Below are 57,671 nucleotides of genomic sequence, written 5' to 3'. Positions count from 1 at the left end.
AATCTTCCGGCATATCCGGTAAAACGATAGGGGTTATGGTCATGTATCAACGTCAATTTCTGCAATGGGGGGCAAGGAGAAAGCGATATCTCGTCGTGCTATTCGCCTCGTTATTTGCACTGTTCGTGCTATCCGGATGCGATCAATCCGACAATTCAGAGAAGGATAAGCTACACACGTTATTGTCTCAACAAGATAAGACGCAAGAAAATAAAGCTCAAAAACAGAATACTTCAGAACAGAAGATTCAAGAAAATCAATCTCAAGGTGGCAACGCAAAATCAGAAATATCAACACAGCGCTATGCAGGCAAAGATGTCACTATCCTGGATGCATCTGAACTACAGTTAGATGGTGCCAGTGCAATGGTGGTGACATTTTCTATTCCTTTAGATCCCAACCAAGATTTTTCACAAAAAGTACACCTGGTTGATATGAAATCCGGAAAATTGGATGGTGCATGGGAACTTTCCAATAACCAGATGGAACTCCGGTTACGTCATTTACCCCCTGATCGTGAATTACAGTTAACGGTTGATGAGGGCGTGAAAGGGATAAATGAACGAAAGTTGGCGATCGGTTATGAGAAAAAGTTCAAAACGGCATCTGTTACACCAACAGTGGGTTTTGCCAGCAAAGGTATATTGTTGCCCAGTAAAGCGGCGGAAGGGCTGCCTATACTGACACTCAATGTTGATCGTGTTGATGTTAATTTTTTCCGAATCAAAGATGAGGCTTTACCCTCGTTTATCGCCGACTGGCAATACAGCAGCAACATGGATTACTGGGAATCCAAGAAACTACTGCAAGATACTGAATTAGTCTATACAGGTCGTTTCGACCTTAATCCGACCGCCAATACCCGTGAAAAAATATTGCTGCCTTTAAATAACATCAAAGAGTTACAAAGAGATGGTGTTTATCTGGCTGTCATGCAGCAAGCAGGAAAATATACCTATAACAATCCCATTACCCTGTTTACATTGAGTGATATTGGCGTCTCGATGCACACTTATCTACACAGGATCGATGTATTTACTCAATCATTGGCACAAGGTTCTGGCCTGAAAGGGGTTGAAATTCGTCTGTTGGATGGAAAAGGACAACTTCTGGCAAAAGCCATGACTGACAGTGATGGGCACGCAACACTCGAAAAAAGCGACAAAGCAAAATTACTGCTGGCTATTCAGGATGGACGAACCAGCATGATTGACTTGAATTCTCCTGCTCTGGATCTCTCTGAGTTTGATATCGGAGGCCCACAAGGGTACAGCAAACAGTTTTTTGTATTTGGCCCAAGAAACCTTTATCGGCCGGGAGAAACGCTGATCGTTAATGGCTTATTGCGTGATGCTGATGGCCGCCCACTTAAACCGCAGCCAGTTAAAGTGGATGTATTGAAATCGGATAATCAGGTTGTCCGTAGTTTTGTCTGGCAAGCTGAAAACGGGTTATATCAATATCGTTACCCTATCCCTCAAGAGGCTGAAACGGGAATGTGGTCACTGAGATTGGATTTAGGTGATAAAACGCCACGTTATTACAAGTTTAGTGTTGAAGATTTCATGCCCGAGCGTATGGCATTAGAGATCAACGGGAATGCGGATAATCAGCCTGTATTGAAGAATGAAAATGTTGAATTCGCCATAACGGGTCGTTACCTGTATGGTGCGCCGGCTGCGGATAACCGCTTACAAGGGCAACTGTTCTTACGCCCTGATCGTAATGCAGTAACTAAATTACCGGGATACGAATTTGGTTCGGTAAAAGAAACAGATTTGAGCCGGACATTGGATGAGTTTGATTTCACGCTGAACAAAGAAGGGAAGGCGGATCTCTCCGTCAGTGGCGATAATTGGAATTCCGTCACTTCTCCTGTGAAAGTCATTGTACAGGCCAGCCTGTTGGAATCCGGTGGTCGCCCTGTGACACGTAGGGCCGAACAGGCCATCTGGCCTGCTAAGCAGTTAGTTGGTATACGTCCACTTTTCAATAAGAAAGCGATTTATGACTATCGTACCGGCCGTGATGAAAACCGCTATAACGTAGATGAAAATTCACTGGCAGAATTTGACATCGTCTATGCAGATGCTAGTGGTAAGAAACATGCCGTATCAGAATTAAGAGCACGTTTGATATACGAACGCCGTGATTATTATTGGCGTTGGTCCGATAGCACGGGGTGGGATTCAGGTTATGACCAGAAAGACTTAGTGATGGCTGATGAGCATGTCCAGATTGCGGAAAACGGAACCGCCAAAATCAGTTTTCCTGTTGACTGGGGGACTTACCGTATTGAGATCGTCGATCCACATAATCAACTCGTGACAAGTCTGAATTTTTGGGCTGGTTATTCGTGGCAGGATAACACGGGTGGCACAGGCGCAGTTCGTCCAGATCAGGTCAAATTATCACTGGATAAAGCAGCTTATAAACCGGGCGATAAAGTGAAGCTGCATATGGTTGCACCACAAGAAGGTAAAGGATATTTGCTGGTGGAGTCCAGTGATGGTCCATTGTGGTGGCAGGAAATTGATGTACCAGAAAAAGGTTTGGATATTGACGTTCCGATTAACCAAGAATGGGCACGTCATGATTTATACCTCACCGCAGTTGTCATACGTCCGGGAGATAAATCTCGTCAGGCGACAGTTAAACGGGCGATTGGTGTATTGTATCTACCCATGATGGATGAAAGACGCAAACTGAATCTGGCCTTAAATGCACCTGATAAAATACGTCCAAATCAAGATCTCACTGTTAAAATCAAAGCTACACCTCAATCGGGACAAAAACTTCCTAAACAAGCCTATGTCCTGCTTTCAGCAGTAGATTCAGGGGTATTGAGTATTACTAACTTTAAAACCCCTGATCCTTATGATGCTTTCTTTAGCCGGAAACGTTATGGCATTGATCAGTATGATGTTTATGGTCGTCTGATTGAGGCTGAAGGGCGTCAGGCGAATCTGCGTTTTGGTGGAGATGGTAGTGACGACTTTGATCGCGGTGGTAAAAAACCACTGACGGAGGTCAAAATTATTGCAGAACAAGCCAAGCCAGTGGCTCTGAATGCTAATGGAGAAGGAGAAGTTACTCTGCCGATCCCGGATTTCAACGGAGAACTTAGGTTGATGGCGCAGATATGGAGTGATGATAACTTTGGTCACAGTGAGCGCAAAATCACCGTTGCGGCACCCGTCATTACTCAGATGTCATTGCCTCGTTTCATGGCGGGTGGTGATCATTCTCAATTAGCGTTGGATATCACCAACTTGACGGAGCAGCCGCAAGTACTGACATTGAATTTTGCTGCGGAAGGTCTGATTAAATTACAAGGGGTGACAAGTAAAAAGCTTCTACTGGAAAAAGGAATACGGACAACCATTCAAATTCCGGTCAAGGCGGATTACGGATTTGGTGAAGGTGAAATTTTCCTGACAGTGAATGGGTTGAAATTATCTGACGAAGAGCAGGTACAATACAAAAATAGTTGGAAAATGGGTGTTCGCCCGGCATATCCAGCTCAAACCATTCAATTCGCTGATGTGATCCATCAAGGGCAAAATTGGCAATTACCATCGACAGCAATTGCGGGTCTGGCACCAGAAACTTTGGAAGGACAGTTATTGCTGAGTAGTAGACCGTCATTGCAAATCGCGCGTTATATCCGTGAATTATATGCCTATCCTTACGGCTGCTTAGAACAAACAGTAAGCGGGCTTTATCCATCACTTTATTCCAATGAAGCTGAATTGAAAAAATTGGGTATTAATACACAAAGTGATGAAAAACGTCGGACAGCAATTGATGTGGGCATTACCCATCTGTTAAGTATGCAGCGTCATGATGGCAGTTTTTCATTGTGGAACCGTAATGGAGATGAAGAATTCTGGTTGACTGCTTATGCGACAGATTTCCTGTTCCGTGCAAGCCAACAAGGCTATAGCGTTCCCGTTGATGCCCTTAAATCAGCCAATAACCGCTTACTGCGCTACTTACAGGATAAAAGTATCATCAGTGACCGCTACAGTGGCTCACGTGCGGCGCTCCAATTTTCTGTGCAGGCTTATGCCGGATTAGTATTGGCTACCCAACAGAAAGCACCATTGAGTGGGTTGAGACAGCTCTATGAACGCCGAGCGCAGGCAGGAAATGGTTTGTCTTTGGTTCAGCTTGGTATTGCGTTGAAACTAATGGGAGATAATACCCGTGGTGACGCAGCTGTACAGTTGGGGGTTAATGCATCACGCGAATCGGGTTATGGGTTGGGTGATTACGGTAGTACTATCCGGGATAACGCTCTGATTGTTTCCCTGTTAACAGAGCACAATATGTTTCAGAAAGAAATGTTGCAAAAAGAGCGTGATGAGAAATTGCTCAGTTTATCCAATGAACTGACCACTCGTGATTATTTCTCAACTCAGGAGAGTAATGCGATTTATTTGGCAGGACGCTATTTTATTGGCGCGGCTGAACAACCATGGAAGGCGGTGATTAATCAGCAAATGCCATCATTTAACCGTGAAAGCGCATTGACTGAGACATTAACGGCGGATCAGATTTCGAAAGGTATTGATATCAGCAACCGGGGTGACAGCACATTGTACTCACGCTTGAATGTGGTGGGTTATCCGCTGAATACACCGAGTCCTTACTCAAACGTGCTCAAAATTAAGCGCACTTACCTCAGTCTGGAGGGAGTTCCAGCCAATATTGAACGAATGAGAAGTGGTGAAATGGTGATTGTGAAACTGGAAATCAGTGCGACAGAATCGGTGCCAGATGCCTTGGTTGTCGATTTATTGCCAGCCGGATTGGAAGTTGAGAATCAGAATCTGGCAAATAGCAGCGCCAGTTTGAGTGAGAGTGCGGCAAACCTGCAAGATTTAGTTGAAGACATGCAAAATGCGCATATCCGGCACATGGAATACCGCGATGATCGCTTTGTTGCCGCTGTTGCTGTTCCATCTTACCAACCAGTCACATTGCTATATTTAGCTCGGGCAGTTGCACCGGGGATTTATCAAATCCCTGCTCCACAGGTTGAATCCATGTATGTCCCAAATTGGCGTGCGGTGGGGGAAACTGATACAAAACTGGAAGTTGTCCGCTAATCATCATCAGCCCCTATCCTTGAGGATAGGGGCTATTTCCTTTCGGATACTGTTTTAATGAGAAAACTATCTTCCCGCATTTCTCTGGCTATTTTAACGATAGTTTTAGTCATGTTATTGGTGATCCCCGCAGTAATGTGGCTGGCAGATAAAATCTGGCCGCTCCCCATGCATAACATCAAAATGGCGCGTGTAGTGGTAGGGGCTGATGGTTCGCCCTTGTGGCGTTTTGCTGATAGCGAGGGAGTTTGGCGTTATCCCGTCACTTTAGATCAAGTTTCACCTGAATATATTCAGGCATTACTGACTTATGAAGACCGCTGGTTTTATCAGCATCCGGGCATTAATCCTGTCTCTTTGCTGAGAGCAGCATGGCAGGATATCCGCGCAGGAAAAATAGTGTCAGGCGGTAGTACTATTTCCATGCAGGTTGCCCGGTTGATTGATCCGCATCCACGCACATTCGCTGGTAAATTACAGCAAATTTGGCGCACACTACAATTGGAACGGAATTATTCAAAAAATGAAATTTTAGAGATGTACCTGAACCGTGCGCCATTTGGCGGTACGTTACAAGGTATCGGAGCAGCAAGTTGGGCCTATCTGGGGAAATCACCGTCAGAACTTTCGTCTGGTGAAGCAGCATTATTGGCGGTATTACCTCAAGCCCCCAGCAGATTACGGCCAGATCGTTATCCAGAACGAGCACAAGTGGCTCGTGACAAAATATTGCAGAGACTGGCGCAATATAATATTTGGTCAGCGGAAAAAGTGGCAGATATCAAAGAGGAAAACTTATGGCTGGCTCCGCGTCAGGTTCCTCATCTTGCACCGCTGTTGGCAAGGCGGATGGTGAATGAAAATCAACAAGAAGTGATCCAAACGACAATTGATACAGATTTACAGCGCCAGCTTGAAGATATCGTTCTCAACTGGAAATACCAATTGGCAGCCAAAACATCAATTGGGGTGCTGGTTGTTGACCACACAGATATGTCTGTCAAAGCCTATATTGGCTCTATGGATCTTCAGGATAATAGTCGTTTTGGTCATGTTGATATGATAAATGCATGGCGTTCTCCCGGCTCTACCCTCAAGCCTTTTTTATATGCGATGGCATTGGATGATGGGCTAATTCATGGTGAATCTTTATTGCAGGATGTTCCCCGTCGTTTTAATGATTATCGTCCGGGCAATTTTGACAGCGGCTTTAATGGGCCAGTCAGTGCCAGTGAATCACTGGTAAGATCATTAAATTTGCCTGCGGTGCAGCTTCTTGAAACCTATGGTGCCAAACGATTCACTGCCAATTTGCGGAATGTAGGAATGAGGCTGCGTTTCCCGCTCGGCAGTGAACCGAATTTATCCCTTATCTTGGGAGGAACGGCGGCTCGCATGGATGAACTGGTTGCGGCTTACAGCGCTTTTGCCCGTCAGGGAAAAGCATCTCCATTGCGCTTTATGCCACAACAGGAAGTACGGAACCGACAATTATTTTCTGCCGGAGCAGCTTGGATAGTCAGAAGGATCATGGCAGGGGAAGGGCGTCCTCAACCTGATAATGTTTTACCTGCGGCAGTCCCTCTGGCGTGGAAAACCGGCACAAGTTACGGTTATCGTGATGCGTGGGCAATTGGTTTAAATGCCCGTTACACCATCGGAGTTTGGGTTGGCAGGCCTGATGGAACGCCGGTAATAGGGCAATTTGGTTATGCTACGGCGATCCCGATCATGAACCAAATTAATGGCTTGTTGATGGAGAAATTACGTCATAGCTCAATGCCTATTCCGGCGGATCCGCGCCCTGCGAGTGTCACTCAGGCAATTATTTGTTGGCCAAGCGGAACAATTTTACCTCAAGAAAGCCATAATTGCCGTCAACGTCACCTGAGCTGGATTCTGGATAATACTATTCCTCCAACGTTGCCTGCTGTTGGGCAGGAAGGTATTTCTGGCATTAATGAACGGATATGGCTGGATAAAAATGGATTGCGTGTTGCGCCGGATTGCTCTCATGCACAGCCTGAAACAGTAAGTTTGTGGCCGATTTCGTTAGAAGCATGGCTTCCAGCCAAAGAGCGACGGGCAAGTAGACTCCCGCCTATTAATCCCCAATGTCCTCCTATAAAAATGGATGAAGCGCCCTTGTTGATTGTTGGTATTCGTGAAGGAGATGTGTTGAAACGCATTCCGGGCAAACGGTCTTTGGACTTACGGATAACCACACAAGGAGGCAGTGGTCAGCAATGGTGGTTTTTGAATGGTGAACAGATTGCGGAGACAAAACATAATCAATCGTGGGTCAAGAACCTGTCACAACAGGGAAAATATCAGCTTAGCGTCTTGGATTTGAGTGGACAAGTCAGCTCAATCAATTTTGTGTTGAGATGATTTTTTATTATTTCATGTGATTTATTTCATCTCTTACAACAAAGTATTATTGTTTTACGATAATTTTAGACTATAATTTGATCCAAATTCAAATGGCGGATGAGATGGATAATGAGTGCTTCAAAACTCACACGAATGACGACACTTAGCTTGGTGATGTCTAAATTATCGTTGTTGATTGTTTTTGCTGTGATAGTGATGAATGTTATTAGCTGGCTGAAACCAAAATTAGTTTTGGAAAAATATGGATTAGAACTTGCACTGACTGGGCGAATATTATCGCATTTTTATGAGGACACTTTCAGTGCATGGACGTTAACGGGAGGAATATTGATATCGACCATCCCACTATTATCGTTAGCGGGGAGTTTTTGGGCTTTTTATCGATTATTCGGTAATTACAGAAAAGGTGATTATTTCTCCAAAACTACGGTTAAATATTTAGAATACGTAGGTTGGGGCGTAATTTTATGGAGTCTTTTAGACATTTTTTGTGAGCCTCTATTAACACTATGGTTAACCATGTCTGCGCCAGTTGGCGAGCGCTTTATTTCAGTGAGCTTAACTTCCGGTCATTTTGTAGCGATTTTCATTGCAGCTTGTATGGCGATTATCTCGCGTATTCTTTATCAAGCATGTGATATATATGAAGAAAATAAGAGTATTTTATAGGAGATACCGTGGCAATTCTTATTAATCTTGACGTGATCATGGCAAAACGTAAGGTTAAATCTAAAGACTTAGCTCTAGCTATTGGTATTACTGAACAGAATCTTTCCTTGTTGAAAACAGGAAAAATTAAGGGAGTTCGATTTTCTACCCTGAATGCTATTTGCCAATATTTGGATTGCCAGCCCGGGGATATATTGGAGTTTAAAGAGGATTAATCGGTCATTCAATCATAATACCCAATAAATTTGGTTGTTAATTAAACGTCAACAGTGAGGAAATGAGATGAAATATTTTTCATATGTTTTACTGCTGGGTACATTTTATATTCCTGCATCTTTTGCTAATACATCAGTGGCAGATATTAAGCACAATCAAGCGCCGGCCCAACAGGGAGCACTGAAAAAATGTATAGAGTTATTACCCGAAGGACGTAAATATACTATTAACATTATTGGTACATTGGATAAAACAACCAACGATGCTTCTAAGCAATTTACAGGGACACTTAATGTTTCTGACGAAACTAACAAACCGTTAAACGGAGAAATGAGCGAAGTGGTTAAACCTTTTGTTCAATGTGTCACAAAGACAGTCTTATAATTGCTATTAAGTTAAAAAAGCCAATGCAATGATCTTGATCAGAATGCCTATTTGGGATCTATTCGCCTGAATAGGCATTATTTTATAGAATCAACAGAGCAAGAGAGAATGAACATACAGTGCAGATATTTTATCCAACAATTAAGGCTAAATATCAGTGAATCCGTTTAACTTGCCGTAGGTAACAAAGCGAAAGTGTGATTTATGCTAAAAAATGATAATTTTCGCTAAGAAAGTTTTAATGAAATGTTATGTTTTTTGTAGGCAAGCAGAAAGTCTCCTCCTATAATCAACGCCTATTTTTATTCCTGTCAGATACAGGATAGATTCGCTCCTCAGATTTTTACTGGGAGCATAAAAATTCAAATGAGTTATCGCTGAAAGTGCCAAAGAGGTTATCCAATGACGATTGAACGTACTTTTTCCATTATTAAACCCAATGCCGTGAAGAAAGATGCTATCGGCTCTATCTATGCCCGTTTTGAAAGTGCAGGGTTTAAAATTATCGCGGCCAAAATGCTGCATTTGACTCGTGAGCAGGCGGAAGGTTTTTACGCTGAACACAAAGGCCGTCCTTTCTTTGATGGTCTGGTAGAGTTCATGACCTCTGGCCCGATTATGGTACAGGCTCTGGAAGGTGAAAATGCAGTTCAACGTCACCGTGACCTGATGGGAGCAACCAATCCTGATAACGCACTGGCAGGTACTCTGCGTGCTGACTATGCGGATAGCTTTACTGAAAATGCTGTCCACGGTTCAGATTCTATTGAATCTGCCAACCGTGAAATCGCTTACTTTTTCAGTGATGATGAGATCTTCCCTCGTTATTGATCCTTCAGTTACTCGTAGCATCTGAACAGTAAAGTTTGTACAATGTCGCGCCCCGCTGATTTGACTTAGCGGGGCGTTTGTTATTTTATTTTAATGTTCGATATGACTGAGAAATCGTGATTATTGAACGGGTAGTCACCGCATGAAAACTTAGTGCTGAAATAAGATCAGCACAGAGCCGAAAGTGTAACAACGAGGCGATGTAAAAAATGTCCCAACTTAACGAAACCGTATCACCTTCAACCTCCGCCGTATCTGTCACGCCCGAAAAGAAAAACGGTAAAATCAATCTACTCGATCTTAACCGTAAACAAATGCGTCAATTTTTTATCGATATGGGCGAAAAACCTTTTCGTGCCGATCAGGTTATGAAATGGATGTACCATTATTGCTATGATGACTTTGAGCAGATGACAGACATCAACAAAGTGCTCAGGGCAAAATTGCAGCAAGTTGCTGAAATCAAGGCACCGGAAGTTGCCGAAGAGCAACGTTCCTCTGATGGCACGATCAAATGGGCGATCACCGTGGGTGATCAACAGGTTGAAACGGTTTATATCCCCGAGGATGAGCGCGCGACATTGTGTGTTTCATCTCAGGTGGGATGTGCTTTAGAGTGTAAATTTTGTTCTACCGCCCAGCAGGGTTTTAACCGTAACCTGCGGGTATCTGAAATTATTGGCCAAGTCTGGCGTGCTGCCAAGATTATTGGCTCCTTAAAATCCAGTGGCCGTCGTCCCATCACTAACGTAGTGATGATGGGAATGGGAGAACCATTACTCAATTTGAACAATGTCGTTCCAGCAATGGAAATTATGATGGATGATTTTGGTTTCGGCCTGTCAAAACGTCGTGTGACATTGTCGACATCTGGTGTTGTTCCTGCACTGGATAAACTGGGTGATATGATTGATGTTGCACTGGCAATTTCCCTGCATGCACCTACAGATGATATTCGTGACGAAATCGTACCGATTAACCGTAAATACAACATTGAAGAGTTCTTGGCCGGAGTGCGTCGTTACCTGACCAAATCGAATGCCAATCAGGGACGTGTTACCGTGGAGTATGTCATGCTCGATCACGTCAATGACAGTGTGGAACAGGCCCATCAGTTGGCGGAATGTTTGAAAGACACACCGAGCAAGATTAACCTGATCCCTTGGAACCCGTTCCCGGGTGCACCTTATGGCCGTAGCTCCAACAGCAGAATCGATCGTTTTTCCAAAGTCCTGATGGAATATGGTTTCACAACCATTGTGCGTAAAACGAGAGGGGATGACATTGATGCTGCATGTGGTCAGCTTGCTGGTGATGTGATTGATAGAACAAAAAGAACATTGAAAAAACGTTTGGCGGGTGAACCTATTCAGGTAAAAACAGTCTAATTTTTCGTTTAATAACGATTAATAGCTAAAAATCTGGCAAAGTTTAACATATCCTTACAAATGGAAGTGCTATGATACGGAAATCAATAATTTGTTCTATAGTTTGTGTTGGCCTATTAACAGGGTGTGTCGAGCGTTCAGCTCGCCGTGCCCATCAGGTCGTTGCTATAGATACACGATTACAGCTAGGAAAGGCTTATTTGGTGGAGCGGAATTTACCAGCCGCCAAATATCATTTTCAGAAGATTTTGTTGGCGGAGCCACGTCATCCAGAGGCTCATTTGGGAATGGCCTTGCATGAACAATATGCGGGACGCCCCGAAACTGCCAGCCAACATTATAGAATGGCCATGCAGTATGCGGCAGGAAATGATACTGTAGTTCAGCATTATCATGCTTTTCTTTGTGAACAAAAGCAGGATGAAGAAGCTAAAAAGTTGGTCACGGAAAATATGGAAAGTAGCATTAGCCGCTACACTTGTGATAGATAGTTTTACTTGTAATAGATAGTTTTCTGCGTTCGGCGCAGTATTAAGATGATTTCGCTGCACAAATTAAGTTTAGATGCTCTATACCAATAGATTTCGGGCTGCATTAAATTAATTTGCGTAAATTCTTTAACCCAGAACAGTACCAGTGTCCTTAGCCAATGAAGACTGAAACTTACCCAGAAGAAGCCAATCTGACAGTAGGTCAGATTTTGCGTCAGGCTCGTGAAAAACATGAGCTTTCTCAGCAAACTGTGGCAGATCGCTTGTGTCTTAAACTGTCCACTGTTCGTGATATTGAAGAAGATAATATCCCCTCAAATATCGTACCGACATTTTTTCGTGGATATATCCGGGCTTATGCAAAACTTGTCCAATTACCTGAATCTGAAATATTAACTATTTTAGATAAACAAATGCCAACTAAGACCGTGAAAGTTTCTCCAATGCAAAGCTTTTCATCGGGAAAAATACGCAAGAAGCGTGATGGTTGGTTAATGAAAATAACATGGATTGTCATTATTTTTTTATTGGGAATGACCGGCCTGTGGTGGTGGCAGAATTACAAAGCACAGCAGAAAGAATTGTCTTCAATGGTAGAACAATCCAGCACCCAGACTACTCAGGCGCAAAGTGATGAAAATGATTTGAGTACTTCAAGTGCGGCAAAGGGTCAGGTAGCCGCTCCTCTGAAAGAAAACCAACCTGTAGTGACGCCTCAAGATAAAATGTCGTCAGCACAGGTGACAGAAGATAAAGGAGAAAACAGTAATACTCCGGCTGCTTCCAGTGCACCTGCATCCACGGCAGTGCCATCAAAAACAGTCTCATTGCCTGTGAATCAACCGATAGAAAATGCAGAATCAACCAGTACTGCAACTGCACCAAATTCTGTTGTGAGTACGTCATCGGCTGATGTGAATAACATCAGTACCGCAAGTAATAATGAATTGGTAATGGATTTCAGCGGGAGAAGTTGGTTAGAAATTAAAGATGCCAAAGGCAAGGTGTTGTTCAATGGCACCAAAAGTAGAGGTGATAGCCTGAAATTTGCTGGTGAATTGCCATACTCACTGAATATTGGCGTACCTTCTCAGGTTAAGATTCAGTTTCAGGGCAAAGCCGTGGATCTGAGCACCTTTATTAAGAAAGGTACTCCTGCCAAACTGACATTAAAATAAAACTTTTAACGTTTTGGGCGAACATGGAAGGAAAATACATGTTCGCCTGTGTGTATTATTATTCATTACAGCGTGTATTATTCACCACAGCATAGTTGTAATTTTATAAACAAAATACAGGGATGTAGGGGAGTAATGTAAAAATGCATAATGAATCACCGATAAAAAGACGCAAATCCTCACGTATTTATGTCGGTAATGTACCTGTAGGGGATGGAGCACCCATCGCGGTGCAATCAATGACTAACACACGAACAACTGATGTTGAAGCGACGGTTAATCAAATCAGAGCGCTAGAACGTGTTGGTGTTGATATTGTTCGTGTTTCTGTTCCAACAATGGATGCCGCTGAAGCATTCAAATCAATTAAACAACAGGTCAATGTTCCTCTTGTTGCCGACATTCATTTCGATTACCGGATTGCATTGAAGGTAGCGGAATATGGCGTTGATTGCCTACGTATTAACCCCGGTAATATTGGTAATGAGGAACGTGTCCGTCAGGTTGTGGATTGCGCTCGTTACAATAACATTCCAATTCGCATTGGGGTGAATGGCGGGTCGCTGGAAAAAGATCTACAGGAAAAATACGGCGAGCCAACACCAGAAGCGTTGGTGGAATCTGCGATGCGCCATGTAGAGATCCTCGATCGCCTGAATTTCAATCAGTTTAAAGTAAGCGTTAAAGCGTCGGACGTCTTTTTGGCTGTTGGGGCTTATCGTTTATTGGCGCAAAAAATTGATCAACCTTTGCATCTGGGCATTACCGAAGCAGGCGGCGCACGTGCGGGGGCGGTCAAATCTTCAATTGGTCTGGGCATTTTGTTGTCAGAAGGGATTGGTGATACATTGCGCATCTCTCTGGCGGCAGATCCGGTGGAAGAAGTTAAAGTCGGTTTTGATATCCTGAAAGCTTTGCGTATCCGTTCAAGGGGTATTAACTTCATTGCCTGTCCAACCTGCTCACGTCAGGAATTTGACGTCATCGGTACAGTCAATGCGCTTGAACAGCGTCTTGAAGATTTGATCACTCCGATGGATGTTTCAATTATTGGCTGCGTGGTTAATGGTCCGGGTGAGGCAGAAGTCTCAACACTTGGTGTCACGGGTGCGAAAACGAAAAGTGGCTTTTATGAAGATGGCATTCGTCAAAGAGAGCGTTTGGACAATAAAGACATGATTGATCAGCTTGAAGCGAAGATCCGTGCCAAGGCAACGATCCTTGACGCCAATAACAGAATCCACGTTAATCAGCTTGATAAATAATATACTTAATGCTGGCCCATGCTAACCATATGCCAACCTATGTCCTCATCGGGTTATCCGGTTTATGGGCATAGTATGTAAGGATATAGTATGGGTTTTAGTATGGACATAGTCTTGTTTGCTGATTGAACCTTGCAAGTATTCGCTTTTATAATCGACGCTATTTTAGAAATATTAATAAGAGATAAATAAAACGTGGCAAAAAATATCCCAGCTATTCGTGGCATGAACGATTGCCTCCCCGCTGAAACAGCCATCTGGCAGCGAGTTGAATCTACGGTGAAGCGTGTGCTGTCAGGTTATGGTTTCAGCGAGATTCGGACGCCGATTGTAGAGCAGACCCCGCTATTCAAACGCGCAATTGGGGAAGTGACAGATGTTGTCGAAAAAGAAATGTATACCTTTGACGACCGCAATGGAGAAAGTCTGACTCTGCGCCCAGAAAATACCGCAGGATGTGTCCGCGCCGGTATTCAGCATGGTCTGCTGTACAATCAGGAACAGCGTTTATGGTATATCGGGCCCATGTTCCGCTATGAGCGTCCACAAAAAGGTCGCTACCGCCAGTTTCACCAGTTAGGTGCTGAAGTGTTTGGTCTGCAAGGGCCGGATATTGATGCTGAAATGATTTTAATGACTGCACGTTGGTGGCGCGAGCTGGGTATTGCTGATCACGTTACACTTGAATTGAACTCTATTGGTTCACTGGAAGCCCGTGCAAATTACCGTGAAGCATTGGTCGCATTCCTTGAACAACACAAAGAGAAGCTGGACGAAGACTGTCTGCGTCGCATGTATACCAATCCTCTGCGTGTCTTGGATTCAAAAAATCCTGAAGTTCAGCAACTTCTTAATGATGCTCCGGAACTGTTTGATTATCTTGATGCCGAATCAAAAGAACATTTTGATGGTCTGTGCCAGATCCTCGATAGTGCTGGTATTACATATCGCATCAATCAGCGTCTGGTCCGCGGTCTTGATTACTACAACCGCACTGTTTTTGAATGGGTAACATCCGCCTTAGGTGCACAGGGAACGATCTGTGCTGGTGGACGTTACGACGGTTTGGTTGAGCAATTAGGAGGAAAATCAACACCAGCGGTTGGTTTTGCAATGGGAATGGAACGTATGGTTCTGTTAGTGCAAGAAGTAAACCCTGATTTTGTTACCGATTTGACTGTTGCTGATGTTTATTTCTCCTCTTTTGGTGAAGGATGTCAACAAGCTGTATTGATACTGGCAGAGAAAATCCGTGATGAACTGCCAGCATTACGTCTGATGACCAACCATGGCGGCGGTAACTTTAAAAAACAATTGGCGCGTGCGAATAAGCATGGAGCTAAAATTGCTCTGATCCTTGGAGAAGATGAAATTCAAGCTGGCAATGTTACGGTGAAAGATTTACGTAACGGTGAACAAGAAACATTGCCACAACAAACGATCGCAGCGCGTTTGAGCGAACTTTTAGGCTAAGGAGAGACTCTGTGGAAGTCTATACCACTGAAACTGAACAAGTTGATGCAATAAAGCGTTTTTTTGTCACCAACGGTAAATACCTCGCTGTTGGTTTGGTGTTGGGCGTTGGTGCTCTGATTGGTTGGCGTTACTGGCAGACTCATCAGACAAATCAATTGTATGAGACGGCAGTTACATTTGAAACGTTGAACAAATCGCTGGCGTCGGATTCGAAAGCAGGCATTGCTGCCGTAGAGAAATTCGCGAATGAAACGAATAATATCTATGGCGTGATGGCTGAGTTGGAACTAGCTAAACATGCAGTAGGGCAGAATGAATTGCCTCAGGCAGAGAAAAGTTTGCTGGCGGCATCAGGCAAAGCCAAGGACGAAAATATGCAGTCTCTTTCCAGCCTTCGTTTGGCTCGGGTTCAATTGGCAGAAGATAAAACAGATGCTGCATTGAAAACGCTGGAACAGGTTAAAGGTAAAGGCTGGTTGTCCGTGTCAGAAGAGATCCGTGGGGATATTCTGGCGAAAAAAGGGGATATTGCTGGCGCACGAGCTGCTTATTCCAAGGGGCTCGACTTGGATGGTCCTCCGGCAATGAAAGATCTTGTCAAAATTAAACTTAATAACTTATCCAACTAAGGGAGCTAACTTCTAATGCAACTGCGAAAAACACTCTTGGTTGGGCTGGTTGCTTCTGTTCTGCTGGCGGGCTGCTCAAGCGAACAGGACACGGTAACGATGTCACCGCTGCCGGAGGTTGAAAATCACTTCAATCCTCGTGTGGTTTGGGATAAATCTGTTGGGAGTGGCGTTGGAAGCTATTACTCCCACCTGTCACCAGCTTGGCAGGGGTCAACGGTTTACGTTGCTGACCGCAAGGGGGTTGTGAAAGCCCTTGATATAGATAGCGGTAAGGAGCTGTGGGCAACGGATTTATCAGAAAATGCAGGCCTGCTATCATCACGCTTGCCGGCATTGCTCTCTGGTGGTCTGACCGTATCTGGTGACCGTCTGTATGTCGGTACGGAAAAGGCAAAAGTCATCGCACTGAATACAACGGACGGTAAAGTTGTATGGGAATCAACGGTTGCAGGTGAAGCTTTGTCTCGCCCTGTTGTGAGTGATGGGCTTGTTCTGATCCATACCGGCAATGGTATGTTGCAGGCGTTACATGAAACTGATGGTAGTATTGTTTGGTCAGTTAACATGGATACACCTTCATTATCCGTTCGTGGTGAATCAGCCCCTGCTGTAGCCTATGGTGCAGCAATAGTCGGTGGTGATAATGGCCTAATCAATGCCGTTATGCTTTCACAAGGACAGTTAATTTGGCAGCAGCGCATTTCTCAGGTAACGGGCTCTACTGAAATTGATCGCTTAAATGATGTTGATATGACGCCAGTTGTTTCTGACAATACCATTTATGCCATTGCTTATAACGGCAATTTAGTGGCGATGGATATGCGTTCTGCTCAAATCATCTGGAAACGTGATTTAGGTTCTGTAAACGATATGGTTGTAACGGGTGACAATATTTTTATTGTCGACCAAGATGACCGTATTTTGTCTTTGCGCAAGAGTGATGGTGTTACATTGTGGGCACAAAGTGATCTCTTGCACCGTAATTTGACCGCACCAGAAATGTATAATGGTTATCTGGTTGTTGGAGATGGCGAAGGTTACCTTCATTGGTTGAATATCGCTGATGGCAAATTTGTCGCTCAGAATAAGGTTGATGGTTCTGGCCTGTTGAGTCGTCCGGTTGTTGCCAGCGATAAACTGATGGTACAAGCGAAGGATGGGACGGTTTACCTATATACTCGCTAATACCAGAACGTGTTTTAACGATATGTAATGTTATATATACCCGATAGATATCAAGTTGCTGAGCAGTTAATCAACAAGCGGCAACTTGAAAGATGAAGGGTATAACACGAAACTATACGGCTCCTGACAATAACAGGGGCCGTTTCGTCTTTTTAGTATCCTGTTGTGGTGCACGATGTTGAGTGGATCACTGCCAGCAGGATATCGATTTAAATTTAGTCATGAGGCATCAAAAATGATACCTGTCGTTGCGCTGGTTGGGCGCCCCAATGTTGGAAAATCCACCTTATTTAACCGTTTAACCCGAACCAGAGATGCGCTGGTAGCGGACTTCCCTGGCTTAACCCGAGATCGTAAATATGGACGGGCAGAAGTCGAAGGACAGGAATTTATCATCGTTGATACCGGAGGTATTGATGGTACAGAAGATGGCGTAGAAACACACATGGCTGCGCAATCTCTGATGGCGATTGAAGAAGCCGATATTGTTCTATTCATGGTTGATGCCAGATCGGGGATGATGCCGGCAGATCATGCTATTGCCAAACATCTGCGCAGCCGTGAAAAGGCGACCTTTTTGGTGGCAAACAAGACTGATGGTATTGATATTGATACCTCTATTGCTGAATTCTACTCTCTGGGATTGGGAGATATTTATTCCATCGCTGCCTCGCACGGCCGTGGAGTAACACAGCTTATTGAGCGTGTGTTGCTTCCTTTTTCCGACAAAGAAGAAACAGAAGAAGTTGAGTTAACAGAAGAAGAGGCTAATGCAGCTTATTGGGCTGAGCTGGAACAGGCTGAGCTTGAAGCTGAAGAGTTGGAAGAAGAGGAAGAGGCTTTTGATCCAACCACCCTGCCTCTGAAACTTGCGATTGTTGGTCGCCCAAATGTGGGTAAATCCACATTGACTAACCGTATTTTGGGTGAAGAGCGCGTTGTCGTTTATGACATGCCGGGCACAACCCGTGACAGCATTTATATCCCAATGGAACGTGAGGATCGTGAATATATCCTGATTGATACGGCGGGTGTTCGTAAACGTGGAAAAGTGACCGAATCCGTTGAAAAGTTTTCCGTTATCAAAACACTTCAGGCCATTGAGGATGCCAACGTTGTTCTGTTGGTGGTGGATGCTCGCGAAGGTATTTCTGATCAAGATCTCTCTCTGCTTGGTTTTATTCTTAACAGTGGTCGTTCGCTGGTCATTGCGGTCAACAAATGGGATGGCATGAGTCAGGAAGATAGAGATCACGTTAAAGATATGATGGATTTGCGTCTTGGCTTTGTTGATTTTGCCCGTGTTCACTTCATTTCTGCGCTGCATGGTAGTGGTGTTGGCAACTTATTTGAATCAATACTGGAAGCTTATGAAAGTGCGACGCGACGCGTTAGTACTTCGCTGCTGACGCGTATTATGCGTATGGCAGAAGATGATCACCAGCCGCCGATGATCCGTGGTCGTAGGGTTAAAATGAAATACGCTCATACTGGCGGACACAACCCACCTATCGTTGTAATCCATGGCAATCAGGTGACCGATTTACCTGATTCCTATAAGCGTTATTTGATGAATTATTTCCGCCGTTCTTTAAACGTGATGGGAACACCTATTCGTATTCAATTTAAAGAAGGTGCTAACCCTTTCGCAGGTAAGAAAAATAACTTGACGGCTACACAGCTTCGTAAACGCAAACGCTTAATGTCACATTTGAAGAAGCGTTAATGATTTAAATGATGCAATAAACAAAAGACTATACCCAATGGATTTCAAGATGCAGCGCTGATGCCTTGGAAACGAATTCCCAGAAGCATAGCTAACTCTATGTTTATAACTACTGTGACTGGGATGAGTGAATGTAGCCAACAAAGCGGCAACTTGAAAGATGATGGGTATAGGATTTTAACTTATTGCCTAATGTTATATTAGGAATTTATTTATTAAATTAATGTCTTTAATATCATTGATAATAAATTAAGCTTATTAGTTTGTTAGTATTTATTGTGTGAAATTTAGTTAAATTTAATTTTAGCAATATATATTTTTTCATTGTTATTTATTTTTTATCTAAATACATGTTTATATTCACAGTGTTTAGTCTAATGAAAAAATATTTTTTTGCAAAAAAAGCGTAAATTCGTTTGGTTAATGATTATTAATATTTATGAATGAAAATGGATAAAGAAAGGAACATCCTTATTCCTTTGCTGTTAATATGAATATTGCAAGGATAAAGACGACGATTTATTTACTAATTTTAATTTCCTTTATTTTTATTAATAGAATTTATGTCTTTTGGATTTAATGCGTCCTCTTTAACAGAATCTTTCATGAGTTTATTAACGTGCTCTAATGTTCTCAATATACACGCTTTGTCATTTTCATCACAACCTTTAGCAATATGTTCCAGAAGATAAGGAGGAATTATATTGTGTTTTCTTGTTTCACTATCTTGCATAATTATACCCTGCTTGTGCGTTAATTCGTTCGTTTAAAATTTATGTGGCTTAAATATTAACCAAACTAACCGCGCTAGTCACTACGAGTCTATCCCATTAGATTATTTTATTTGTCATTTTGAACCTGGGCTGTACTCAAAATTCTCGCGTACTACGTGTATGCTCCAGTTTCTGCGCTCAGTCCGTGTTCAAACTAACTGCAAGAATATACATCTACTTGGATAGATTCTAAATAACAGTATGATTAATTTTTAATCAAAGAGCAAGGGGCTGACTTATTCTATGTTCCTGCCAGAAAAAATGTGACTCTTTTTCGCATATCGAGTTGCTTACCACGGATTCTGTTCATGCTTGTAGTTCCGATTCGTTAACATTACAAATGTTCGGCCTCTATTCCACTAATTAAGGATTTTCTTTGCAAACAACCAATCATTGTGCTGTTTGTAACAAGATATCGTATCATTAACCTCAGCTACATTGTTAGTCATGCTCTCGGAGATTCGTTATCTTGCCGTCACGCTGCAACTCTAAATTCATTGGGTATGCATTTTTTGATAAAAATCAATAAAGCACCATTTATTGGTGCTTTATTGATAAAAATACATTGAATATATTTTTAATGAAAAAATAAATTTATATTTTAAATTGCTACCTATTGGCGATGTTGGAATTTGAAGTCTATTAAAATATATTTTTTATTGATTAAGCAGGATCCCAACCTGAGACCAAGCATCAATTACAGCAATGGAAAGTTGCTTACCAAATAATTTCTCTGCATTGTTAACGGTTAATGCTGCAAAATCATCAAAACTAGCTTTATTGGATAAACGTTTGTCCAATAATGTTTCATACCAAATCTTCCCGGCTTGTTCCCATGAATAACCGCCTAGTGATGTTGCCAGCAAATAGAATGCCTTATTGGGAATTCCTGAGTATTTATGAACGCCTCCGTTATCATCTCTAAAAGGTAAGTCTTGATACTGATCCATATGCCCTATTTGATCATCTGTAGGATGAGCTGTGCCCGGATTTTTCAATGATCGTAAAGCAATATCAGGGCTATTGTTTGGATTAAGTGCTGGACCAAATATTCCTTGACCTATCAACCAATCAGATTCAGTGGCTTTTTGGTTGTTTGCGTATTGCTTTACCATAATACCGAACACATCAGAGATAGACTCATTTAGTGCACCGGATTGATAAGCATAATCAAGGTTTGCTTCACATTCAGTTACCCCGTGAGTTAATTCATGTGCGGCAATATCAATGCAAGAGGTGAAGCAATTAAAATATGGAGCATAGCCATCCCCAAAAACCATTTGATGATCATCCCAGAATGCGTTCACATAGTTTGTTCGGTAATGCACGGTAGCAACTAACTTAAGGCCTTGGTTATCAATTGAATTACGACCAAAGATTTTTTTATAGAATTCATATGTCTTACCAATATAATTATAAGCTTCATTAGCTGCTGTATTAGTACTTGTATTCATACCTTCATTTAGAATTAATGCTTTTCCTGGATAGTTATCCTGATGTTCAGCATCATAAATTGTTCGATCTAATTGACTATCAAATCCTGGTTTATATTCATCGATTAAACTACCAATTTCAGTGGGTTTGCTCATTAGGTTATAAACATGGTTTAATGTTTTTAATATATAAGCCTTATCGCTTTGATTGCAATTTTTAACAATATACTCCAATAGAGAAGGAGGAATAATACCTGATTTGTTTAATTTATTTTGATTGTTTAGCATAATAGTACCCCCGCTTTTTAGATGTTGTGCATGTTTTTATTTTTAGATCCTGAATTAATTATTAATCAAAATAGTAGTATTTTCTACTAATGGAAAGCGATTAAGGGGTAACTTAAAACATTAATTTGTAAATATAAGAAAGAGTCATCCTTGACTATATTATAAATAATCCATATTTATCTTAATATTACTGTTTTAAGTATTGGTTGATATTGTGTTAATGTTAATTTAACCTGATTTTTTTAAATTATAATTCCGACTTTTTTCCAACAGTTACTGACAATATTTGAAATTTGGTTGTCAAATAATTTCTCAGCATTTTCAACAGTCAATTTGGCAAAATCCTCAAAATCTGCATCTGAAGATAATTGCTCATCTAATAACGTTTCGTACCATATTTTTCCTGCTCGCTCCCAGGCGTAGCCTCCCAGCTCAATTGCCACTAAATAAAATGCCCTGTTAGGAATCCCTGAGAATATATGAACGCCGCCATTATCTATTGTGAAAGGTAATTTTTCGTATTTGTCCATGTGTCCCACTTGTCTATCTCCGGGAAAAGCGGTTCCTGGATGAATAAAGTTACGTAAAGCAAGGTCGGGTTTATTATCTGGATTAAGTTTTGGGCCTAGTAAACCTTCTCCTAATAACCAATTAGATTCGTCGGCTTTTTGATTATCGAAATATTGTTTCACCATGATGCCAAATACATCTGCGATGGATTCATTTAGGGCACCAGATTGATAGGCATAATGAAGTTTTGCTTCGCTTTCAATGACACCATGGGTTAATTCATGAGCTATAACATCAATGGAAGAAGTAAAACGATTAAAGTATTGTCCATCGCCATCACCGAATACCATTTGTTTTCTAGACCAAAATGCATTCAAATAGTTTTTACCATAATGTACTGTGGCAACTAATTTTAGTCCGTAGTTATCGAGTGAATTACGGCCAAAAATCTTTTTATAGAATTCATGAGTCTTTCCAAGATAATCATAAGCTTCATTAACATAAATATCCGTATCCTCAGACATGCCTTCACTTCGAGATAATTTTTCTCCCGGAAACTCCTCCTTATTTCTGGCATCATAGATAGTACGATTTAATTTATCATCATTGGTTGCTTCATCTTTCTGTTGAGTGATGGTTTCTTCTATGTCAGTGTCCATTAATTGATAAATATGATCTAATGTCTTTAATACATATTGATTAGTATGATTATCACAGTTGCCAGAGATCTGTTCCAAGACAAATGGAGGAATTAAGCTGTATTTGTTAATTTGATTATCGTTCATATTAATACCCTTTTTTGTTGTTAGATGTTGTGTTTATTTCTGGGCCCAGATGAATGCTAGCTGTAATTGATGAGTAAGTCATTAGTTCAAATATTGACTTTTTATGGCAGGGTATTGCTAATGAAAAATAATAAAGAATTTTATCAGTGTTCTGATATATATAGTGATTAAAATAGATAGCTCTCCCAATTACACCATTAGTGATGTAACTGGGGGATTTTTTTCAACCTCGATTTAACTCGGAGTTTATTTGGTTTTTTTTCTGTTATTAGTTGTCACACCCAATCTTTTTTTATCAAAAAAGAGGTGTATAAGTCTGATTCTGGAGAACCCGGTTCTGGAGAATAACTATATTCCCAGCGAACTAATGGCGGCATAGACATTAATATTGATTCGGTTCTTCCACCACTTTGTAAGCCAAAGAGTGTTCCTCTATCCCAAACTAAATTGAATTCAACGTAGCGACCTCGGCGGTATAATTGGAATTGCCTCTCACGATCACTCCAAGCCATATGTCTTCTTCTTTCTACAATCGGTAGATAAGCAGATAAGAAACCATTACCTATGGCTTGTGTGAAATTAAAACAAGTATCAAAATCGGGGGTATTTAAATCATCGTAAAATAACCCACCAATGCCACGTGGTTCATTTCGGTGTTTTATAAAAAAATAATCATCACACCATTTTTTATATTTGGGATAGATGTCATTGCCAAAGGGGTGGCATAAATTTTTGGCAATGGTATGCCAATGAATAGCATCTTCTTTGAATCCATAATAAGGCGTGAGGTCAAAACCACCGCCAAACCACCATACAGGGAGTTCTCCTTTTTTTTCTGCTATAAAGAAACGCACATTTGCATGGCTGGTTGGGATATAGGGATTCAATGGATGAATAACGAGGGAGACACCCATAGCTTGATAGCTGCGACCGGCTAGCTCAGGACGATGGGCGGTGGCAGATGGAGGTAGTGAAGTTCCCGTGACATGGGAGAAATTTACACCGGCTTGTTCAAAAACGTTGCCTGCTGTTAATACGCGACTGCGTCCACCACCACCTTCTTCTCGCTGCCAGCAATCCTCCATGAAGGTTGAGTGACCATCAATGTGTTCAAGTTGCTTGCAGATTTGCTCCTGCAATGAGAGGAAAAAATCCTTAACTTGAGATATATTAGGTATGTTCATTTCTGCTTTCATTTTGGTTAGTTTATGGCAATCAGCAGTATACCTGTTAGCATGAGTAAACGCATTTTCATATTGATTCCAAAATAAAAGCAGTGATAATTAACGTTGATTCAATTGCTTATTATGTAGGCTGGCTAACTATGGAAATTAGGGTATTTCGGCAAGACGACTTTGAAGCCGTCATCACACTTTGGGAACGCTGTGATTTGATTGGTTCTAGTGATGACGCAGAAATAGATATTGAGCGTAAGCTGACCCATTATGCTGATTTATTTTTGGTTGCTGAAGTTACGGGAGAAGTGGTTGGTACAGTGATGGGTGGTTATGATGGGCATCGTGGTCATGCTTATTATCTGGGCGTTCACCCTGAATTCAGAGGAAGGGGAATAGCTAATGCGTTGATTTCTCGTCTGGAGAAAAAATTATTGGCAAGAGGTTGTCCGAGTATTTTGATCATGGTTCCGGAAGAAAATGATGCAACGATTTGTATGTGTGAAAAGATGGAATATGATTATTTAGGGCAGGAAAGTGCTATTTTTAGCAAGCGTTTAATTATTGATTAAGTATATACCTAATAGATTTCAAGTTGCAGCTTAAATTAACAAAATTGCAACTTGAAAGATAAGGAGTATAGAGAATGTTTTTTATTTTTCTTGATAAATTATTTCTTTCCCCAAATTACTATTGAAATAAGTTTAAAGTCAGATGCATTAATAATTTTAACTTGATTATATTCCATGCTTACCTTTAAATAAAAGTGTTCGGGAATGAATAATTCGGATTAGCCTTTTAATTCCACGAATTGAGAGTGGTTAAAAGATAATTAAATTTTTTTAAAATAAATTTATTATTAACATGTTTGGAGAGTTTTTTGTTGATGAAAGTTTTTTGTATTTACAAATGAATTTTTCTTGTGAGTGTGGGTCTGATAGATTTAAGTTACAGCCTATAGAAGCTAAGGTAAAAACAGCGATGGATAAATTTTTTATATTTAATTTGTTTTCTAAACAGCGAGTTGCAGCAGCTAGCAGTTTGGTGGGATGCTCATTGTTGTTGACTGCCTGTGCGGGAAACACAGAGTTTTCATGGTCTTCTCTATCACCTTTTCAGTGGCTTGGTAGTTCTTTGAGTATGTCGGCACAAGGAATAGGTGGAATCAATCAACAGACGGATATGACTCAAGCGGCGATTGAGCAAGGCTTAGCAGGTAAATATCGTTTGCGTAATGGTATGGAAATGCAAAACGGTAAGTTAATCAGTGTGATTCAGGGAATGAAAGACGATCAGGTAAAACTAGAATTTCATGGTTTGGTTAATGGCAAGGTGAATCGCATTGACGTTTTGGACGAAGATATTAAAACGGTTTGGGGGGCTAAAATAGGAACATCTTTCTCTGAACTGTATGGCAAAGCATTTGGCGCATGCCACCGCTCCCATGATTTCACCATACAACCCTCAGTGAGTTGTATTGCCCCGCAAAGTCAGCATGTCAGCTATGTATTTACTGGAATTTGGGACGGCCCTGAAGGATTAATGCCTTCTGATGATATTCTCAAGAATTGGAAAATTTCACGTATCATTTGGAAATTATGATAAAATTTTAAAAAATAATTTTTAAAAGTAAAAATTTCTTTTTATCCATTTTTATAATAAAAAATATTTTATTATAGTGAGCAGAATTCATTTTTAATCCATTTACTTTAGCCTGTTCGTCCATTAGCACCTGTTCGTCTATTAGCATAGTAAGGAAAGAAACATGACTTATGCACAAAGTGGTATTTTATTAGAGCATAGCTGTTTTGGCATTTTTATCGAAGCACTGATCCAACGCACTGAACTGGAAGCAGTGCGCAAAGGTTGTAAAGTATTTTGTCAGGCTTTATCTGAGCTGCAAGCACAGTTTCCTGATGCTAAATTGGGAGCTGTGGTGGCGTTTGGCTCTGAAGTATGGCAAATACTGTCTAATGGGGCAGTGCGCCAGAACTCAAGCCTTTTCAACCATTAGGGAAAAGTCTGGCCCCCGCAACACAGCGCGACATGTTTATTCAAATTCAGTCACTGCATCATGATATCAATTTTTCTCTGGCACAGGCCGCATTGTTCGCTTTCGATGGTGTTATTCAGGTTGAGGAAGAAATTCACGGTTTTCGTTGGATTGAAGAGCGGGATCTTAGTGGCTTCATTGATGGTACTGAAAACCCTAAAGGTAGTGAATGTGCAGAGGTTGCCTTAATCTCAGAAGGCCATGATCAGGATGGCAGCTACGTATTAGTTCAGCGTTATGAGCATAACTTGAACAAATGGCAGCGTTTTTCTGACGAAGAACAGGAAAAGATGATCGGTCGTACGAAAAAAGAGAGTATCGAGCTGGAAGAACACGTGCGTAATAAGATTTCCCATGTTTCACGTGTCGTTATTGAGGAGAATGGTGAAGAACTGGCAATTCTACGTCGAAGCTTGCCATATGGTACAGCCAGCGGTAAACATGGTTTGTTCTTTATCGCATATTGCGCTTGCTTACATAACATCGAACAGCAGTTGGTGAGTTGGATGGTAAGCATGATGATTTATTGAGAATGAGTAAACCGGTGACGGGAGTTACTACTTTGCTCCTTCATTGACACAGCTACAAACACTTTAATATTGATAAGTCTTTATCTTTTAATCTGTTGTTTATGGATTATCTATTCACCTGGGTGACTTATTGATTGATCATTTTGAATCAGGGCTGTGTTTAAAATCCCCAGATACTGTGTATATGTTCTGGTTTCTGTGTACGGTTCTGGTTCAAATTGCCTGTCACAAGATATATTTTCCTTTCAATCGCTCCCCCCACTTGCAAATCTATATCCTTACATTTTCTGCATCTTATTGCGTTTCATCATTTCTAATAAAAATTCGGTATATAAAACAGAGGATAGTAAACTACCCTGTTATAAATATTCTGGATACAGTAGAAGAAATCATTGTCAAATCGCGTGATAGGTAAGGTGTTGGATGAAGATAGCGGCAATAAAAAATAACTCATTGAGCGGGTTGGCTACCCTATCACTTTTGGTCAGCCTCAATGCTTATAGCACCAATGCCTTGGCTGTCGAGTTGTTGAATAGCTCTTATGATATTGCGCGAGAATTATTTTCGAGCTTGAATCCTGAATTTGAGAAGCAATGGAATGAGCAGTATCCACAGAATAAGTTGACCATCAAACAATCTCATGCAGGTTCATCTAAACAGGCGTTGGCAATTTTACATGGGTTGAAGGCGGATGTAGTCACTTATAATCAAGTCACGGATATCCAGATTTTGCACGATCGCGGCAATCTTATTCCCGCCAACTGGCAGCAGTGTTTGCCGAATAACAGCTCTCCATATTATTCCACAATGGCTTTTTTGGTACGTAAAGATAATCCTAAACATATTCATACCTGGAATGATCTTGTGCGCAATGACGTGAAATTGATTTTTCCAAACCCAAAAACGTCAGGTAATGGCCGTTATACTTATCTGGCTGCCTGGGGGGCTTTTCAACAGCAAACCCCGCAGGAGCCAGAAAAAATTCGCCAATTGATGCAGCGTTTTTTGCAGAATGTGGCGGTGTTTGATACCGGAGGGCGTGGGGCAACGACTTCCTTTATTGAACGGGGAATAGGGGATGTATTGATTAGTTTCGAATCTGAAGTCAATAACATCCGCAAACAATATGGTGAGGAAAACTACCAAGTGATCGTGCCTCCGGTAGATATTTTGGCTGAATTTCCGGTGACTTGGGTAGATAAAAATGTCCAGAAAAATGGTACTGAAACTGCTGCCAAAGCGTATTTAAACTACCTGTATAGCCCACCTGCCCAGCAGATTATCGCCAATTTTAATTATCGTGTAATTGATAAAGATGTCATGAACGCGCAACAAACCCGTTTTCCTGCAACCAAACTGTTTCGTCTGGAAGAGCAATTCGGTAGTTGGCCTCAAGTGATGAAAATTCATTTCAACACGGGTGGTACGCTCGATCAGTTATTGATGGAAGGGCATAAATAATGTGGGTATCCAGCAAACGTGTCTTACCCGGGTTTGGGTTGAGTTTGGGTTGTAGCCTGTTTTATACCTGCCTTATCCTGTTATTGCCTTTAAGTGCTTTAGTGGTGCAACTTTCCAGCATGACATGGACACAATATTGGCAGGTAATTGCTAACCCGCAGGTTGTTGCCGCTTATAAGGTGACTTTGCTGGCGGCGGCGGTTGCCAGCGTATTCAACATGGTTTTTGGTATGTTGATGGCATGGATATTAACACGCTATCAATTTCCAGGTCGCAGTTTACTTGATGGTTTGATGGATTTGCCATTTGCCTTGCCGACCGCTGTTGCTGGTTTAACATTAGCGACGTTGTTCTCTACCACGGGATGGTACGGAGCTTGGCTTGATAATCTGGATATTAAAGTCGCGAATACTTGGTTGGGTATTGCTGTTGCGATGGCATTCACCAGCTTGCCTTTTGTTGTTCGCACCGTGCAGCCAGTGCTTGAAGAACTTGGCCCTGAATATGAGGAAGCGGCACAGACATTGGGAGCGAACCGTTGGCAAACTTTTCGGCGGGTTATTTTACCCGAGGTTTCACCCGCATTGATTGCTGGAACGGTGCTCTCTTTTACCCGTAGTTTAGGGGAGTTTGGTGCTGTTATTTTCATTGCGGGCAACATTGCCTGGCAAACCGAAGTTGTCTCTTTGATGATCTTTGTTCGTCTACAGGAATTTGACTATCCGGCTGCCAGCGCGATTGCTTCGGTCATCCTTGCTACATCGTTATTACTATTGTTTAGCGTCAATATATTGCAAAGCCGCTTTGGTAAACGGATAGGAGGACATTGATGACTGAATTTTCCGAATACAAACACCACGAATACAGGATAGTGCAGCGTTTCTCGATAAATTGGGGGAAGTGGTTACTAATAGGTTCGGGCATCCTTATTTCAGTGTTGTTATTGGTGCTTCCGATAGCGTGGATTTTTTTAACAGCCTTTTCCAAGGGGCTGGATATTATGGCTCAAAACCTTTTCGATCCCGATATGCTGCATGCTATCTGGCTGACGGTGATGATTGCTCTGATTACCGTACCTATCAATCTGGTTTTTGGTGTGATTACTGCATGGCTGGTAACACGTTTCCAATTCCCCGGCAGACAATTATTGCTGACACTAATTGATATTCCGTTTGCGGTTTCGCCAGTTGTGGCTGGGCTGCTTTATCTCTTGTTTTATGGTGCAAATGGTTGGTTGGGAAGCTGGTTGGGGATTTATGACATTCAATTGATGTTTTCATGGCCAGGCATGGTTTTGGTGACGGTATTTGTGACATGCCCGTTTGTGGTTAGGGAGCTGGTGCCGGTAATGTTGAGCCAGGGCAATCAGGAAGATGAAGCAGCCATATTGCTGGGAGCATCTGGTTGGAAGATGTTTTGGCACGTAACACTGCCAAATATTCGCTGGGCATTGCTGTATGGTGTTGTGTTGACCAATGCGCGGGCGATTGGGGAATTTGGTGCTGTGTCCGTGGTATCGGGGGCAATACGCGGTGAAACCTATACTTTGCCTTTGCAGGTTGAACTGCTGTATCAGGATTACAACACCGTTGGTGCATTTACGGCAGCGGCTTTATTGGCAGTGATGGCGATTATTACTTTGATTGTCAAAAGTGCGTTGCAATGGCGTCTAAGCCGCCAGCAAGGGTAGATCAGGAGCAGGATATGAGTATTGAAATCAGTAAAATCAGTAAATATTTTGGCCGGACTCAGATACTGAACGAAATTTCATTAGATATTGAATCTGGTGAAATGATTGCCCTGCTTGGGCCTTCTGGGTCAGGCAAGACGACATTGCTGAGAATTATCGCTGGGCTTGAGCATCAGAGTGCGGGCCAATTAAAATTTCATGGTCAGGATGTCAGCCGGATACATGCGAGAGATCGGCATGTCGGATTTGTATTTCAACACTATGCCTTGTTTCGCCACATGACGGTATTTGATAACGTAGCTTTCGGTCTGACAGTGTTGCCTCGTCGTCAGCGCCCTGATAGTGCATCTTTGCGCAGTAAGGTTAAGGCATTGCTCGATATGGTGCAGCTTTCTCATCTAGCCGACCGTTACCCGTCACAACTTTCTGGTGGGCAAAAACAACGTGTGGCATTGGCCAGGGCATTGGTCGTCGAACCGCAAATCCTCTTGCTGGATGAACCTTTTGGTGCTCTGGATGCACAGGTAAGGATGGAATTACGTCGTTGGCTGCGTCAGCTTCATGAAGAATTGAAATTTACCAGCGTATTTGTCACTCATGATCAGGAAGAGGCAATGGAGGTGGCTGATAGGGTAGTGGTCATGAATCAAGGAAGCCTTGAACAAATTGGCACACCACAACAGGTATGGAATGAGCCTGAGAGTCGTTTTGTGCTTGAATTCATGGGAGAGGTCAATCAACTGCATGGTGAAATTAAAGGTTCTCAGCTCTGGGTTGGCGGAAAAATCCTTCCAGTCAATGTGACGCCATTACGTCAAGGGAATGTGGATGTCTTTTTTCGTCCATGGGATATGACGCTTAGTAAGCAGCAAACCGCTTCTTGCCCTTTACCTGTACAAATAGTGGAAGTAAGTCCGCGTGGGCATTTTTCTTTATTATCTGTCCAACCAATAGGGTGGGGCGACGAATTTTTGTCAGTTGTCTGGCGTGATAATCCGTCTATTCCTGTTAGGGGAAGTTACTATTTCATTGGTGGAGTAAGCCCTCGTTTGTATGTAGGAGATTTGCCATTGGAAACCTTGAGGTTGGCTGAGTCTGCTTGATTTAATGATATTTTGTTATTAATTCCCTACTTTGTTTCATGGTGAAGAATAGAGAATTTTGTTTAATATCTTGCTACAGTTTTCTGAATATGATTATTTGGTTGTCCATTCTCATATGAATTAGGTAATGCTGTGGCAAGTTTGGAAGAATTTATAGGTAATACTCCGCTGGTAAAATTACAACGACTCACAGAAAATGTTGATGCAGAGATTTGGGTCAAACTGGAAGGTAATAATCCAGCGGGTTCCGTGAAAGACAGAGCTGCGATTTCGATGATCCGGCAAGCGGAATTGCGCGGAGAAATTGCTCCGGGCGATGTTCTGATAGAAGCAACAAGTGGTAATACCGGCATTGCACTGGCTATGATCTCAGCGGTAAGAGGTTATCGTCTAAAGTTACTAATGCCGGAAAATATGAGCCTTGAACGACAAGCATCAATGCGGGCTTACGGTGCTGAATTAATTTTGGTCAGTAAAGAGCTGGGAATGGAAGGTGCGCGGGATTTAGCACAAGAAATGGAGAAAAATGGAGAAGGGAAGGTTCTCGACCAATTTAATAATACGGATAATTCACTCGCACATTTTAATACTACTGGCCCGGAAATCTGGCAGCAATCTCAGGGGCGGGTTACTCATTTTGTTTCTAGTATGGGAACAACAGGGACGATTACAGGTGTAAGCCGCTATCTAAAATCCCAGTCAAAAAAAATCAATATAACGGGATTACAGCCAGCAGAAAATAGCCAAATTCCTGGTATCCGTCGTTGGTCTCCGGGCTATATGCCCAGTATTTATCGAAAAGAGTTGGTGGACCAAATTCTGGATATTACACAAGAGGAAGCTGAAACCACAATGCGCTTGATGGCACAGAAGGAAGGTATTTTCTGTGGTGTTAGTTCTGGAGGAGCGATTTCTGGGGCGTTACGTATTGCGGCTGAAAACCCGGGGGCGGTTATTGTGGCGATTATTTGCGATCGTGGTGATAGGTATTTGTCTACTCAGGTATTTAATTAACAGTTTTTTCGTCTGTTATCTATTGGGGTGACGCTATAACAGGATGTCAATTAAAGCATTCAATCTGATCGGCATGCTTAGGAGAGTGAGCGTCGGTGTGCGCTTGCTTAATTTTAACTAAGGAGGGTTAGCAATATGTCTGTATTTTCAAAAGCGATAACTGGCTTTTGGCAAGCTTCATTGTTGAATGGAGATATTCTCTATAGTGATGAGTTTCTTACGGTCGCTGTAAACGCTAACTTGGAGGAAGATGAGCGGGTTATGGTATTGGAAACGACCAATGGTCAGGTTATGGCAGTACTGACACCTGAATTGGCCGAAAAATCGGCGCTTTATCATCAAGAAAATATGTCTGAATCGATTTTTCGCCAACAATTGCATAAGGCTGACATCACCTTGCATGGTGCAGATTATGTTTTTTATTTTTCAGAGGCTGAAAAGAATATATTGTTGCAGGAAAATCAGGACGATGTTTTGCGTCAATTAATAGAAGAAAATGATGGGGATATTTTCTCTCAGTTCCAATCCTCTGTTTCGGCGCAAGATTTGGACGATGCTTATATGGAATTGGATCACTGGGCAGTTTTCGGTGCTTTTGAGCAAGGACGTCTGGTCAGTGCTGCCAGTATGTATCCTTGGGGGGGATGCACAAATTGCCGATACTGGTGTATTGACGCTGGAATCATTTAGAGGCAAGGGGCATGCTAGAAAAGTAGTGCGGGCTATCAGTAAGTACGCTTATATTCAGGGATATGAACCGCAGTATCGATGCCAGATTGATAACTTTGCATCTTCTGCGTTGGCACGGGCAGCAGGTTTAAAGTTATTCGGTAAATGGGAAATCGCCTCTGTATTATCAGACTAAATCAATAAATATGCCTGATAAAACAGCGACGATTCACAAATCATGCGCAACTCTAGCTGAGGTTGCCAACAGAAAAAAGAGCGTAATTTCTCTTAATGATTTTTCTGTTATTTTTTGATGCGCATGATGACAGATTCGCCCACGACCACTGAACCACTGATTTTAGATAACTCTTTAATTTCATCCATATTAGAAATAACAACGGGTGTTAAGGTTGATTTTGCTCTTTCTTCCAAAAATGCCAAATCAAACTCTAAAACCAAATCGCCTTTCTGTACTCGTTGACCTTCTTCAGCAATGCGTTTGAAACCTTCACCTTTCAGCTCAACGGTATCAATACCAAAATGAACGAAGAGTTCAATGCCACTATCAGATTCGATAGAAAAAGCATGATTAGTTTCGAAGATTTTACCAATGGTGCCATCAACAGGTGCAACTATTTTGTTCCCCGTTGGCTTAATGGCTATGCCATCCCCCACGATTTTTTCGGCGAATACAACATCTGGAACATCTTCGATATTGACTATTTCACCTGACAATGGGGCGATAATTTCAATACTTCCGCTGTTTTTTTTATCATCTGAAACCAGAGATTTCAATTTATCAAGCAGACCCATGAATCTTCTCCTAGTTAGTTTAATGGGACCGTGTTCTGGCTAATTTGTTTAGCAGAGCGTTTTTTCTCTGGTAAAGGTGTCAACCAAATCCATCAACTCCTGTGCTGTTGGCTGAGTTAAGGCTTGTTCTGCCAGTGCTTTCGCATCACCGTAATTGGTATTACGGATAATTTTCTTAATGCGTGGAATTGATATAGCACTCATGCTGAACTCATCTAATCCCATACCTAAGAGCAACAGCGTGGCGCGCTCATCACCAGCAAGTTCTCCACACATGCCAGTCCATTTTCCTTCTGCATGTGAGGCATCAATAACCTGCTTGATTAAACTCAACACGGCTGGTGACATTGGGTTATAAAGATGAGAAATCAGCTCATTACCACGGTCTACCGCAAGAGTATACTGAGTTAGATCGTTTGTCCCAATACTAAAAAAGTCAACCTCTTTTGCAAGATGATGAGCAATGGTTGCAGCAGCAGGCGTTTCCACCATGATGCCAACTTCAATTGATTCATCAAATGCCTTATTTTCATTACGTAACTGTTCTTTGAGCATTACCAGCTCAGCTTTCAACTCCCGTATTTCCTCAACTGAAATTATCATAGGGAACATAATGCGGAGTTTACCAAATGCAGACGCTCTCAGGATAGCACGCAATTGAGAATGTAAGATTTCTTTACGGTCAAGGCAAATACGAATTGCACGCCAGCCAAGGAATGGATTTTCTTCTTTTGGCAGATTCATGTAAGGCAGATCTTTATCACCGCCGATATCCATAGTACGAATAATAATGGCCTGATTGCCAACCGCTTCTGCAACCGCTTTGTAAGCTTCAAATTGCTCGTCTTCGGTCGGCAAAGTGTCGCGATCCATAAACAGGAACTCGGTACGGTATAAACCAACACCTTCCGCACCATTGCGTTCGGCACCTATGACATCACGAACTGTACCGATATTGGCACATACTTCAACCTGATGACCATCCAGTGTGATAGCAGGTAAATCTTTGAGCTTCGCCAGTTCGGCTTTTTCTGACAGGTACTCGCTTTTGGCAGTTTTTAATTGCTCGATTTCAGCATCAGATGGGTTCACGTAAATTTGGTTATTGACCGCATCCAGAATCAGGTAACTGCCGTTTTTGATTTGTTTCGTAGCATTGGTTGTACCAACAATGGCTGGTAATTCCAAAGAGCGAGCCATGATGGAAGTGTGAGAAGTGCGGCCACCCAAATCAGTAATGAAGCCCAGTACTTTATCCAGATTGAGTTGTGCGGTTTCCGATGGAGTCAGATCATTGGCAACTAGGATGACTTCTTCCTCAATCGAGCCTAAATCGATAATCGGCATCCCCAGAATATTTCTCAGCAAGCGCTTACCAATATCGCGAACATCGGCAGCACGTTCTTTCAGATATTCATCATCGAGCTCTTCCAGCGCATGAGCCTGATCTTCAATGACGGAATAAACGGCTGCATCTGCTGTGGCTAAATTCTTCTTGATAAGGCTAACAATTTCCTGCTCAAGCTCTTCATCTTCCAGCAACATGATATGGCCTTCGAAGATTTCGGCTTTTTCTGCACCCAGATTTTTTTCAGCTATTTCTCTAATGATTTCTAACTGTGCGGAGGATTTATCGCGACCGAGCTTAAAACGGGAGATTTCTTGTTCTACTTGCTCAGGAATGATTTTTTTCTGATTTATAGTGATGGGGTCTTCTTTCAGCAATAGTGCTTTGCCGAAAGCAATGCCTGGTGATACTAAGATACCTGAAATCATACTATACGACCTTACTGCGGGTGATTGCCTTTCATTGCGCCTTCAGGGGGGAGGCTCTAAATATCCCCAGGTTTTATCGCTCTGGGGATGAACTGAATGAAATAGTTTGGCTTGATTAAGCGGACGATTATTCTAATTCACCCATCAGCTTAACTAAGTGCTCAACAGCTCGTTGTGCATCTTCGCCGTTAGCAGCAATGGTTACGACTGTACCTTGAGTCAATCCCAGCGTTTGCAGCTTAAACAGGCTTTTTGCGCTGGCAGACTTGCCTCCTGAAGTTAGGGTAATGTCAGAAGAAAAGCTTTTTGCTTCTTTGACAAATTGTGCAGCAGGGCGAGTATGAAGGCCGTTTGGTGCAGTAATAGTAACTTCTTGCTGGAACATAGTATTTCCTCAATAACTTAAGTATTAGTTGTTAAGCCAAGAGAATTCTGAGACTAGTTTAGTTGAATTCACTTCGACCTGTACAACCGTTAAATTGATAATGAAAGACGGTGTATACCTGTAATTTTTAAGCTATCGCTTTTCTGGCTATAACTTAAAATCTGTAGGGGTATATTGCCACTATCAAAAAATTAACACACTTGATGCATTCAATTGTTGATTTAGTGTTAATACACACTATCTGGGTAATGGCTGAATTGAGTAGCCCTTTAGACACCTGCTTAGCGATTAATTTCGTGCATCAAAATAATTACTGGTTAAATACTAAAGCTACTTGAATAAATCATCTAGGAAAGTTTTAAACTTTGATCTGATGCACAAAAAAGCACCCTTAAGGCGCTTTTTTGTCAATACCATGGAAAATGGCGCCGAGTGATTTTCAATCATTGTTTAAATCGGCAAACAGTGCAGTACTGAGATAACGTTCAGCCGAAGAAGGTAAAATAACAACAATATTTTTGTCTTTATATTCATCTTCCTGAGATAATTTAACAGCAGCCGCAACCGCAGCACCTGAGGAAATACCTGCAAGAATGCCTTCTTTTTCAGCTAGTTTACGCGCTATTTGAATTGCTTCTTCATTGCTGATTTTAAGCACACGGTCAACTAATGTTAAATCCAAGTTATCAGGAATAAAACCAGCACCAATTCCTTGAATCTTATGTGGGCCTGGCTTAAGCTCTTCACCTGCTAATTTTTGGCTGATAATCGGTGAATCTTCGGGTTCTACTGCGACGATCGTGACTTGTTTACTGCGAGTATTTTTCAAATAACGGGCAACACCCGTAATTGTGCCGCCGGTTCCTACACCAGCAACGAAAACATCCACATTGCCGTCGGTATCTTCCCAAATTTCAGGGCCTGTGGTTTTTTCGTGAATTTCTGGATTTGCTGGGTTACTGAATTGTTGTAGGAGTATATAACGTTCAGGGTTGCTATCATGAATTTCGTCGGCTTTATCTATGGCCCCTTTCATTCCTTTCGCACCTTCGGTCAATATCAAATTGGCTCCCAGCGCTTTCAGCAGTTTACGGCGCTCAAGGCTCATGGTTTCAGGCATGGTCAATGTCAATTTGTAACCTCGGGCTGCCGCAACATAGGCAAGCGCAATTCCGGTATTACCACTGGTCGGTTCAATAAGTTCTTTATCTTTGGTTAGGATACCGCGTTTTTCCGCGTCCCAAATCATATTGGCGCCAATACGGCATTTGACACTGAAGCTTGGATTACGGGATTCTATCTTCGCCAAGATGCGACCGTTGCCGAAATTTTTTAAGCGGACCAATGGAGTGTGACCAATAGTTAACGAATTGTCTTCATAAATTTTGCTCATTATTCTATAGCCCCTAAGATACTGTTAAATACTGGTTAACCATACGCTAACATCTTATTTATGGAAATAAAGTTTCAATCTATTCTTATTCTATAAAAGAATAGTTGGCTATTATTTTATGTTGTTTAAGTTATTTATGATTGATATAATTTTTGAGCGCGATAGCGATCAACCCACATGGCAGTCGCCCCACAGACGGCAACCGGCATAATGAACAGATTTACGATAGGGATCATGGTCAATATACTCACCGTGGCACCAAATTGAAGATTATCAATTTTGTCTTGTCTCAGGATATTACGCATGTCTGAAAAACTGATTTTGTGATTATCAAACGGAAAATCACAATATTGGATAGCTAACATCCACGCACTGAAAATAAACCAAAGGATGGGAGCGACGGTTTGACCGATACCAGGGATAAAATAAAGCAACAATAGAACAATCGCGCGAGGAATATAGTAAAGAATTTTCATTAATTCGCGTTTTAGAATACGTGGAGTGTCTTTGAGTAAATCGGTAACACCTGTATCTGGTGTTGGAGTTCCCGTCAGGTCTGCTTCCAGCTTTTCTGCCAGTAATCCATTGAATGGTGAAGCGATAAAATTGGCCAGTGTGCTAAAAAAATAGGTAAAAATTAGCAGAATGGAAATAACTGCAAGTGGCCATATCAAATAATTTAACCATTGCATCCAGCTTGGTATTTTATCGAGCGTCCATTGTATCCAGCTATCTAGTTTTTGATATAGCCACCAAAATGAACCACCGAGCAGTAAAATATTCGCCAACAAGGGCAGTAAAACGAATCTTTTAATGCCAGGGCGGGTTATTAATTGCCAACCCTGCATAATATAATGAAACCCGCCCAAGTGTTTTGGCAATTTTGTCGAATTCGTCATATTTTCTTATTCTCTCTTAGATGATTGAGACGGTATGATATAGGCAGGATTTTCTACTGACCAGTAGTTTTGTGTGTAAAAAACATCCGAAAAAACAGGGGATATCTCTCTTTATGGTAAGAAAAGTAGGTAGAGACTTGCACTTGTCTTATTTGACAAATACTCTTATCTAAAGAATATTCCGCCGTGGTGGCAATTAATTTAAACAACAGAGATAGCAATGATGCAGGATTTGCGTCTGATATTAATCGTTGTTGGTGCGATAGCCATAATAGCTTTGCTATTACATGGGTTGTGGACCAGCCGTAAAGAGCGTTCATCACTCTTTCGTGATCGCCCAGTTAAACGTCATAAACAGGAGCGTCAGGAAGAGCTTGAGGATAATGATGGCGATGAACTGTTTGATAATGCGTCAAAGTCGAATGCTCAGGGGGCGGTAAAGCCTCGTAATGAACATCGTACAGAACCCGTTATTGAACGTCGCGCACCTGAATCATCAACAGCAATGTCTGATGATGGTTCTGACCCTTTACTTGCAAGTCAACAATTTGATGAACCAGCAGCAAACATGAAATTTGTTGATGAACAAAGAGTTGCTAACGAACAACAGGCAGAGCCACAGCTTGGGCTATTTGATCCAGTTGAACAGGCTAACTTGAAAGGGGCTGGGGCAGCAGAATCGGCTGTTGAAGGGCAACCAAAAGCAGTTGAGAATGAAGCGCAGGCTGAATTTGAGCAAGCCAAAAAAGAAACCGTGCTGGTATTGCATGTTGCTGCTCATTATGGGCAGGAGCTGAATGGTGAAGTATTACTTCAAAGCATCTTGCAGGCAGGTTTCCGGTTTGGCGACATGAATATTTTTCATCGCCACTTGAATCCATCAGGTAGTGGTGCTGTGTTGTTCAGTTTGGCTAACATGGTAAAACCAGGTTCATTTGATCCAGACCAAATGACTGATTTCACTACTCCTGGTGTGTCCATGTTTATGCTTGTACCTTCATACGGCGATTCCAATCAGAATTTTAAGCTGATGCTACAAGCGGCACAGCGTATCGCTTCTGATGTTGGTGGTGTCGTGCTAGATGGTGAGCGCAAAATGCTTACACCACAAATGATCGAGCTTTATAAGGCGCGTATCCGCAGTACGCTCAACATCAGCGAATAAATCTTCTTTTTTAGTATCAAACCCCCGCCAGTCGGGGGTTTTTCATCTCTGGTGAGAAGTCATGGAAAATATTATCGAAAAAATCAACAAATTAAGAACAACATTGCGTCATCATGAATATTTGTATCATGTTATGGATGCACCAGAGATCCCTGATGCTGAGTATGATCGCTTGATGCGAGAATTAAAAGCGCTGGAAGAGCAGTATCCAGCACTGATTACACCTGATTCTCCCACTCAGCGCGTTGGTGCCGCCCCATTGACTGCTTTTGAGCAGGTGCGTCATGAAATCCCCATGTTGTCTTTGGATAACGTATTTGATGAAGAAAGTTATCTGGCGTTTGATAAGCGTGTCCGTGATCGCTTGAAAGACAGTCGTGATTTAGTTTTTTGTTGCGAACTGAAACTCGATGGTTTAGCCGTCAGTTTGTTGTATGAAAATGGGGAGTTGGTGCAGGCTGCGACTCGTGGAGATGGGACAATGGGGGAAAACATTACGGCCAATGTCCGCACTATTCACGCTATTCCCCTACGCTTGAAGGGAGAAAGTATTCCTGCCCGCGTTGAAATCCGTGGTGAAGTATTCATAAAACAGGCTGGGTTTGAAAAACTCAACGAAGAAGCCCGTCGTACAGGAAATAAAGTCTTTGCCAATCCTCGCAATGCGGCAGCGGGTTCATTGCGGCAGCTTGATCCACGTATTACCGCAAAACGTTCACTCACTTTCTATTGCTATGGTGTTGGTGTTCTGGAGGGGGGAGAATTGCCAGCCAGTCATTACGAACGTTTGATGCAGTTTAAGCAATGGGGATTACCTGTCAGCGACAAAGTGAAATTGTGTCAGGGTACTCAACAAGTGATGAATTTTTACCAAAACATTGCACAGCAGCGCCCGACACTAGGCTTTGATATTGATGGTGTAGTGGTCAAAGTTGATTCTCTTGAATTACAGGAAACATTGGGATTTGTTGCCAGGGCACCCCGTTGGGCGACAGCGTTCAAGTTTCCAGCCCAAGAACAGATGACCATCGTACGTGATGTTGAATTCCAAGTAGGGCGTACAGGCGCTATTACACCTGTTGCCCGTTTGGAACCTGTATTAGTGGCAGGTGTTACGGTCAGTAATGCCACATTACACAATGCAGATGAAATTGAGCGTTTAGGCTTGCGTATTGGTGATACGGTGGTTATTCGCCGTGCAGGAGACGTTATCCCGCAAGTCGTGGGTGTTGTTCATGAGAGTAGGCCAACAGAAACACAAGAAGTAATTTTCCCCAAATATTGTCCGGTTTGTGGTTCAGATATCGAACGCGTCGAAGGTGAAGCTGTGGCCCGTTGTACCGGTGGCTTATTCTGTGGAGCGCAACGCAAAGAGGCACTGAAACACTTTGTTTCCCGTCGTGCTATGGATGTTGATGGCATGGGAGAAAAGATCATTGAGCAGCTGGTAGATAAAGAGTATGTCAAAACACCAGCCGATCTTTTCCGTCTGACTGCCGGAAAATTAACGGGACTTGAGCGGATGGGGCCTAAATCTGCCCAAAATGTTATTAATGCACTGGAAAAAGCGAAAAAAACCACGTTTGCCCGCTTTATTTATTCTTTGGGTATCCGTGAAGTTGGTGAGGCTACCGCAGTCAATTTAGTTTCATATTTTGGCACATTGGAAAAGCTGTGTGCGGCGAATACAGAGTCATTAATTGAAGTACAAGATGTGGGGGGCATTGTTGCTAGCCATGTTGTTAATTTCTTTGGTGAACCACATAATCAGGTAGTAATTGACGATTTGGTCAATAATATAGGTATCCATTGGGAATCAGAGGAAGGTCCGGATTTAGAAGAGATTGATAGTCCATTAGTAGGTAAAATAGTCGTTTTGACGGGGTCATTAAGTCGTTTATCCAGAGATGAAGCGAAGGATAAACTGACAGCCTTAGGAGCAAAAGTGACGGGAAGTGTCTCCAAGAAAACGGATTTGGTAATAGCGGGTGAAGTGGCGGGCTCCAAGCTAGCTAAGGCCAATGAATTAGGGATACCTGTTATTGATGAAGAAGAAATGCTCCAGTTATTGGGCGAATAATGCGCGTTTTACTTAAAAGTGTGATTGAGAAAGTGTGATCTGGTTGGCTAAATGGGAATTTGTAGCCATTTAAATAGTAAATTAATGTGATAATCATCAAAATTTACTGTTACGTGCTACATGAAATGCATTTATAAATTTGCACAGCATCATGTTTGGAGTTCTTTTTATGTCTCATATTTTTCATTTTTTCCTCGCATTAGTTGTGATTGGCGGTCTGGCGATTTTAGCGAGTAATAACCGAAAGGATATTCGGATCCGTTATATTATTCAGTTGCTTGTTATTGAACTCTTTCTGGCATGGTTCTTCCTGAATTCTAACGCAGGATTGGGGTTTATTATGGGGTTTGATAACTTATTTAAACACTTGTTGTCTTATGCCGCGAAAGGTACCAGCTTTATTTTTGGTGGAATGATCGAAGCGAATCTGGCGTTCTTCTTCCTGAATGTATTGTGTCCGATTATCTTCATCTCTGCCTTGATCGGTATTTTGCAACACATTAAAGTGTTGCCAATTGTGATCCGTGTGATAGGTACAGTGCTGTCTAAAGTTAACGGCATGGGCAAACTGGAATCTTTTAATGCAGTTAGCTCATTGATTTTGGGCCAATCAGAGAATTTCGTTGCTTACAAAGACGTGCTGGACAAAATGTCTCAGCGCCGTATGTATACAATGGCAGCAACCGCAATGTCTACTGTATCCATGTCTATCGTGGGTGCTTACATGACGATGCTGGATGCAAAATACGTGGTAGCCGCTTTAGTACTTAATATGTTCAGCACCTTTATCGTTCTGTCGCTCATTAATCCTTACTCTGCTGAGAGTGAAGAAGAAATCCATATGAGCAACCTGCATAAAGGACAAAGTTTCTTTGAAATGTTGGGTGAATATATTCTGGCAGGTGCTAAAATCGCTTTGATTGTTTCTGCGATACTCATTGGTTTTATCGCGTTAATTGCGGGTATTAACGCAATTTTTGACCTGATATTTGGTATTACTTTCCAGACATGTCTGGGGTATGTGTTCTATCCTTTGGCATGGATCATTGGCATTCCAAGTGATGAAGCCTTGAAAGTAGGTAGTATCATGGCGACTAAGTTGGTTTCTAATGAATTTGTGGCAATGCAGAGCTTACAAGAAATCGCTGCTCAATTGAGCGAGCGTTCAAAAGGTATTTTGTCAGTATTTTTGGTTTCCTTTGCCAACTTTTCATCTATTGGGATTGTTGCTGGCGCCATTAAAGGACTTAATGAAAAACAAGGTAATACCGTCGCTCGTTTTGGCCTGAAACTGCTGTTCGGCTCAACGCTGGTGAGTTTTCTGTCTGCGGCAATCACAGGACTGATATTGAGCATATAATTGGACTCTATAAACTGAGTTTTGATTTGAATGAAATGACAGAAAGTGGCATCTTGGCAGGTGCCACTTTTTCTTTATATATATCCATTGGGTATAAAGATAATACTGACAAAAAAGGCTGACATAATGAATAAAGAAAATCTGCTGGAAATTGCTAATACGGTCATGCCATTTGGCAAATATCAAGGACGAGTTCTGATTGATCTTCCCGAGGAGTATTTACTTTGGTTTGCCCGGAAGGGCAGGGCGAGATCTCGCATTTTTGATAGGGTTATTTAGGTTAAATAAAAATCAAACTGTGACTTTTTATCAGCATTTCTATTATTAAAACGGTAAGATCACGTTATTCCATAAACAGCGATCTTAATAATGAGTATTTTTAATTTTATCAGCAAGATAGATGACCCACGCTCTGACATCAATAAAAAACATGAGTTAATGGATGTGATTTTCTTAGCCTTTTCTGCTGTGTTATGTGGGGCTTCTGGTTGGAAGTCGATTCAAGAATTTGGTGAGTTACAAATCGAATGGCTTAAACAACACATCCCGTTTACTCACGGTATTCCTCGCTGTCACTGCATTGCTAATATTATCAAAATAATAGAACAAGATGCATTGATCGAAGATCGAAGCCTTTTATGCCTGGATCAACCATCGCCGGGTCACGGCAGGTAAAAGTATTATTGCCATTGATGGAAAACCCCTGAAAGGAACCGGTAAAGGAACCTTGTTTGAAGCCCTGCATGTGGTCAGTGCTTATGATGTTGAATCGGGTGTTGCCCTCTATCATCGTGCGGCCGAAAGCAAAGGTAAGGAAGGCCCGGTTGCCAGGCAATTGATTGAATTACTTGCTCTTGATGGTGCGATTGTCACCCTGCCAGAAAGAAACCCTGGAGTTAATTAGCCAACGAGGCGGGGATTTTATTGTTGGCCTCAAAGGCAATCAAAAAAACTCTATGCGTTTGTCAAATCGCACTTTGCTGCGCATTATGACCATGATGAACTGGCTGAATTTACAGAGAAAAATAGCGGTCATGGACGGAAAGAATTCCGTCATGTCATGCAAATCTGCGCTGCATTGCCTGAGGAACTTCAGCAACAATGGCTTTCAATACAGAGTGTGATTGAAGTGTTCAGTGAACGGAGTGTGAAAGGTCAACCTGCCCACCGTAATTCACGCTGGTATGTCAGCTCTCTTCCTTTGGATGCAGAAATCGCCGCCAAGGTAATCAGAAGGCACTGGTCAGTGGAAAATGAGCTGCATTGGGTATTAGATGTTACTTTTCGGGAGGATGCCCTATCACTCAAAGATCTTGATGGTGTAGCACAAATGGCACTTTTTAACCGAATTGCGTTAAATGTGATTAAACAAAATACCAGTATAAAGGATAGCCAGGCTGCTAAACGCCGAAGAGCAACGTGGTCAGGGGAATTCCGCAGTCAGCTTATCTTTGATTAAATTAAATACAAAGTGGAATCCCACCCTGACCGATGATCTTGTCATGTATTAATGGTGACGTTGAATAACCCAATGTCTTACGATTCAATCGATTAATACGGTTACATAAAATCAAATTATATAAAGGGGATCATCAGATCATCAACGTTACCTTCGCCAATTTTTCCATCATACTTGGCAACTTGAATTCACTGGCACAGTGTGTCGTCTTGGTACACATAAGCAATTCATTGATATGGAGATGAATAGGGCAAGATGCCGGGCGACAGCTCGTGTCATGAGTATCAAACTTAATCCTGCTCCAGAACAAAAAACATAAGGTCATATAGTAAAATGTTAATTTAATCGCTATACTGACTCATCCCAGAGGCCTAGATAACTATGTAACTGGGGAGTCAACAAAGCTGAAATTATAAAGAATATATAAAATTAAGACGCCTAATTTGGCTGTTGTCTACAATTGTGCCGGAGATGTTTGCCATAACAGAGCCCCTTTTTCAGTTTGGTGATCCAACTCTACACAAGCAATACCAGATGTGGAAAACATAGGTGGGGTTTGCGCAGGACAGAGCTCAGACACCAAATACCCCACTAACGGTAAATGAGAAACTACCAATACAGCCTTATGTCCTTGAGAGGCTAAAATCCGTAAATAACTCGCTACCAGAGCCACATCACCTGACGGAGTTAATTCATCCAGGACTTCCTCTCTGTCCGGCAATGTCAGACATTCACGAACGACTTTTAAGGTCTGCCCTGCTCGAATATAGGGGCTAACCAATACACAATCAATGTTAGGCTTTCGTTGGTCAAGCCAATAAGCCATTTTCTGCGATTCTTGACAACCACGTGGAGTTAGCTCTCGCACTATATCACTGATTGAGTCTAAAGCGGCATCACCGTGACGCATAATAAAAACGTACATAACTCACCGTGTAGTTAATTTAAAATAAATCTCAATATCTGTTGCTACACAATCTATTTCTATACAACGAAAAACAATCAGATATTATTGAATCAACCAGTTGGTTTTACTGAGTTAATCATGAAAAACCAATTGATATTATCGAGATGCTTGTTGATATATACCCAATGAATTTCAAGATGTAGCACGATGGCAAGTGAATGAATCCCAAGAGCATAGATAACTAGGTGACTGGGTGAGTGAGCATAGCCAACAAAGCTGCAACTTGAAAGAAAATGGGTATAAAACATTTCAATTAGAATCAACAAGCATTCTGCCCTAAAATAAAAACAAATAAAATGACTAAAGAAATATTGATATTTTAGGAAAAATAATTCAGTCACATGATGACCTGATGTCATTATCTTCACCAAAAGATTATGATTCATCACATCATGTCAAACATCATATTGACAGAGGTACAACAAGATAAGATTTATACCCCGAAGTACATATAAAGTTGTGCAACCAAGGTGAATACACACCCGTTGGCGGTAGATCATGATCCATTGAATCAAACCTATAAAAAATCGACTCTTGACGAAAAGAGCCGATCTATTTGATTTAAAAATATAAATTATTCGTAAAATTTCTCTTTCTTTTCAGCCATCTGGATTAAACGTTCACAGGGAGCAAATTTTTCCCCGTGTAGCGACTCCAAACGACGTAAAATTTCTACAACTTTATCACTGCCAAGTTTATCAATATAACGGAATGGCCCTCCCAAGAATGGCGGAAAACCGATGCCAAAAACAGCACCAATATCGCCATCACGAGGACTTCTAATAACCCCTTCTTCCAAACAGCGGGCGGCTTCATTCAACATAAGCATCACGCAACGCTGAGCAATGTCAACAGGTAACATTTTTACTGCTGGTTTGATTTTTAATAAGGAATAAATGGATGAATCAACTTCTTTGGCTTGTTTTCCAAAAGACCAGAATGAAGATTTTTTATTCGTATATGAATAAAAACCACGGCCATTTTTCTTGCCTTTCCGGTCATCTTTTAATATCGCGTCCAATATCTCTGGCGCCGCAAATCTATTCCCCAATTGCTCCACCAAAATCGGAATGATTTTAGTACCGACATCAATACCAACCTCATCCAGCAAATTGATTGGGCCAATAGGAAAACCGAAACCAACTAATGCCTTATCAATATGCTCAACGGGTTCTCCTTCCACCAAGCAATAACCAGCCTCATTAATGTAAGGTGTCAGGATTCGGTTCACATAAAAACCCGCTTTATCCCCGACAACAATAGCTGTTTTTCCCTGCTTCTTAGCCAATGCCACAACAGTTGCAATTGTTTTTTCACTGGTTCCTGCATGTGGAATGACTTCTACTAATGGCATTTTGTCAACGGGGCTAAAATAATGAAGGCCAATGATTTGTTCTGGCCGTATCGAGATTTCAGCAATCTTGTGGATGGGCAATGAAGATGTATTGGAAGCAAAAATAGTTTCAGGTTTTGCGCGATTTTCAATTTCTGAGACCATTTTACGTTTCAATACCAAATCTTCGAATACCGCTTCGACCACAATATCAGCTTGCTTAAATCCGCTGTAATCCGTGGTTCCTGTCAATAAAGACATTTGGCGAGAACGTTCCGCTGATTTCAAACGACGCTGTTTTACACGCTTAGAAAGAAGATCCCAAGTATATTTCAGTGCCTGATTGATACCTTTTTCATTAATGTCTTTAATGCGGACAGGTAAATTTCCTCGCGTCATGGTGACATTAGCAATACCACCACCCATCAGTCCTCCACCTAAAATCCCTACATGTTTGATCTCAGAGGGTTGCTCTGACGAACCTGTTTCATTTTTTAACGCAGTCGAAGCAAAAAACAAACCCCGTAATGCTTCTGATTCCTGCGACATCGCCAACTCACCAAATGCCCTAGCTTCTGCCTGAAAACCCTTATCTAACCCTTTTTCTAAACCAGTGCGGATCACATTGATAATCTTCTCTGGTGCTGGATAATGACCGTGAGTTTTTGCTCGCGTTTTTTGATGAACCATGCGGAATAACAACGGCCTGCCTAGTGCACTCGCCAATATACGTTGTGACCATGCTAATGGCTTACGTTTAACAACGCCTTTTTTGACGTATTGCACAGCAACATCCAGCAGGATATCCAAAGGCACGGCGTCATCCACAACGCCCAGTCGTTGCGCCTGTTTTGCCTTAAGCTGGCGACCAGTCAATATCATATCCAAAGCAGCGCTAACCCCTATCAGCCGAGGCAAACGCTGAGTTCCTCCTGAGCCTGGCAACAGCCCAAGCTGAACTTCCGGCAAACCAAGACGCGTTTTCTCATCCAAAGAACAGATACGCGCATGACAAGCCAATGCTAATTCCAAGCCGCCACCCAAACATGCACCATGAATAGCCGACACAACAGGTAAAGGATAATTAGCAATCTGGGCAAATAATTTCTGCCCTTTTTCAGCCAATTCAGTCGCTTCTTTCTGAGTTTGGCAACTTGCAATCATACTGATATCCGCACCAGCGATAAAAGTATCGGGTTTACCAGATACAATCACCAACCCTTTCAAACCAGAAGCTTGTTGAGCTTTCTCAAACATAGTTAAGAACTGGTCGATAAATTCAGCCTTCAGGGTATTCACTTTTTCATCAGGTACATCAATGGTGATCACGCCTACCTTGTCGTCTCTGATAGAAAAACTGAATACTGATTGCTCCGGTTGCGTTGTTGACATAACGGTTTCTTTTTCAGCCTGAGCCATTATTCCACCTCCAATATCATTGCTGCACCCAAACCACCCGCAGCACATGCTGTCGTCAGACCAAGCCCACCACCACGGCGACGCAATTCATTCAACGCCTGAGTAACCATTCGGGCCCCTGTCGCAGCAAATGGGTGTCCATAAGCAATTGAACCACCCAATACATTGAATTTATCCATATCTATTTCACCAATAGCCTGAGCACGCCCCAGTTTTTCACGGGCAAATTTTTCACTGGCAAACATCTTTAAATTCGCCAGTGTCTGAGCAGCAAACGCTTCATGCATGTCAATAAGAGTAAGTTCATTCAAAGTGATACCAGCACGATCCAGTGCCAGCGGTGTCGCATAAGATGGTCCCAATAACATATCCTGCCAGACATCAATCGCAGAAAATGCGTAACTGCGTAAATACCCCAATGGAGTCATACCCAGTTCTTTGGCAACCGATTCACTCATCAACATCACGGCTGCTGCGCCATCAGTCAATGGCGTACTATTCGCCGCTGTAACGGTGCCATATTTACGGTCAAAAGCTGGGCGTAATTTAGCATAAGAGGTCTCAACAGAACTTTTCCGGATATTGTTATCTTCTGACAATGTTTGGCGATATGGCGGAAAATGTGCTGATACGACTTCATCATGCAAAAGCCCCTGCTCCCAAGCTTTAGCAGCCAGCACATGAGAACGGTGCGCCAATGCGTCCTGCTCTTCTCGGCTGATATGATAAGTTTTCGCCATCTGCTCCGCCGTATCTCCCATTCTTAACCCCGTTGAGTATTCAGCAACGGCAGGAGACACAGGCAATAAATCACGTAATTTTAATCGGCTGAGTAGTCTCAACTGTTGAGATAGGCTCTTGGCTTTGTTCATGTCGACCAAAGTGCGGGCTAATGATTTGGTGACTCCGATCGGTAAAACGGATGAAGAATCAGCACCACCAGCTATTCCCACATTGACTGTACCCGCCATAATACTTTCAGCCACATTTGCAATCGCTTGAAAACTCGTCGCACAGGCACGGGAAACACTATAGGCATCAGTATTCACACTTAAACCTGCGCCTAAAACAATCTCCCTTGCAATATTCGGCGCTTCCGGCATTTGAACAACCTGACCAAAAACTAATTGGTCGATCTTCTCAGGCGATAAACCGCTCCTGATGACTAGCTCACTAACGACAGCTTTTCCCAAATCGACAGCTGGGATACCGTGGTAGAAAGTTGCCTGTTTAGCGAAAGGAATGCGCAACCCACTGACAATAGCAACACGCTCCCTTTGCGCTGTCACTTTTGTTGAAGAACGACCCATAGCAACTCCTGACAATAATTATTAATTAAATCAATTGATTGATTAAAAACATTTACGCATCTGACAAGAGGTCAGACCTGATCAAGCATTGTTAACGCAATGTTGGGAAATAGCAAACAGGAATAAACGAAAAATGCGAGCAAACGCAACTTTAAGGCATTTATAATTTATACAACTTGGATGGGGAATATGCGATTTAAATGGAAAGAAAAAACTCTTATTTACAATCGTTGACAACAAATTTCCCCACTGATTTAGGTTTTAAGACAATGGGAAAACCGTTGTTCTGAATGAATTAACGCAATCCTAACTGAAAAATAAGAGCTTCAGCCTGGCAACTAAAAGTGAAATCTATAGATAATTGTATTCCACCATCAAGTTCTTCGATTTTATGCTGTATAACACAGGGTTCTGACTCCACTGACTTTGCTTTTTCAATCAATACATTAAGCATTGTTTTCACTTCCTGTTCACTGGCAAAAACACTCTGATAAGAAGCCGTACAATCTTCATTATCAATGACTGCTCCCACATCAACACAACAGCAAGCCGTGGTTTCTTCCATACTACAACGATTAATTGCGTCAGGCATCTTTGTTTCTCCAACGATAAAAACCTGCTAATGATTTTACTGTACTCAGACGGTTAATAACCAGCATTTACAATGTTTAGAGTCAGTTATCTGACGATTTATTGATCTCATCACGTTAGCCAATATCTGTTTACATATTATTAACGCTAATTGTCGATTTTTTGTTACACGAGTCGCATTTTAACAATCAACTTGATTATATTTTAAAAACATTCTTGCAACATATTCTACTATCAGGCCTATACTTCGTGCACTGGTCTGATTTGTCATTATGACAAATCGACTCTACAATCCCGCGCTCTCAGCTACTTGAGTAGCATGTTAATAATAATTAAACAATGAGGTTTTGGTTATGAGCCAAAAAAACCTGTTTACGCGTTCAGCATTAGCAGTGGCGGTTGCAGTCATCTCATCCAACGCTAGTGCTGCCGGTTTTCAATTGAATGAATATTCATCATCAGGACTAGGCCGTGCATTTTCTGGAGCAGGTGTCGTTGGTGACAACGCTTCCGAGGGAAGCCGTAACCCTGCGGCCATGACCCTTTTTAATCGCCCATCGTTTTCTGGCGGTTTAATTTATGTCAACCCGAATGTTGATATCACTGGTCAATCTCCATTGACTCACAACAGTACCGATGCTAAAAACATTGCGCCACATGCATGGATACCAAACCTGCATTTTATTACGCCTATCAATGATCAGTGGTTTATCGGTGCATCTGCGACTTCCAACTATGGATTAGCAACCAGTTTCAGCAATAACTACACTGCTGGCCCACTTGGTGGCAAGACTGATCTTAAAACCGTGAACCTAAACCTAAGCGGTGCTTACAAGTTTAATGATCAGTTCAGCTTTGGCTTAGGTATCGATGCTGTTTATGCAGACGCTAAAATCACTCGCCATATGGGTGAGACAGGCTCTATGATAACGAAGGGACTCAGAGCTAAAGGTATTCCAGTCACAATTCCAGCGAGTGCGGAAGCTGCCAAAATGGAAGGCAAAGATTGGGGTTATGGCTGGAATGCTGGATTCTTATATCAGTACGACGAAAATAACCGTTATAGTCTGACTTACCGTTCAAAAGTCAAAGTTAAATTCAAAAGCGGAGATTACCGCAGTGATTTGCCATTCATACCAGGAACCTTTGATAATGGCACTGACGGCAAAACAGTCAAAGGTAAACTAGATCTGAACTTACCTGATATGTGGGAGTTTTCAGGCTATAACCGTGTTGCACCACAGTGGGCAATTCACTATAGTTTCCTGTATACAGGCTGGAGCGAGTTCAAGGAATTAAAAGCAACAAGAAATGACACAGGTAAAGTCGCATTTGAGAAACATGAAGGTTTCCGTGATGCTTATCGTGTCTCACTGGGTACCACTTACTACTACGACGATAACTGGACATTCCGTACCGGTATCGCCTTCGATGAAAGCCCAGTACCAGCTAAAAACCGTTCTATCTCTATCCCTGACCAAGATCGTTTCTGGTTTAGTGTTGGAACCACTTACGCATTCAATAAAGATGCCTCTGTAGATGTTGGTGTTTCCTATATGCGTGGCAAAAAAGTACGTGTTAGCGAAAAACTGAAAGAAAATGCTGATGCGCCATTGAATACACCTTATGAATTTGATTCCAAAGGAACTGCGTGGCTGTACGGCATGAACTTTAACTATACGTTCTAACCGAATGCGGTGATCTAAAAAGGATAGCTAATGCTATCCTTTTTTGGTTTTTTATTCCAAATTAATCAATGGAATCCAATTCATCTTGGATACTTGCCGCATTAGGATTTTTTTCTGGCACTAGCTTGCCGCCATTAACCATAAAATCGTGACGCTGGAAATAAGCATTGCGCATCATCAAATAAGGATCAGAAGAATTTTTCAACAGCCCGTCAGAATCCAGTAAACGAGCACGAGTTTCTATACCTTCAACCATCCACTTGCCTACCGACATCCAACCCGTTAGATAACTCAACATAGGATAAGTCATATCCGCAAAATTACCGCCTTCATCACGTAGTGTGAAACTACCATAACCAGGCAGAACAACATAAGGGCCATAACCCACATTATAGTGCCCCAACGTGCCACCAAAACGTACTGAATCTTCTTTTGCTAGTTTTGGATTCGCCATTGAAGCAACATCAATAAACCCGCCCATACCTAAAATGGTATTCAAAAAGAAACGGTTAAAGTGCTTTGCACCTTCATTAAGGTTACCACGCAAAAAACTGTTAACCATGCTGGCGGGCTCTTCCAAATTACTCATAAAATTACCAACACCATTCCGCGCCGGCATTGGTACATAATTACGCCAAGCTACAGCAACAGGTCGTAAAAAATAAGGGTCGAGAACATCGTAATTAAAGTTGAACATTGCACGGTTAAACCCTTCCAGCGGATCAGAACGGCCCTGTTGCATCGTATTTGATGAACTAGCACATCCCACTAGTAAAGCGGCTGTAAGAGCAACCCCGCTCAGACGATACTTCATATTGTTCTCCACATAATAACTTTTAGGCAGTGAATATCACACTGCATGGTGATCAATGTACCCAATGTGTTAAATATACTGCCAGTTTTTCATTAATGGTAATCAAAAAGAGTGGTGATTATATAGGCAAACAGTTCGTAATGCCTTATCTCCGGCAAGAAAAACTGGTATAATTTTTTCTGCTGCCACTTAGAATGGATATAACGAATTATAAATATAACTTATTGTTTTTATTTTAAAAAATTATAATTAAAATCCTAAAAGTACACCAATATGTACACAATACAAAGTCACCTTGTTTTATCTCTTCCCGTTTTACTACTTATAGCTCACTTACAACAATTCACAATCAAGATAGTTTATCACCCACCAACTCACTGATTACATTGATGAGGTATCGACCGCTACTGTTACCTGAAAAAAAGCGGGAAATTATAGGGCAGGGGGAAAGGAAGCCACTATCACTATAGGGCAGAAACCTGCCCTATAGTATGTGAGGTACCTGTGCAAACAAAAGGTATTGCGTACCCAAGGTGGGACGTCATACCTTGAGATGATCCCGTTTTTATTTCATGAATAAAATCAGATTATTAATCATGGCTCAGATTTGAGCCATGATTATCATCCGGTAATCGGCGGAAAATTTCGCTGATTGACAAGCCAAAGTGAGAGCCTCAACTACAGGTTGGTATGCTAAACGTACAGAGCTGCTTTAACCTACCTAACGAAGAAGAGCCTCCCAAATAGGTGACTCCTTAAACTGAAGGAATCCCTATAGTTAATTTCCCCGGAATAAAAGTTAAACAAGTACATATCTCCGTTTGAAACAGAAGCGTGCCTACACCATGCAGGAGTTAAAGGTGAGATTTCTCACCTTTGTATAGATAATTTCAATTCTTTAAGAGACAAATGATCATATTTAAAGCTCGGCGCATTTCTACTGTGCAAAGATTATATTTATCTTATCGGGTACGGAAACGCCGACACTTCTTGTCTTTGTCATATGGCAATTATTCAGATCTGGACAATAATTAAGACAATTCTCATCTGCACATGCTGCATGTTTAATTAGATTATTACAGGTGCTCGTAACTGCCGCATGCCAGTGATTTCCCCAGTAAAAAGTGGCACTCAATTGTATTAAACAGGGTTTAGGGTCTGTGCTGGCGGGATTATATGTATGACTCACTGCCCAGATTATCTTTTTTTGTATCCCAAAGCATATACCAAGACCAGAGTTAATGTCCTCAACGGTCATGTTATATTCATTACTAACACTGAAATTTAATGGGCCTGCGCTAGCCATACATGCGTCATTTATTCTAGATAAATGAGTGAGACCAGAATTGGAGTTAAGCTGATAAACCTCTCCAGACGGCCTTGCTGGATTTGAAAATGTTATATCATATTTTAGCCAGGAAAGCTGATTGTGAGATTAAAAATAAAACCATTGAAATAAGACTAAATAAAAATTTCATATCATCCCCTTTTTTGAGGAAATTGCTAAAAATAACAATTGTTATTACTTCATCATTAATGAACCACTGAAATGATAGTTTCTATATCATATAGGTTATTCACTTATCTGCTTTAGTATAAGCAAGCCCCCTCAATGACCATAACTCAAAATCCAACAGATAATTGAGTCCGTTTAATGTGTAATCCGCAACCTACTGCGGGTTACACAAATATGACGACAAAGCAGTGACCGCAATTCTCGATAAGTACACGCCTAAATTTAAACCACTTAATCACATGAGGTTCAGTGCTAAATCAGTGCTGGCTTATTATGTGAGAGTTATTCGGAAGGAGAATAGAAATGGATAAAGATTTAATTGAAGAAAAAGAGGTTTTTGATATGTTAGGAAAGAAAAGAACCGCAGTGTATAGACTCAGAAAAAATATGGATTACCTGAACCAGTTCTCAGCCACCCCCCGCCCGATACAGTTATTCAGCTATACGTGAATGGCTTGATAATGGCGGAGTCAACCGTTCTTGAGCTGCCTAACATGCCAGAAAATCTTATCTGTATATAATTCATACGCCCCTTTTTGCTCATCAATCCAATCGTGTTTATTGTACACGGCCATCACCCCACCTAGCTCATGCCCCAGCATCTTTTCGGTGACATGGGGCGCAATCCCTTCGCTTGATAAATTAGTCACCAAAGATCGCCTAAAGTCATGTGTACGCCATTCAGGTATATCAATTGATTCCCTTAGTTTCTTCATATAGAGGTTTGATGATGATCGGTCTATGGATTTATCAATCTCCTGACCGGGAAAAAAAATATCATTACTCATGTTTAATATCCGTTCTATATATGGGGTGACCTGCTCGAATATAGGTCGCCTAATCACATTGCCCATTTTTGAGTGAGCTACTGGAGTTGTCCAGATCAAGTCATCCATATTGAATTCACGAGCAGTAGCAAGCCTCAATTCAGAAAGGCGAGCTCCCCATAATAAAAGGAGTTGATGCAATACTTTGTTGGATGAAACTATCTTATTATTTTCCAGGGCTAGCCAGACCTTAGCCAGTTCTGTGTAAGTTAAAACTCGGCTACCAGTGTCTGGTTTTTTGCCTGTATTTTTCACGCTAAGTTTCATGACTTCACATGACGGGATAAACTGCCTTCCTATGCACCAATTAACAACTGAACGCATTTGAGTTAAAAGCACTCTGGCTTTTTTAGGGTTTTCCTTTTCCTGTTTGTCGAAAAACTTAACCCAAGATGACACAGGTATGCTAGCTACTGGTGTACACGAGAATTGTGTGTACATCGTGTTGTACACAACGGACTTATAAAGTATCTGTGTATTAGGTTTTAGCGTAGATGCGTACTTATCCCACCAGTAGTCAAGACAATCTTTTAATGTTGCCTCTCCTTCTGAATGAGAGAAATACATTTTTGGATTAAACCCCTTTGTGTGCAATGAGCGCATCTCACCTACTGCGATTCGTGCATCCTTGAGCGACATTTCAGGATAGCGACCAACAGTAAGGCGAACAGGCTTGCCATTCCAGCGATATCTATGCTGAAATGTTATAGTTCCGTTTGGCGTTATTCTGATACTCAAGCCGTCACCATCGGTTAACTCCGGAGTCCCTTTGTAGGGTTTATTGTGAATACCACGTAGTTTAGTGTCGCTCAATGCCATAACTATAACCTGTACACAAGTTGAAGTTTAATTATGTACTCAATCTGTACACAATGGCAAGTGAACGAACCGACCACAACTAAAAACGAGCAGAAACAAAACTAAACAAATAAAGGCAAACAACTTGATTAAAACAGGAAGAAAGAGATAAGATACAAACAGCTCGAAACAAAATGAAACATAGTAGTAAAAAGTCCCCTTAGTTAAATGGATATAACAAGCCCCTCCTAAGGGCTAGTTGCAGGTTCGATCCCTGCAGGGGACGCCAGTCCACAGTTCATCGCAGTTCTTACCCGTTCGCTAAATCCCTTAAATCCCTTAAATCCCTTAAATCCCTTAAATCCCTTAAATCCCTTAAATCCCTTAAATCCCTTAAATCCCAAAATATACAATAAATCACCGTTCGCATAAGTTCGTTTTGGTTCGTTGACATCCGCACTCCTATTTGGGTAAATTTTGGGTAAAGAATTTTACCCAATGCTTACTGTAAAACAGGTAGATTCAGCTAAACCAAAAGAAAAACCATACCGTCTATCAGACATTAACGGTCTTTATCTATACATTCCGTTATCTGGTAAAAAAGTATGGCAATTACGTTATCAGTTTGAGGGAAAAGAAAAGATTCATACTGTGGGTAAGTATCCTGAAATATCCCTTGCTGAGGCTAGAGACAAGGTATTCGAGTTAAAGAAAGAATTAGCTAATGGAATAGACCTATCAAAAAGGAAAAGATCCACAGAAAAACCTAAAGATACATTCTCATCCATCTATCAAGAATAGTATCAATTCAAAAAAGCCGTCTGGTCTGAAAGATATGCAAAAGAATTACAAAGTATGTTCCGAAGTGACATTTTGCCAAGCATAGGCCATATGACAATGGAAGAAATAGAGACATTGGTCTTACTCAAGGTGATCCGTCAGTTCGAAGAACGCGGAGCGATGGAACAAGCAAGTAAAGCTCGGCGCAGGTGTGGAGAAGTGTTCAGATATGCCATTGTGACAGAAAGGGCAAAATATAATCCAGCTCCAGATTTAGTCGACGCAATGACAGGATATAAAAAGAAGAATTATCCGTTCCTAACAGTAGACCAAATATCCTCATTCAATCAGGCGTTATCTTCGTATTCCGGTAGTGTTATCTCAAAAATAGCCACTCAGGTTTTACAATACACAGCTCTGCGCACGAAAGAACTGCGCAGCATGCAATGGAACGATGTCGATTTTGATAACAAGCTAATTAACATCGAACCAGAAATAATGAAAAACCGGAAACCACACGTAATTCCGATGTCAAATCAGGTCATTGAGTTACTAAAAACTCTCCACCCTATCACTTCAAGTATTTCTAATTTCGTATTTGCTGGTAGAAATGACAAGAAAAAACCAATTTGTGAGAACGCTGTATTACAAGTGATTAGGCAAATTGGTTATGACGGGATCGCTAGCGGCCATGGCTTCCGTCACCAGTTCAGCACTATCCTGAATGAGCACGGATTTAGCCATGACCTAATTGAGCGTTAATTGGCACATATTGACCGCAATAGTATTCGAGGCATATATAAACACGCCCAGTATCTCGATAAACGCCGTGAAATGATGCAGTGGTTTGCTGACTACATTGACAAAATATCAGGTCTGTAACCCAACATATTTGTTTTCTCCTTTTAATCGGACGACAAAAGCCAGTAGCGAAATACTGGCTTTTTTATTTGGTTTAATTGTGAAAAAAACATGCAAAAACGACCGATGCAAAATAATTGCATAGGTTAATTGTGAGGTTTTAGATTTTTGGATGAGTAAAGATTAGCGTTTCCGCTTAAGTCATAGAATTATTAATTCGTGTTATAATTTAAATATGAAAATATAATGAGTACATTCACGCTAGGATAGTTTGTGCTTTTTCAGCACACCTAAATTGTTCAAAGAGCAGGTCAAGAATAATAACCTCCCGTTTAGGAGGATGCCCTAACGCGTATTCAGGGCTGATACTCACCAGATTTTTTAAAGGACTGCACATATATTATGTACTTAATTCGATATAAGCTAGCACACTCGAAAATAATATTCCACTAGCGACAAAAAAGCCCCGTGATGGGGCTATTGCCACTTTCAAAGAAAATCAGTTATCACAATACCCTTCTTTTGCAAGACGAACACCGGCCTTAGATATTACCCTTTTTCCTTTTTCTTCTGTTGACACACTCAGACCAGCGACGCCAACAAAAACTCCCATTTTTATGTATTGCCTTATGAAGTAATTTTTTCCAGGTTCGGTGAAAATTATCAGGTCATTAGGGGAGGACTCTGATTCGGTTGATATTTTGTGGTTTTGGCCGCCTGATACTTGTGTGTAGAAAAATGTTTTATCTGCTGTTTCTCCAATACACTTCCCATCAACATAAATGTTTTTTTAGAGCCTTACCGAAAAAGCTGTCGCGGTAGATATATAAGCCAGATTTGTTTTCCTGTGGGGCAAAAAAGCTTTTAGTTTTTGCTGATTCTTGTTCAGTTGCAATCAGGGCGCGAGCATACTTTGATTAACATTCAGCCAAAGAAAACTTTGGCGCGGTAATCATCACACCAGCTTGCTTTTTTAAGCTTATTTCTTGGCTCGGTGCCCCACA

Annotated in this window: 45 protein-coding genes, 1 tRNA gene and 5 pseudogenes; 34 read left to right on the top strand and 17 right to left on the bottom strand. The window is 41.6% G+C overall.

Annotated features, from left to right (window positions below; translation table 11 throughout):
* The first annotated feature begins 41 nt into the window (after positions 1-41).
* From Xhom_RS14425 to der, 14 genes are all read left to right on the top strand, one after another.
* On the top strand, positions 42-5,114 hold the full coding sequence (locus tag Xhom_RS14425; protein WP_069315077.1) for an alpha-2-macroglobulin: 5,073 nt from the start codon (positions 42-44) through the stop codon (positions 5,112-5,114).
* Positions 5,115-5,171: 57 nt separating this feature from the next.
* On the top strand, positions 5,172-7,505 hold the full coding sequence (pbpC, locus tag Xhom_RS14415; protein ID WP_069315078.1) for a peptidoglycan glycosyltransferase PbpC: 2,334 nt from the start codon (positions 5,172-5,174) through the stop codon (positions 7,503-7,505).
* A gap of 111 nt (positions 7,506-7,616) precedes the next feature.
* Positions 7,617-8,177, top strand: coding sequence for a DUF2975 domain-containing protein (locus Xhom_RS14410; protein ID WP_069315079.1), 561 nt, complete (start codon positions 7,617-7,619; stop codon positions 8,175-8,177).
* An 8-nt stretch (positions 8,178-8,185) separates the two neighbouring features.
* Positions 8,186-8,392, top strand: a complete 207-nt coding sequence (locus Xhom_RS14405) for a helix-turn-helix domain-containing protein (protein WP_069315080.1) — start codon at positions 8,186-8,188, stop codon at positions 8,390-8,392.
* 67 nt (positions 8,393-8,459) lie between these two features.
* A complete protein-coding gene (locus Xhom_RS36630) occupies positions 8,460-8,777 on the top strand; it encodes a hypothetical protein (protein ID WP_232326217.1) in 318 nt (105 codons plus the stop codon).
* Between the two features lie 402 nt (positions 8,778-9,179).
* The gene (ndk, locus tag Xhom_RS14395; RefSeq protein ID WP_069315081.1) at positions 9,180-9,608 is read left to right on the top strand and encodes a nucleoside-diphosphate kinase; all 429 of its coding nucleotides are present in this window, start codon (positions 9,180-9,182) and stop codon (positions 9,606-9,608) included.
* A gap of 209 nt (positions 9,609-9,817) precedes the next feature.
* Positions 9,818-10,996: a dual-specificity RNA methyltransferase RlmN gene (gene rlmN / locus Xhom_RS14385; protein WP_069315082.1), complete on the top strand. Its 1,179-nt coding sequence runs from the start codon at positions 9,818-9,820 to the stop codon at positions 10,994-10,996.
* Positions 10,997-11,067: 71 nt separating this feature from the next.
* Positions 11,068-11,487: a tetratricopeptide repeat protein gene (locus tag Xhom_RS14380; RefSeq protein ID WP_069315083.1), complete on the top strand. Its 420-nt coding sequence runs from the start codon at positions 11,068-11,070 to the stop codon at positions 11,485-11,487.
* 158 nt (positions 11,488-11,645) lie between these two features.
* The gene (rodZ, locus tag Xhom_RS14375; protein WP_069315084.1) at positions 11,646-12,665 is read left to right on the top strand and encodes a cytoskeleton protein RodZ; all 1,020 of its coding nucleotides are present in this window, start codon (positions 11,646-11,648) and stop codon (positions 12,663-12,665) included.
* 143 nt (positions 12,666-12,808) lie between these two features.
* Positions 12,809-13,930: a flavodoxin-dependent (E)-4-hydroxy-3-methylbut-2-enyl-diphosphate synthase gene (ispG, locus tag Xhom_RS14370; protein WP_069315085.1), complete on the top strand. Its 1,122-nt coding sequence runs from the start codon at positions 12,809-12,811 to the stop codon at positions 13,928-13,930.
* Between the two features lie 195 nt (positions 13,931-14,125).
* Positions 14,126-15,403, top strand: a complete 1,278-nt coding sequence (gene hisS, locus Xhom_RS14365; RefSeq protein WP_069315086.1) for a histidine--tRNA ligase — start codon at positions 14,126-14,128, stop codon at positions 15,401-15,403.
* 11 nt (positions 15,404-15,414) lie between these two features.
* Complete coding sequence (locus tag Xhom_RS14360; protein ID WP_069315087.1) at positions 15,415-16,035, top strand: YfgM family protein; 621 nt, start codon at positions 15,415-15,417, stop codon at positions 16,033-16,035.
* A gap of 15 nt (positions 16,036-16,050) precedes the next feature.
* Complete coding sequence (bamB, locus tag Xhom_RS14355) at positions 16,051-17,223, top strand: outer membrane protein assembly factor BamB (RefSeq protein ID WP_069315088.1); 1,173 nt, start codon at positions 16,051-16,053, stop codon at positions 17,221-17,223.
* A 235-nt stretch (positions 17,224-17,458) separates the two neighbouring features.
* Positions 17,459-18,949 carry a ribosome biogenesis GTPase Der gene (gene der, locus Xhom_RS14350; protein ID WP_069315089.1) on the top strand — a complete coding sequence of 497 codons (1,491 nt, stop codon included), beginning with the start codon at positions 17,459-17,461 and terminating at the stop codon, positions 18,947-18,949.
* Positions 18,950-19,481: 532 nt separating this feature from the next.
* Here der and Xhom_RS14345 read toward each other — a convergent pair.
* The 4 genes from Xhom_RS14345 to hemF form a co-directional block, all read right to left on the bottom strand.
* Positions 19,482-19,682, bottom strand: a complete 201-nt coding sequence (locus Xhom_RS14345; protein ID WP_069315090.1) for a protealysin propeptide domain-containing protein — start codon at positions 19,680-19,682, stop codon at positions 19,482-19,484.
* Between the two features lie 696 nt (positions 19,683-20,378).
* Positions 20,379-21,443 carry a M4 family metallopeptidase gene (locus Xhom_RS14340; RefSeq protein WP_069315091.1) on the bottom strand — a complete coding sequence of 355 codons (1,065 nt, stop codon included), beginning with the start codon at positions 21,441-21,443 and terminating at the stop codon, positions 20,379-20,381.
* Positions 21,444-21,685: 242 nt separating this feature from the next.
* On the bottom strand, positions 21,686-22,738 hold the full coding sequence (locus tag Xhom_RS14335; protein ID WP_069315092.1) for a M4 family metallopeptidase: 1,053 nt from the start codon (positions 22,736-22,738) through the stop codon (positions 21,686-21,688).
* Between the two features lie 275 nt (positions 22,739-23,013).
* The gene (hemF, locus tag Xhom_RS14330; RefSeq protein WP_069315093.1) at positions 23,014-23,922 is read right to left on the bottom strand and encodes an oxygen-dependent coproporphyrinogen oxidase; all 909 of its coding nucleotides are present in this window, start codon (positions 23,920-23,922) and stop codon (positions 23,014-23,016) included.
* Positions 23,923-24,062: 140 nt separating this feature from the next.
* Here hemF and Xhom_RS14325 point away from each other — a divergent pair, with 140 nt between their 5' ends.
* The 10 genes and pseudogenes from Xhom_RS14325 (at position 24,063) to Xhom_RS36625 (ending at position 32,629) form a co-directional block, all read left to right on the top strand.
* Positions 24,063-24,485, top strand: a complete 423-nt coding sequence (locus Xhom_RS14325; protein ID WP_069315094.1) for a GNAT family acetyltransferase — start codon at positions 24,063-24,065, stop codon at positions 24,483-24,485.
* Between the two features lie 409 nt (positions 24,486-24,894).
* Positions 24,895-25,515: an RpoE-regulated lipoprotein gene (locus Xhom_RS14320; protein WP_069318373.1), complete on the top strand. Its 621-nt coding sequence runs from the start codon at positions 24,895-24,897 to the stop codon at positions 25,513-25,515.
* A 163-nt stretch (positions 25,516-25,678) separates the two neighbouring features.
* Positions 25,679-26,563, top strand: a pseudogene (locus Xhom_RS14315) (Dyp-type peroxidase).
* 356 nt (positions 26,564-26,919) lie between these two features.
* Complete coding sequence (locus Xhom_RS14310; RefSeq protein ID WP_069315095.1) at positions 26,920-27,957, top strand: sulfate ABC transporter substrate-binding protein; 1,038 nt, start codon at positions 26,920-26,922, stop codon at positions 27,955-27,957.
* Positions 27,954-28,787 carry a sulfate/thiosulfate ABC transporter permease CysT gene (gene cysT / locus Xhom_RS14305; RefSeq protein ID WP_099139780.1) on the top strand — a complete coding sequence of 278 codons (834 nt, stop codon included), beginning with the start codon at positions 27,954-27,956 and terminating at the stop codon, positions 28,785-28,787. The genes Xhom_RS14310 and cysT overlap by 4 nt, the downstream gene beginning before the upstream one ends.
* Entirely contained in the window at positions 28,787-29,647 is an 861-nt protein-coding gene (cysW, locus tag Xhom_RS14300) for a sulfate/thiosulfate ABC transporter permease CysW (protein ID WP_069315097.1), read from the top strand. Before cysT ends, cysW begins: the two co-directional genes overlap by 1 nt.
* 14 nt (positions 29,648-29,661) lie before the next feature.
* Entirely contained in the window at positions 29,662-30,750 is a 1,089-nt protein-coding gene (cysA, locus tag Xhom_RS14295; RefSeq protein ID WP_069315098.1) for a sulfate/thiosulfate ABC transporter ATP-binding protein CysA, read from the top strand.
* A gap of 132 nt (positions 30,751-30,882) precedes the next feature.
* Positions 30,883-31,764, top strand: a complete 882-nt coding sequence (cysM, locus tag Xhom_RS14290; protein WP_099139779.1) for a cysteine synthase CysM — start codon at positions 30,883-30,885, stop codon at positions 31,762-31,764.
* Positions 31,765-31,899: 135 nt separating this feature from the next.
* Complete coding sequence (locus Xhom_RS14285; protein ID WP_232326218.1) at positions 31,900-32,454, top strand: hypothetical protein; 555 nt, start codon at positions 31,900-31,902, stop codon at positions 32,452-32,454.
* Positions 32,381-32,629, top strand: coding sequence for a GNAT family N-acetyltransferase (locus Xhom_RS36625; protein WP_244590783.1), 249 nt, complete (start codon positions 32,381-32,383; stop codon positions 32,627-32,629). The genes Xhom_RS14285 and Xhom_RS36625 overlap by 74 nt, the downstream gene beginning before the upstream one ends.
* Positions 32,630-32,736: 107 nt before the next feature.
* Here Xhom_RS36625 and crr read toward each other — a convergent pair whose 3' ends face one another.
* The 5 genes from crr to cysZ all read right to left on the bottom strand — a co-directional run bounded on the left by crr (position 32,737) and on the right by cysZ (position 37,699).
* Positions 32,737-33,246 carry a PTS glucose transporter subunit IIA gene (crr, locus tag Xhom_RS14280; RefSeq protein ID WP_069315099.1) on the bottom strand — a complete coding sequence of 170 codons (510 nt, stop codon included), beginning with the start codon at positions 33,244-33,246 and terminating at the stop codon, positions 32,737-32,739.
* A gap of 48 nt (positions 33,247-33,294) precedes the next feature.
* Positions 33,295-35,022 carry a phosphoenolpyruvate-protein phosphotransferase PtsI gene (gene ptsI, locus Xhom_RS14275; protein WP_069315100.1) on the bottom strand — a complete coding sequence of 576 codons (1,728 nt, stop codon included), beginning with the start codon at positions 35,020-35,022 and terminating at the stop codon, positions 33,295-33,297.
* A 127-nt stretch (positions 35,023-35,149) separates the two neighbouring features.
* Complete coding sequence (gene ptsH, locus Xhom_RS14270; RefSeq protein WP_069315101.1) at positions 35,150-35,407, bottom strand: phosphocarrier protein Hpr; 258 nt, start codon at positions 35,405-35,407, stop codon at positions 35,150-35,152.
* Positions 35,408-35,846: 439 nt separating this feature from the next.
* Positions 35,847-36,800 carry a cysteine synthase A gene (cysK, locus tag Xhom_RS14265; RefSeq protein WP_069315102.1) on the bottom strand — a complete coding sequence of 318 codons (954 nt, stop codon included), beginning with the start codon at positions 36,798-36,800 and terminating at the stop codon, positions 35,847-35,849.
* Between the two features lie 134 nt (positions 36,801-36,934).
* On the bottom strand, positions 36,935-37,699 hold the full coding sequence (gene cysZ, locus Xhom_RS14260; RefSeq protein ID WP_069315103.1) for a sulfate transporter CysZ: 765 nt from the start codon (positions 37,697-37,699) through the stop codon (positions 36,935-36,937).
* Positions 37,700-37,919: 220 nt separating this feature from the next.
* Between cysZ and zipA the strand changes: the two genes are divergently transcribed.
* From zipA to Xhom_RS14235, 5 genes and pseudogenes are all read left to right on the top strand, one after another.
* The gene (zipA, locus tag Xhom_RS14255) at positions 37,920-38,864 is read left to right on the top strand and encodes a cell division protein ZipA (protein WP_069315104.1); all 945 of its coding nucleotides are present in this window, start codon (positions 37,920-37,922) and stop codon (positions 38,862-38,864) included.
* Positions 38,865-38,925: 61 nt separating this feature from the next.
* On the top strand, positions 38,926-40,944 hold the full coding sequence (ligA, locus tag Xhom_RS14250; RefSeq protein ID WP_069315105.1) for an NAD-dependent DNA ligase LigA: 2,019 nt from the start codon (positions 38,926-38,928) through the stop codon (positions 40,942-40,944).
* A 169-nt stretch (positions 40,945-41,113) separates the two neighbouring features.
* Complete coding sequence (locus Xhom_RS14245; protein WP_069315106.1) at positions 41,114-42,304, top strand: NupC/NupG family nucleoside CNT transporter; 1,191 nt, start codon at positions 41,114-41,116, stop codon at positions 42,302-42,304.
* A gap of 126 nt (positions 42,305-42,430) precedes the next feature.
* Positions 42,431-42,547: pseudogene (locus Xhom_RS14240) on the top strand (putative quorum-sensing-regulated virulence factor); the annotation flags it as partial.
* A 126-nt stretch (positions 42,548-42,673) separates the two neighbouring features.
* Positions 42,674-43,763, top strand: a pseudogene (locus tag Xhom_RS14235) (ISAs1 family transposase).
* A 1-nt stretch (position 43,764) separates the two neighbouring features.
* Here Xhom_RS14235 and Xhom_RS14230 read toward each other — a convergent pair.
* Positions 43,765-43,881, bottom strand: a pseudogene (locus tag Xhom_RS14230) (IS1 family transposase); the annotation flags it as partial.
* A gap of 81 nt (positions 43,882-43,962) precedes the next feature.
* Between Xhom_RS14230 and Xhom_RS45870 the strand changes: the two are divergent.
* The gene (locus Xhom_RS45870) at positions 43,963-44,082 is read left to right on the top strand and encodes an IS1-like element transposase (RefSeq protein ID WP_145957460.1); all 120 of its coding nucleotides are present in this window, start codon (positions 43,963-43,965) and stop codon (positions 44,080-44,082) included.
* Between the two features lie 135 nt (positions 44,083-44,217).
* Here Xhom_RS45870 and sixA read toward each other — a convergent pair whose 3' ends face one another.
* The 4 genes from sixA to Xhom_RS14205 form a co-directional block, all read right to left on the bottom strand.
* A complete protein-coding gene (gene sixA / locus Xhom_RS14220; RefSeq protein ID WP_069315108.1) occupies positions 44,218-44,688 on the bottom strand; it encodes a phosphohistidine phosphatase SixA in 471 nt (156 codons plus the stop codon).
* A 616-nt stretch (positions 44,689-45,304) separates the two neighbouring features.
* Positions 45,305-47,482: a fatty acid oxidation complex subunit alpha FadJ gene (gene fadJ, locus Xhom_RS14215; protein ID WP_069315109.1), complete on the bottom strand. Its 2,178-nt coding sequence runs from the start codon at positions 47,480-47,482 to the stop codon at positions 45,305-45,307.
* Complete coding sequence (gene fadI, locus Xhom_RS14210) at positions 47,482-48,792, bottom strand: acetyl-CoA C-acyltransferase FadI (protein WP_069315110.1); 1,311 nt, start codon at positions 48,790-48,792, stop codon at positions 47,482-47,484. Before fadI ends, fadJ begins: the two co-directional genes overlap by 1 nt.
* Positions 48,793-49,087: 295 nt before the next feature.
* Positions 49,088-49,384 carry a YfcZ/YiiS family protein gene (locus Xhom_RS14205; protein WP_084022938.1) on the bottom strand — a complete coding sequence of 99 codons (297 nt, stop codon included), beginning with the start codon at positions 49,382-49,384 and terminating at the stop codon, positions 49,088-49,090.
* A 352-nt stretch (positions 49,385-49,736) separates the two neighbouring features.
* Here Xhom_RS14205 and fadL point away from each other — a divergent pair, with 352 nt between their 5' ends.
* The gene (gene fadL, locus Xhom_RS14200) at positions 49,737-51,071 is read left to right on the top strand and encodes a long-chain fatty acid transporter FadL (protein WP_069315111.1); all 1,335 of its coding nucleotides are present in this window, start codon (positions 49,737-49,739) and stop codon (positions 51,069-51,071) included.
* A 61-nt stretch (positions 51,072-51,132) separates the two neighbouring features.
* Here fadL and mlaA read toward each other — a convergent pair whose 3' ends face one another.
* Positions 51,133-51,885, bottom strand: coding sequence for a phospholipid-binding lipoprotein MlaA (mlaA, locus tag Xhom_RS14195; protein ID WP_069315112.1), 753 nt, complete (start codon positions 51,883-51,885; stop codon positions 51,133-51,135).
* Between the two features lie 1,819 nt (positions 51,886-53,704).
* Between mlaA and Xhom_RS14185 the strand changes: the two genes are divergently transcribed.
* On the top strand, positions 53,705-53,851 hold the full coding sequence (locus tag Xhom_RS14185) for a hypothetical protein (RefSeq protein ID WP_232326219.1): 147 nt from the start codon (positions 53,705-53,707) through the stop codon (positions 53,849-53,851).
* 20 nt (positions 53,852-53,871) lie between these two features.
* Here the strand turns inward: Xhom_RS14185 and Xhom_RS14180 are convergent, their stop codons facing one another.
* Entirely contained in the window at positions 53,872-55,047 is a 1,176-nt protein-coding gene (locus Xhom_RS14180; RefSeq protein ID WP_069315114.1) for a tyrosine-type recombinase/integrase, read from the bottom strand.
* Between the two features lie 193 nt (positions 55,048-55,240).
* On the opposite strand from Xhom_RS14180, the gene Xhom_RS14175 reads away from it, so the two are divergent.
* Together Xhom_RS14175 and Xhom_RS14170 are read left to right on the top strand one after the other, a co-directional pair.
* Positions 55,241-55,315: transfer RNA gene (locus tag Xhom_RS14175), tRNA-Arg, on the top strand.
* A gap of 209 nt (positions 55,316-55,524) precedes the next feature.
* Positions 55,525-56,688 (top strand): annotated as a pseudogene (locus Xhom_RS14170) (tyrosine-type recombinase/integrase).
* 478 nt (positions 56,689-57,166) lie between these two features.
* Here the strand turns inward: Xhom_RS14170 and Xhom_RS14165 are convergent.
* Entirely contained in the window at positions 57,167-57,430 is a 264-nt protein-coding gene (locus Xhom_RS14165) for a DUF2846 domain-containing protein (protein ID WP_232326340.1), read from the bottom strand.
* Between the last annotated feature and the right edge of the window lie 241 nt (positions 57,431-57,671).

This window comes from Xenorhabdus hominickii, assembly GCF_002632725.1.
Lineage (GTDB): Bacteria > Pseudomonadota > Gammaproteobacteria > Enterobacterales > Enterobacteriaceae > Xenorhabdus > Xenorhabdus hominickii.
The sequence above is the reverse complement of the archived record's forward strand: the minus strand, read 5'-3'. Positions and strand labels throughout refer to the sequence as shown.

What these genes read in the sequence shown, in the direction of transcription:
- Xhom_RS14425 (WP_069315077.1), top strand. Translation starts at nt 42, where the DNA reads ATGTATCAACGTCAATTTCTGCAATGGGGGGCAAGGAGAAAGCGATAT.
- pbpC (WP_069315078.1), top strand. Translation starts at nt 5,172, where the DNA reads ATGAGAAAACTATCTTCCCGCATTTCTCTGGCTATTTTAACGATAGTT.
- Xhom_RS14410 (WP_069315079.1), top strand. Translation starts at nt 7,617, where the DNA reads ATGAGTGCTTCAAAACTCACACGAATGACGACACTTAGCTTGGTGATG.
- Xhom_RS36630 (WP_232326217.1), top strand. Translation starts at nt 8,460, where the DNA reads ATGAAATATTTTTCATATGTTTTACTGCTGGGTACATTTTATATTCCT.
- ndk (WP_069315081.1), top strand. Translation starts at nt 9,180, where the DNA reads ATGACGATTGAACGTACTTTTTCCATTATTAAACCCAATGCCGTGAAG.
- rlmN (WP_069315082.1), top strand. Translation starts at nt 9,818, where the DNA reads ATGTCCCAACTTAACGAAACCGTATCACCTTCAACCTCCGCCGTATCT.
- Xhom_RS14380 (WP_069315083.1), top strand. Translation starts at nt 11,068, where the DNA reads ATGATACGGAAATCAATAATTTGTTCTATAGTTTGTGTTGGCCTATTA.
- rodZ (WP_069315084.1), top strand. Translation starts at nt 11,646, where the DNA reads ATGAAGACTGAAACTTACCCAGAAGAAGCCAATCTGACAGTAGGTCAG.
- ispG (WP_069315085.1), top strand. Translation starts at nt 12,809, where the DNA reads ATGCATAATGAATCACCGATAAAAAGACGCAAATCCTCACGTATTTAT.
- bamB (WP_069315088.1), top strand. Translation starts at nt 16,051, where the DNA reads ATGCAACTGCGAAAAACACTCTTGGTTGGGCTGGTTGCTTCTGTTCTG.
- der (WP_069315089.1), top strand. Translation starts at nt 17,459, where the DNA reads ATGATACCTGTCGTTGCGCTGGTTGGGCGCCCCAATGTTGGAAAATCC.
- Xhom_RS14345 (WP_069315090.1), bottom strand. Translation starts at nt 19,682, where the DNA reads ATGCAAGATAGTGAAACAAGAAAACACAATATAATTCCTCCTTATCTT.
- Xhom_RS14340 (WP_069315091.1), bottom strand. Translation starts at nt 21,443, where the DNA reads ATGCTAAACAATCAAAATAAATTAAACAAATCAGGTATTATTCCTCCT.
- Xhom_RS14335 (WP_069315092.1), bottom strand. Translation starts at nt 22,738, where the DNA reads ATGAACGATAATCAAATTAACAAATACAGCTTAATTCCTCCATTTGTC.
- hemF (WP_069315093.1), bottom strand. Translation starts at nt 23,922, where the DNA reads ATGAACATACCTAATATATCTCAAGTTAAGGATTTTTTCCTCTCATTG.
- Xhom_RS14325 (WP_069315094.1), top strand. Translation starts at nt 24,063, where the DNA reads ATGGAAATTAGGGTATTTCGGCAAGACGACTTTGAAGCCGTCATCACA.
- Xhom_RS14320 (WP_069318373.1), top strand. Translation starts at nt 24,895, where the DNA reads ATGGATAAATTTTTTATATTTAATTTGTTTTCTAAACAGCGAGTTGCA.
- Xhom_RS14310 (WP_069315095.1), top strand. Translation starts at nt 26,920, where the DNA reads ATGAAGATAGCGGCAATAAAAAATAACTCATTGAGCGGGTTGGCTACC.
- cysW (WP_069315097.1), top strand. Translation starts at nt 28,787, where the DNA reads ATGACTGAATTTTCCGAATACAAACACCACGAATACAGGATAGTGCAG.
- cysA (WP_069315098.1), top strand. Translation starts at nt 29,662, where the DNA reads ATGAGTATTGAAATCAGTAAAATCAGTAAATATTTTGGCCGGACTCAG.
- Xhom_RS14285 (WP_232326218.1), top strand. Translation starts at nt 31,900, where the DNA reads ATGTCTGTATTTTCAAAAGCGATAACTGGCTTTTGGCAAGCTTCATTG.
- crr (WP_069315099.1), bottom strand. Translation starts at nt 33,246, where the DNA reads ATGGGTCTGCTTGATAAATTGAAATCTCTGGTTTCAGATGATAAAAAA.
- ptsI (WP_069315100.1), bottom strand. Translation starts at nt 35,022, where the DNA reads ATGATTTCAGGTATCTTAGTATCACCAGGCATTGCTTTCGGCAAAGCA.
- ptsH (WP_069315101.1), bottom strand. Translation starts at nt 35,407, where the DNA reads ATGTTCCAGCAAGAAGTTACTATTACTGCACCAAACGGCCTTCATACT.
- cysK (WP_069315102.1), bottom strand. Translation starts at nt 36,800, where the DNA reads ATGAGCAAAATTTATGAAGACAATTCGTTAACTATTGGTCACACTCCA.
- cysZ (WP_069315103.1), bottom strand. Translation starts at nt 37,699, where the DNA reads ATGACGAATTCGACAAAATTGCCAAAACACTTGGGCGGGTTTCATTAT.
- zipA (WP_069315104.1), top strand. Translation starts at nt 37,920, where the DNA reads ATGATGCAGGATTTGCGTCTGATATTAATCGTTGTTGGTGCGATAGCC.
- ligA (WP_069315105.1), top strand. Translation starts at nt 38,926, where the DNA reads ATGGAAAATATTATCGAAAAAATCAACAAATTAAGAACAACATTGCGT.
- Xhom_RS14245 (WP_069315106.1), top strand. Translation starts at nt 41,114, where the DNA reads ATGTCTCATATTTTTCATTTTTTCCTCGCATTAGTTGTGATTGGCGGT.
- sixA (WP_069315108.1), bottom strand. Translation starts at nt 44,688, where the DNA reads ATGTACGTTTTTATTATGCGTCACGGTGATGCCGCTTTAGACTCAATC.
- fadJ (WP_069315109.1), bottom strand. Translation starts at nt 47,482, where the DNA reads ATGGCTCAGGCTGAAAAAGAAACCGTTATGTCAACAACGCAACCGGAG.
- fadI (WP_069315110.1), bottom strand. Translation starts at nt 48,792, where the DNA reads ATGGGTCGTTCTTCAACAAAAGTGACAGCGCAAAGGGAGCGTGTTGCT.
- Xhom_RS14205 (WP_084022938.1), bottom strand. Translation starts at nt 49,384, where the DNA reads ATGCCTGACGCAATTAATCGTTGTAGTATGGAAGAAACCACGGCTTGC.
- fadL (WP_069315111.1), top strand. Translation starts at nt 49,737, where the DNA reads ATGAGCCAAAAAAACCTGTTTACGCGTTCAGCATTAGCAGTGGCGGTT.
- mlaA (WP_069315112.1), bottom strand. Translation starts at nt 51,885, where the DNA reads ATGAAGTATCGTCTGAGCGGGGTTGCTCTTACAGCCGCTTTACTAGTG.
- Xhom_RS14185 (WP_232326219.1), top strand. Translation starts at nt 53,705, where the DNA reads ATGGATAAAGATTTAATTGAAGAAAAAGAGGTTTTTGATATGTTAGGA.
- Xhom_RS14180 (WP_069315114.1), bottom strand. Translation starts at nt 55,047, where the DNA reads ATGGCATTGAGCGACACTAAACTACGTGGTATTCACAATAAACCCTAC.